Origin of the sequence: Candidatus Enterococcus leclercqii (genome assembly GCF_009933135.1) — a bacterium.
GTDB lineage: Bacteria > Bacillota > Bacilli > Lactobacillales > Enterococcaceae > Enterococcus_C > Enterococcus_C leclercqii.
This window is the reverse complement of the sequence record NZ_MAEH01000012.1, coordinates 1-57,671: the sequence shown is the minus strand read 5'-3', so window position 1 is coordinate 57,671 and position 57,671 is coordinate 1. Positions and strand designations below refer to the sequence as shown.

Annotated in this window: 49 protein-coding genes and 1 tRNA gene (1 of these 50 running past the window's edge); 46 read left to right on the top strand and 4 right to left on the bottom strand. The window is 44.4% G+C overall.

The annotated features are described in order from the left end of the window. The 19 genes from BAU14_RS05665 to glp form a co-directional block, all read left to right on the top strand. Positions 1-216, top strand: the 3' portion of a protein-coding gene (locus tag BAU14_RS05665; RefSeq protein WP_161899119.1) for a 4-hydroxybenzoate octaprenyltransferase. It extends 657 nt beyond the left edge of the window; 216 of the gene's 873 nt are visible here — the last part of the coding sequence; its start codon lies beyond the left edge, outside the window; it ends in the stop codon at positions 214-216. 76 nt (positions 217-292) lie between these two features. Next, the gene (locus BAU14_RS05660; protein WP_161899118.1) at positions 293-1,264 is read left to right on the top strand and encodes an ABC transporter substrate-binding protein; all 972 of its coding nucleotides are present in this window, start codon (positions 293-295) and stop codon (positions 1,262-1,264) included. 129 nt (positions 1,265-1,393) lie between these two features. Beyond that, on the top strand, positions 1,394-3,472 hold the full coding sequence (locus BAU14_RS05655) for a peptidase U32 family protein (RefSeq protein WP_161899117.1): 2,079 nt from the start codon (positions 1,394-1,396) through the stop codon (positions 3,470-3,472). A 96-nt stretch (positions 3,473-3,568) separates the two neighbouring features. Continuing rightward, positions 3,569-4,870 carry an aspartate aminotransferase family protein gene (locus BAU14_RS05650; RefSeq protein ID WP_161899116.1) on the top strand — a complete coding sequence of 434 codons (1,302 nt, stop codon included), beginning with the start codon at positions 3,569-3,571 and terminating at the stop codon, positions 4,868-4,870. Between the two features lie 480 nt (positions 4,871-5,350). Further along, positions 5,351-5,423 (top strand) — tRNA-Lys (locus BAU14_RS05645). Between the two features lie 299 nt (positions 5,424-5,722). Further along, entirely contained in the window at positions 5,723-6,262 is a 540-nt protein-coding gene (locus BAU14_RS05640) for a DUF1836 domain-containing protein (protein WP_161899244.1), read from the top strand. A 27-nt stretch (positions 6,263-6,289) separates the two neighbouring features. After that, on the top strand, positions 6,290-7,150 hold the full coding sequence (locus tag BAU14_RS05635) for a DegV family protein (protein WP_161899115.1): 861 nt from the start codon (positions 6,290-6,292) through the stop codon (positions 7,148-7,150). A gap of 696 nt (positions 7,151-7,846) precedes the next feature. Then, on the top strand, positions 7,847-8,551 hold the full coding sequence (yycF, locus tag BAU14_RS05630; RefSeq protein WP_161899114.1) for a response regulator YycF: 705 nt from the start codon (positions 7,847-7,849) through the stop codon (positions 8,549-8,551). 7 nt (positions 8,552-8,558) lie between these two features. Beyond that, positions 8,559-10,400 carry a cell wall metabolism sensor histidine kinase WalK gene (walK, locus tag BAU14_RS05625; RefSeq protein ID WP_161899113.1) on the top strand — a complete coding sequence of 614 codons (1,842 nt, stop codon included), beginning with the start codon at positions 8,559-8,561 and terminating at the stop codon, positions 10,398-10,400. Then, on the top strand, positions 10,397-11,713 hold the full coding sequence (locus tag BAU14_RS05620) for a YycH family regulatory protein (protein WP_161899112.1): 1,317 nt from the start codon (positions 10,397-10,399) through the stop codon (positions 11,711-11,713). The genes walK and BAU14_RS05620 overlap by 4 nt, the downstream gene beginning before the upstream one ends. Continuing rightward, complete coding sequence (locus BAU14_RS05615) at positions 11,714-12,574, top strand: two-component system regulatory protein YycI (RefSeq protein ID WP_161899111.1); 861 nt, start codon at positions 11,714-11,716, stop codon at positions 12,572-12,574. A 182-nt stretch (positions 12,575-12,756) separates the two neighbouring features. Then, positions 12,757-13,545, top strand: a complete 789-nt coding sequence (locus BAU14_RS05610) for an MBL fold metallo-hydrolase (protein WP_161899243.1) — start codon at positions 12,757-12,759, stop codon at positions 13,543-13,545. Between the two features lie 338 nt (positions 13,546-13,883). Next, a complete protein-coding gene (mobA, locus tag BAU14_RS05605) occupies positions 13,884-14,471 on the top strand; it encodes a molybdenum cofactor guanylyltransferase (RefSeq protein ID WP_161899110.1) in 588 nt (195 codons plus the stop codon). After that, positions 14,468-15,262 carry a formate/nitrite transporter family protein gene (locus BAU14_RS05600; RefSeq protein WP_161899109.1) on the top strand — a complete coding sequence of 265 codons (795 nt, stop codon included), beginning with the start codon at positions 14,468-14,470 and terminating at the stop codon, positions 15,260-15,262. The genes mobA and BAU14_RS05600 overlap by 4 nt, the downstream gene beginning before the upstream one ends. Then, complete coding sequence (locus BAU14_RS05595; protein WP_161899108.1) at positions 15,246-15,794, top strand: hypothetical protein; 549 nt, start codon at positions 15,246-15,248, stop codon at positions 15,792-15,794. Before BAU14_RS05600 ends, BAU14_RS05595 begins: the two co-directional genes overlap by 17 nt. A gap of 19 nt (positions 15,795-15,813) precedes the next feature. Beyond that, entirely contained in the window at positions 15,814-16,302 is a 489-nt protein-coding gene (locus BAU14_RS05590) for an NAD(P)H-dependent oxidoreductase subunit E (RefSeq protein WP_161899107.1), read from the top strand. Between the two features lie 11 nt (positions 16,303-16,313). Further along, positions 16,314-17,609, top strand: coding sequence for a complex I 51 kDa subunit family protein (locus tag BAU14_RS05585; protein ID WP_161899106.1), 1,296 nt, complete (start codon positions 16,314-16,316; stop codon positions 17,607-17,609). Continuing rightward, positions 17,609-20,326 (top strand): formate dehydrogenase subunit alpha, encoded by a 2,718-nt coding sequence (gene fdhF / locus BAU14_RS05580; protein WP_202622173.1) that lies wholly within the window; start codon positions 17,609-17,611, stop codon positions 20,324-20,326. The genes BAU14_RS05585 and fdhF overlap by 1 nt, the downstream gene beginning before the upstream one ends. Positions 20,327-20,344: 18 nt before the next feature. Continuing rightward, complete coding sequence (gene glp / locus BAU14_RS05575) at positions 20,345-21,553, top strand: gephyrin-like molybdotransferase Glp (protein ID WP_161899104.1); 1,209 nt, start codon at positions 20,345-20,347, stop codon at positions 21,551-21,553. Positions 21,554-21,829: 276 nt separating this feature from the next. On the opposite strand, the gene BAU14_RS05570 is transcribed toward glp, so the two are convergent. Then, positions 21,830-22,456, bottom strand: coding sequence for an NAD(P)-dependent oxidoreductase (locus BAU14_RS05570; RefSeq protein ID WP_161899103.1), 627 nt, complete (start codon positions 22,454-22,456; stop codon positions 21,830-21,832). 335 nt (positions 22,457-22,791) lie between these two features. On the opposite strand from BAU14_RS05570, the gene groES reads away from it, so the two are divergent. After that, on the top strand, positions 22,792-23,076 hold the full coding sequence (gene groES / locus BAU14_RS05565; RefSeq protein ID WP_161899102.1) for a co-chaperone GroES: 285 nt from the start codon (positions 22,792-22,794) through the stop codon (positions 23,074-23,076). Between the two features lie 71 nt (positions 23,077-23,147). After that, the gene (groL, locus tag BAU14_RS05560) at positions 23,148-24,767 is read left to right on the top strand and encodes a chaperonin GroEL (RefSeq protein WP_161899101.1); all 1,620 of its coding nucleotides are present in this window, start codon (positions 23,148-23,150) and stop codon (positions 24,765-24,767) included. Between the two features lie 64 nt (positions 24,768-24,831). Here the strand turns inward: groL and BAU14_RS05555 are convergent, their stop codons facing one another. Beyond that, positions 24,832-25,602, bottom strand: coding sequence for a MerR family transcriptional regulator (locus BAU14_RS05555; RefSeq protein WP_161899100.1), 771 nt, complete (start codon positions 25,600-25,602; stop codon positions 24,832-24,834). A gap of 289 nt (positions 25,603-25,891) precedes the next feature. Between BAU14_RS05555 and BAU14_RS05550 the strand changes: the two genes are divergently transcribed. From BAU14_RS05550 to BAU14_RS05440, 23 genes are all read left to right on the top strand, one after another. Then, positions 25,892-26,248, top strand: a complete 357-nt coding sequence (locus BAU14_RS05550; protein WP_161899099.1) for a DUF1827 family protein — start codon at positions 25,892-25,894, stop codon at positions 26,246-26,248. Between the two features lie 317 nt (positions 26,249-26,565). Further along, positions 26,566-28,047: a nicotinate phosphoribosyltransferase gene (locus tag BAU14_RS05545; RefSeq protein ID WP_161899098.1), complete on the top strand. Its 1,482-nt coding sequence runs from the start codon at positions 26,566-26,568 to the stop codon at positions 28,045-28,047. Then, entirely contained in the window at positions 28,044-28,868 is an 825-nt protein-coding gene (gene nadE / locus BAU14_RS05540; RefSeq protein ID WP_161899097.1) for an ammonia-dependent NAD(+) synthetase, read from the top strand. Before BAU14_RS05545 ends, nadE begins: the two co-directional genes overlap by 4 nt. Before the next feature lie 386 nt (positions 28,869-29,254). Continuing rightward, positions 29,255-29,956: a GntR family transcriptional regulator gene (locus BAU14_RS05535; RefSeq protein ID WP_161899096.1), complete on the top strand. Its 702-nt coding sequence runs from the start codon at positions 29,255-29,257 to the stop codon at positions 29,954-29,956. Between the two features lie 215 nt (positions 29,957-30,171). Further along, positions 30,172-31,509 carry a PTS sugar transporter subunit IIC gene (locus BAU14_RS05530; protein WP_161899095.1) on the top strand — a complete coding sequence of 446 codons (1,338 nt, stop codon included), beginning with the start codon at positions 30,172-30,174 and terminating at the stop codon, positions 31,507-31,509. Positions 31,510-31,575: 66 nt separating this feature from the next. Next, the gene (locus tag BAU14_RS05525) at positions 31,576-31,836 is read left to right on the top strand and encodes a hypothetical protein (RefSeq protein ID WP_161899094.1); all 261 of its coding nucleotides are present in this window, start codon (positions 31,576-31,578) and stop codon (positions 31,834-31,836) included. Then, entirely contained in the window at positions 31,833-32,951 is a 1,119-nt protein-coding gene (locus BAU14_RS05520; protein WP_161899093.1) for a DUF871 domain-containing protein, read from the top strand. The genes BAU14_RS05525 and BAU14_RS05520 overlap by 4 nt, the downstream gene beginning before the upstream one ends. 5 nt (positions 32,952-32,956) lie before the next feature. Continuing rightward, positions 32,957-34,069, top strand: coding sequence for an amidohydrolase/deacetylase family metallohydrolase (locus BAU14_RS05515; RefSeq protein ID WP_161899092.1), 1,113 nt, complete (start codon positions 32,957-32,959; stop codon positions 34,067-34,069). After that, positions 34,053-35,144: a DgaE family pyridoxal phosphate-dependent ammonia lyase gene (locus BAU14_RS05510; RefSeq protein ID WP_161899091.1), complete on the top strand. Its 1,092-nt coding sequence runs from the start codon at positions 34,053-34,055 to the stop codon at positions 35,142-35,144. The genes BAU14_RS05515 and BAU14_RS05510 overlap by 17 nt, the downstream gene beginning before the upstream one ends. 13 nt (positions 35,145-35,157) lie before the next feature. Beyond that, positions 35,158-35,898: a 2-dehydro-3-deoxy-phosphogluconate aldolase gene (gene dagF, locus BAU14_RS05505; RefSeq protein ID WP_161899090.1), complete on the top strand. Its 741-nt coding sequence runs from the start codon at positions 35,158-35,160 to the stop codon at positions 35,896-35,898. Between the two features lie 13 nt (positions 35,899-35,911). After that, on the top strand, positions 35,912-36,919 hold the full coding sequence (locus BAU14_RS05500; protein ID WP_161899089.1) for a sugar kinase: 1,008 nt from the start codon (positions 35,912-35,914) through the stop codon (positions 36,917-36,919). Between the two features lie 408 nt (positions 36,920-37,327). Beyond that, a complete protein-coding gene (locus BAU14_RS05495) occupies positions 37,328-39,166 on the top strand; it encodes an LTA synthase family protein (RefSeq protein ID WP_202622166.1) in 1,839 nt (612 codons plus the stop codon). Positions 39,167-39,290: 124 nt separating this feature from the next. Further along, on the top strand, positions 39,291-40,046 hold the full coding sequence (locus tag BAU14_RS05490; protein ID WP_161899088.1) for a tRNA 2-thiocytidine biosynthesis TtcA family protein: 756 nt from the start codon (positions 39,291-39,293) through the stop codon (positions 40,044-40,046). Positions 40,047-40,648: 602 nt separating this feature from the next. Next, complete coding sequence (locus tag BAU14_RS05485) at positions 40,649-41,560, top strand: ABC transporter permease (protein ID WP_161899087.1); 912 nt, start codon at positions 40,649-40,651, stop codon at positions 41,558-41,560. Positions 41,561-41,571: 11 nt separating this feature from the next. Beyond that, positions 41,572-42,453, top strand: a complete 882-nt coding sequence (locus BAU14_RS05480; RefSeq protein WP_161899086.1) for a carbohydrate ABC transporter permease — start codon at positions 41,572-41,574, stop codon at positions 42,451-42,453. Between the two features lie 87 nt (positions 42,454-42,540). Next, positions 42,541-44,142 carry a sugar ABC transporter substrate-binding protein gene (locus BAU14_RS05475; RefSeq protein ID WP_161899085.1) on the top strand — a complete coding sequence of 534 codons (1,602 nt, stop codon included), beginning with the start codon at positions 42,541-42,543 and terminating at the stop codon, positions 44,140-44,142. A gap of 59 nt (positions 44,143-44,201) precedes the next feature. Continuing rightward, positions 44,202-44,801 carry a DUF624 domain-containing protein gene (locus tag BAU14_RS05470; RefSeq protein WP_161899084.1) on the top strand — a complete coding sequence of 200 codons (600 nt, stop codon included), beginning with the start codon at positions 44,202-44,204 and terminating at the stop codon, positions 44,799-44,801. Beyond that, positions 44,794-45,723: an acetylxylan esterase gene (locus BAU14_RS05465; protein ID WP_161899083.1), complete on the top strand. Its 930-nt coding sequence runs from the start codon at positions 44,794-44,796 to the stop codon at positions 45,721-45,723. The genes BAU14_RS05470 and BAU14_RS05465 overlap by 8 nt, the downstream gene beginning before the upstream one ends. Next, complete coding sequence (locus BAU14_RS05460; protein WP_161899082.1) at positions 45,704-46,471, top strand: endonuclease/exonuclease/phosphatase family protein; 768 nt, start codon at positions 45,704-45,706, stop codon at positions 46,469-46,471. The genes BAU14_RS05465 and BAU14_RS05460 overlap by 20 nt, the downstream gene beginning before the upstream one ends. Positions 46,472-46,481: 10 nt before the next feature. Further along, complete coding sequence (gene bglX / locus BAU14_RS05455) at positions 46,482-48,629, top strand: beta-glucosidase BglX (protein WP_161899081.1); 2,148 nt, start codon at positions 46,482-46,484, stop codon at positions 48,627-48,629. Between the two features lie 19 nt (positions 48,630-48,648). Further along, on the top strand, positions 48,649-51,948 hold the full coding sequence (locus BAU14_RS05450; RefSeq protein ID WP_161899080.1) for a GH36-type glycosyl hydrolase domain-containing protein: 3,300 nt from the start codon (positions 48,649-48,651) through the stop codon (positions 51,946-51,948). Positions 51,949-51,982: 34 nt separating this feature from the next. Beyond that, on the top strand, positions 51,983-52,939 hold the full coding sequence (locus tag BAU14_RS05445) for a LacI family DNA-binding transcriptional regulator (RefSeq protein WP_161899079.1): 957 nt from the start codon (positions 51,983-51,985) through the stop codon (positions 52,937-52,939). Positions 52,940-53,124: 185 nt separating this feature from the next. After that, positions 53,125-53,871, top strand: a complete 747-nt coding sequence (locus BAU14_RS05440; protein ID WP_161899078.1) for an alpha/beta hydrolase — start codon at positions 53,125-53,127, stop codon at positions 53,869-53,871. Positions 53,872-53,991: 120 nt separating this feature from the next. Here BAU14_RS05440 and BAU14_RS05435 read toward each other — a convergent pair whose 3' ends face one another. Both BAU14_RS05435 and BAU14_RS05430 read right to left on the bottom strand, forming a co-directional pair. Continuing rightward, positions 53,992-54,687: a DUF6198 family protein gene (locus BAU14_RS05435; RefSeq protein ID WP_161899077.1), complete on the bottom strand. Its 696-nt coding sequence runs from the start codon at positions 54,685-54,687 to the stop codon at positions 53,992-53,994. A gap of 401 nt (positions 54,688-55,088) precedes the next feature. Then, complete coding sequence (locus BAU14_RS05430; RefSeq protein WP_161899076.1) at positions 55,089-56,255, bottom strand: MalY/PatB family protein; 1,167 nt, start codon at positions 56,253-56,255, stop codon at positions 55,089-55,091. A 108-nt stretch (positions 56,256-56,363) separates the two neighbouring features. On the opposite strand from BAU14_RS05430, the gene BAU14_RS05425 reads away from it, so the two are divergent. Then, a complete protein-coding gene (locus BAU14_RS05425; RefSeq protein WP_161899075.1) occupies positions 56,364-56,744 on the top strand; it encodes a CvfD/Ygs/GSP13 family RNA-binding post-transcriptional regulator in 381 nt (126 codons plus the stop codon). 67 nt (positions 56,745-56,811) lie between these two features. Then, entirely contained in the window at positions 56,812-57,174 is a 363-nt protein-coding gene (locus BAU14_RS05420) for a hypothetical protein (RefSeq protein WP_161899074.1), read from the top strand. Positions 57,175-57,671 lie beyond the last annotated feature (497 nt).

The following is a 57,671-nucleotide window of genomic DNA, read 5'->3' as shown; positions in this document are numbered from 1 at the left end:
ATCACTTTTGGCTGTCTGGTGCTGGCAGGGATTGTGACACCGCAATTTGGCTGGATTTATTTTGTTGGCTTGGTGGTTATCGGTAGTTTACTAATCGTAGAACACAAAGTTGTGCGGCCGGACCATTTGGCACATGCAGAAATTGCTTCATACAATGTCAATGAAATCGTCAGCCTGGTCTTTTTGGTTGCCGGGGTGTTGGATGTGTTTTTATAACTTCTTGATTTATGGGTTTAACGGAAATTTGGAAATGTGGACAAAAGAATGTAAAGAAAAGGGGATTTATACAGTAATGAAAAAATGGACAAAAGCATTGGGAATTTTAACATTGGCAGTCGTGACGCTGGCGGCTTGCGGCAGTGGCGATAAAGAAAGCGACAAAACCGGAGTATCCAGCAGCGCTAAAGAAAACGAAGTCACTACTTTGACATTAGGTGTTATGCCTTCTACCGATAACATTCCATTGATTTTAGCCCATGAAAAAGGCTTTGATAAAAAACACGGTGTTGAAATCAAGCTGGAAAACTTCAAAGCAGCCAAAGACCGTGACGCAGCTTTCCAAGCCGGCAAAGTCGATGGTGTTTCTACTGACTTAGTGGCGATTGCTATTTATCAAGAAGCTGGCATGGATGTAAAAATCACAGGAAATACTTATGGCCAATTTGATTTGGTAACCGGTGACGACAGTATCCAGTCTGTTGCTGATTTGAAGGGCAAAGACGTTATTTTGTCTAAAAAGACCGGGACAGAATATGCTGTGACGAAAATGTTGGAAAAAGCGGGGCTCAAAGAATCTGATATCAATGTCAGTGAAGTGCCGCAAGTACCGACTCGTTTGGAGTTGTTGAAGAATAAACAAGCACAAGCGGCAATCCTGCCAGAACCTTTTGTAACGATGGCTGTAGCCGATGGGTTGCGGGTCTTGGATTCAACTCGTGAGATTGGAATCAATCCATTTGTTATGGGGATGCCAGCGGATGTCATTGATAAAAAAGCAGATGCTATCAAGGGGATGTATGATGCTTACAATGAGGCAGTGGATTACATCAAAGACCACGACAAATCCGATTACATCCAGCTGTTCATCGATGAAGTTGGTTTCCCGGAAACTTTGAAAGATCAAATCACTGTACCGGATTATACTCACGCAGAACAAGCAACGGATGAAGATATCACTTCAGCATTTGCATGGGCGCAAGAAAATGATTTGCTGACCAAAGATTTGAAACCGGCAGATGTCTTGTCGGATGTCTATTTCAAGTAACAGCTGAATTTGCTGATTTTCAGCAGAAACTTTGATAAAAAAATGACCTCAGCGGCCTGCATTTGTTCGGGCCGCTGTTCTTAATAACCGGCAGCGATAATCAGTCGGGGCCACAGGAGGAAACAAGACATGACACGTATGTATCAAGGACGCAACATCGAACTTTTGGCACCGGTGGGCACTTATGCAGATTTTCAACAGGTAATCCAAAGTGCCGCAGATGCCGTCTATCTTGGGGGCAAAAAATTCAACATGCGGATGCACAACCCCAAACACAATCTCACCAATGAAGAAATAGCAGCCGCAGTAGTTACTGCCCACAGTCTCGGAAAAAAAGTTTATGTGACCTTCAACAATATGATGACCAATGAGGAACTGGCGGATGCCGAAGCTTACCTGCGCTTTTTGGAAGGCGCAGGTGTTGATGCGCTGATTATTCAGGACTTTGGGGCGGTCCAATTAATCAAAGAATTGAATTTGGATTTGGAGCTGCATCTGAGTGTTATGGCTAACGTTCACAATGACGAGATGCTGGCAAGTGCCCAAGAGCTGGGAGTGACCCGCTGCGTAATCTCCCGCGAAGCTTCCCTGAAAGATGTCCAAGATTTTGTACGGGAATTTCCAGAGCTGGAGTATGAGTACTTTATCCACGGAGACATGTGTGTGGCTCATGGAGCGCAGTGTTATGCGAGTGGTGTTTATTTCGGAAAAAGTGGTAACCGGGGACTGTGTATGAAGCCTTGTCGCTGGGCCTATCAAGATCCGCAAAAAACAGAAGAAACGACTAAAGATGAGCTGATTTACCCGATGGCAGTCAAGGATATGTCTTTGTACCAACACATTCCTCAACTCATTATGTCAGGTGTAAATTCTTACAAGATTGAGGGACGGATGCGCGGAGCCGATTATCTGATTGAATTGATTAATCTTTACGGCGAAGCAATTGACCGCTTTTTAGCGGATCCAATCAGTTATCAGACGGATCAAGAAAAGGTAGCCTTTCTTGAAGAAAATCGCGTGCGAGATTTGTCGACCGCCTATGCATTTGGTAAGCCGGGTCTGAGCAATATCGCCATCGATGGAAAAAGAGAGCCCCGGGTCTTTTCCCGTCCTTTGGAAGAACCAATTATGAAAGAGCGCCGAGTGGAAAAAGTGGCGGCACATTTGCAGGAGCTGTTAGCAGCTGCCCAACAAACCAGAAAAAATGAGCAAGTTGGACTAGCAGACTCAGCGACGCTTTCCCGAAAAGCTGAGGGTGTCGAGTCTGATGCTGAGGTGAAAACCAGCGCAGCAACGGCAACTATGGCAAATCCTGCTGAACCGACAATTCCTGAAATCCGCGTGACAGTGGATAATAAGGCCTCTGCATTGGCAGCGTTGGCGTGTGGAATCGACAGTCTCTACCTTTCTGGAGAAGTTTTGGCTCCCAATCCACCATTTAGCAGACAAGATTTACAAGAAATTGCCGACTGTGCAAAAGAAAGTCAGACGCCGGTCTTTTATGTGCTGCCCCGCATGGTCAATGAGGATCAGTTTCGCCGATTAGATGGATTAGTAGCGCAATTGCCGCAATTAGGCATCGATGGTCTGCTGGTTTCCAACATTGGCGAGGTTCATCGTTATAAAAACAGTGGTCTTAAACTTCGCGGCGACTACGGCTTAAATGTGTACAATCATCTCAGCGGCTGCTTCTATCAAGCACAAGGTTTGGAATCGGTGACCCTTTCCATCGAAGCACCAGCAGCCATTGTTGCCGAAACGCCAGCTTTGATGCCCATTGCTACTGAGGTGATTGTACAAGGTGCTCCGACGCTTATGTATATGGAACACTCCTTTAAAAAAGCTGAAATCGATCGGACAGACGAAGATTGGATCGATGGCGGAAATGCCGGTGACAATCTCGACTTAATCGATGAAAACGGCTTTATCCGCAAGATTCGTGCGGACCAATATGGTAAAAACCACCTACTGCCAACGAAGGATTTTTCTTATGCGGTATTATTACCTGAGTTGCTGCAGACTGGAGCAAAAGCGCTGCGGATTGAAGGAAAAGAATACGATTCAAGCGCACTGCGCCAAGTGATTGCTATTTACAAAGAGGCCTTGCAAACACCACAAGCAGAGCTGACCCAACGAATGGCTTGGGCACAGCGTTTGGAACAAGCAACAGGGCATGAACAGAGCTTGCAAACACTTATTTTTGATTGAAGGCAGCTGCTAAAAATAAGAGGAGCAGCCCTGTCTGCCTGCTAGAGTCTCGCGTTAAAGAGAAGTTAGTTTACTACAGAGAAAGGATGAAGATGTATGAGTTATTTGGGGCCAGAAGGTGTCATTGCTAAGAAAAATGAGTATTTTGTACCTTGTATCAACCATTTTTATAAAAATCCACCGCAATTTGTCAAAGGGGAGATGCAGTATCTCTTTGATTCCACCGGTAAAAAATACTTAGACTTCTTTGCCGGTGTTTCTGTCATGAACTGCGGCCACTCCAATCCCGCCATCATCGACCCGGTGATAGAGCAGATCCACGATTTGCAGCACGTCTGCAATATCTATCTTACTGAAAATGGTGTCAACTTAGCTGAAGCGTTGGCTGAGGTAACACCAGGAAATCTGAAACGGAGCTTTTTCGTTAATTCCGGGACTGAAGCCAATGAAGGGGCTCTGCTGATGGCACAGCTGTACACCGGGGCTCACGAATTCATCGGGTTGGATTTGGGACTGCATGGCCGGACTCAGTTGACGATGAGTTTGACAGGTATTGGAATGTGGCGAACTACGGATACGCCAAATGGCGGCATTCATTTTGCCCGTAATCCTTATTTTTATCGGGATGGTCGCCGTGATGAAAATCAAACGCAAGAAGAATTTGAAGACGAATGTATCGCTGACGTGGAGCGTTTGATCCGACGCCGAACTTCTGGCAAGATTGCGGCAATGATCGTAGAGCCGATTCAAGGAAATGCCGGAATTGTGACGCCAACGCCCCATTACTTCCAAAAGCTCAAAGCATTGTTGGATCAACATGGCATCTTATTGATTGTGGATGAAGTCCAAACCGGTTTCGCCCGTACCGGAAAGATGTTTGCTATCGAAAATTTTGGTGTCGTACCGGATATTTTGACAGTTGCCAAAGCACTAGGCAATGGCTTTCCAATTGGAGCTTATATCACCACGGATGAAATTGCCGTTGCTTTTACGCGTCCTTCGGCATCTACGTTGGGGGGCAATCCGGTTTCTGCTATGGCCGGTCTGTCGGTCTTGCGCTATATCAAAGAGGCCGGGCTGATGGAAAATGCAATTGCTCGCGGGACTCAACTACGAGAAGGACTTTTAGAATTAGCTAAAAAACATCCCTTGATTGGAGATGTCCGTGGGTTAGGGCTGATGCTTGGGGCGGAAATGGTGACCGATCGCAAAACGTTGGCCCCGGCTGCCGACCAAGTGGATGAAATTTTGGAAAAGATGAAAGATCGCGGTATCATCGTAGGCAAGAACGGGGAAAATCGTAATGTCATGGCAATGCAGCCACCTCTTGTTGTCACGGAAGCCGATGTTCGCTTTTTCTTGGATAATCTGGATGACGTATTAACCGAAGTGAAATAAACGTATTTTTGAAAAGGTAATGACTATTAGACTATTAAGAGTCTTGTTATACAACCTGTTAATAAAACAAGCCGCTGCCTTCACCAAAATCTGGTGAGGGCAGCGGCTCGTTCATTGCAAAAAAAGACCTACTGGCGGGGGACCAGTAGGCAGGAGTAAAAATGAAAAAGTGTTAGGGTTTGTCTTGGAATAAGACAGGTTGTTTGTTGGTACACTGTTAATATACAATCTAATTGTGAATAAATTGTGAACAGTGTTTTGCATCCAAGTAAAGATTCTATTGCAAACTGTTTACGAAGCATTTTTTGTCGTTAAAAAGGTAAAAAAAACTGGATTTTGACAGGAGAAGTTAAAAGTAACCGCTCTTTTTTATAACCTAAAAAAACTTGGCTGCAAGGGGCTTTTTTTTACTCTTACTGCTTGCATTTTCAAAATCGGAGTGCTAACATAAGAAAGTACTTTTCTTAAGGAATTGTATACGGGCTGTTAGCTCAGTTGGTAGAGCAGCTGACTCTTAATCAGCGGGTCGCGGGTTCGAGCCCCTCACAGCCCATTGGGTGCCAAACCCACGCCATCGGTAAACTCTTGGTCTCCTCGGAGATTTCGAAAAGAGTTTACGCGGTGGTCTTTTTTTGTCTCAAAAATTTTTCGGCAGCAGGATCAACTGATCCGCTGCCGTTTTTTTATTTGTGAATGGTACTGCTCAAGTAGTATGAGAAGTTATAAGGGATTCTTACATCAAGGGAGGAACGTCGTCTTTTTTTCTGTCTAGTTGTGTGCTATAATTTATCTAGTTTTAAAAACTAGATGTAATAATCATTGAAATTCAGAAGGTGATGCGAAGTGGAAACAATGACCGCAAAATTGGAAGAATGGGGCACTGAGATGGCTCTCGCTCGTCTGCCTCGTTGGTCAGAGCTGCCGGACTTAGAGCTGTATATGGATCAGGTGATTAATTTAGTAGATGTGTATCTGACTCCTTTTATCAAGCCGGAAAAGCACAATCTGCTGACCAAATCCATGGTGAACAATTATGTGAAGTTAGGCATGATTCCGGCGCCTAAAAAGAAACGTTATACAAAGACTCATGTGGCATTTTTGATTGCCATTACCACCTTGAAACAGGTACTGACTATCAACGAAATCAAAGAAGGAATTTTATTTCAAGGAAAAGTGGATGGGATTCAGCAAGCCTATGATTTATTTTGCCAGGAAACCGAATCAGCAGTTGGTCGGATCGCTTCTTTGGCACAAGGCAAAACACTTGCTGAAACGGACGTTGTGATTCCAGTCCGATACTTGGCAGTGCGCTCGGCTACTTTGTCATTTGCCAACAAACTGTTAGCCGAAAAAGCCATCCAGTTGGAGATTGATTATTTGCAGGAAGCATAAATTTTTGATGATAAGGAGCTTACTTTTATGAATAAAGAAAAAATCGCCGTGTTAGCGGACTCCGGAAGCGACGTACCACAGGATTTTGCAGCAGCCCATCAGGTGTTCACGCTGCCTTTGAAGGTCATTTATCCGGAGAGAGAATACATCGATAAGCTGGAGATTACTACTGATGAAGTAATTGCTCGCATGCCCGGCGAGATTCCTTCCACCTCATTGCCAGATGGTCAGGCAATCCTAGCGATTTTTGATGAGATTAAAGCAGCCGGCTATAAAAAGGTAATCGCGGTGACTATTTCTAGCGGTCTTTCGGGAACCAACAACATGGTTCGCTTGATGGCCGAAGAGTATCCAGCATTGGAGATTTTTGTATTGGATACGAAAAATATCGGGATTGCTTCGGGTTTGCAGGCGATTCGCGCAGTAGAGCTGATTGAAGCTGGGGAGACCTTTGAAACTATCTGCAAAAATTTGACAAAAGAAGTTTTACAAAACAAAGTCTTCTTCAATGTTGCGACCTTAGAATATTTGCAAAAAGGTGGTCGGATTGGCATGGTGACGGCTCTTTTAGGAACGGCTTTAAAATTGAACCCGATTATTTCTTGTAACGAGGAGGGCGTTTATTATACTGTAGCCAAAGCCCGGGGAAGAGCCAAAAGTTTGGCAAAATCACTGGAACTGGTCAAACAGTTTGCTGCCAGCCATAAAAAATACCGCTTAGCCGTAGCCCACGCTGGTGCTGAAAATGAAGCCCGAGAGATGGCTCGACTGTTAAAAGACATGCTGCCTAATGCTGTGGAAGAGGTCTTGTTTGGGGAAATCTCACCGGCATTAGTCGTCCACACTGGCCCACAACTTCTAGGTGTCGGTGTACAGGTCTTAGATTAGCCTTTGGTGACTGGCGGTTTTCCGGAAATGGCCCTTCCTCCTAAAAGCTGCTTTTGCTCAGCCTTATGATGAAAAAGTGGCAGGAGAAAAGAAGTTAGTCAGCACCGAAAGAAAAACGCGTCAAAGAAGATAGGAAAAAGAAACGGGGCTGTGAGGATAGTTCTGTCAGCCTCCTCTTAAGCGAACACTACCAAACGTGAGAACCCAGAAGCCAAGTCCCTTCCATTTGAAAAAGTGGAAGAGACTTGGCTTTTTATTGTTAAAAATTTCAAGCACAGCCTTTTCTTGATTTCATTAAGTTAAACCAGTGTCATTCACTTCTGCATTAAAGTGGCCGAGGCGTTTCAGACAGTTAGTGGGGGCCAAAAGCAATAGTGTCGCTCGTTCACTAACGGATCGTCCGACACTGAAAAAATGAAAAACGTCGGTATTTTAAGAATTCGTTGCGAAGGACTGAGGGTTTTTGGGCTTTTAATGAAAACCCTGTGAAAATAAGGTATAATGGCAAGGACGAACCAGAGCGTGCTTGAAAACATCAAAGTCACTTGCTTTAGATTTTTTGAATCGGTGGTTTAAGGTTTTCCCAATGAGTAGCAGGAGCAGAGCTTTGGCTTTTATTGCCAAGGAAAAGCAACAGATTGCCGATGTTTTCAAGCGTGTTCTGACAGAACAGTAAAGTAAGAAGAGGTGTTCTTTTTGAAAAAAATTCTAGTAGTCGATGATGAGAAACCAATCTCCGATATCGTAAAGTTCAATCTATCCAAAGAGGGCTATGACGTTTATACCGCCTATGATGGTGAGGAAGCGTTGGAAAAGGTCAAAGAAGTGGAACCAGATTTGATTTTGTTAGATCTGATGTTACCTAAGATTGACGGCCTTGAAGTGGCTCGGGAAGTCCGTAAAAATTATGACATGCCCATCATCATGGTGACTGCCAAAGATTCTGAAATCGATAAAGTGCTGGGCTTAGAACTGGGGGCCGATGACTATGTCACCAAACCATTTTCCAACCGAGAATTAGTAGCCCGTGTCAAAGCCAACCTTCGTCGGGGTTCCCAAGCGGCTAAAGAAGCCGAAGAGCCAGCGACTACCGATTTGACCATCGGGGATTTGACCATCTTACCTGATGCCTACATGGTGACTAAAAATGGTGCTGCAATCGAGTTGACTCACCGGGAGTTTGAATTGCTTCATTATTTGGCGAAGCATTTGGGACAGGTCATGACTCGTGAGCATCTGTTGCAAACAGTCTGGGGGTATGATTATTTCGGTGATGTACGGACAGTGGATGTGACTGTTCGCCGCTTACGGGAAAAAATCGAAGACAACCCCAGCCACCCTAACTATCTGGTAACTCGTCGCGGTGTCGGTTATTACCTGCGAAATCCGGAACAGGAGTAAACTCTCAATGAAAAAGAAAGTTCGCTTTTTTCAATCGGTGAACTTTAAAATCGCCCTGGCATTTATCTTGATCCTGTTGATTTCGATCGAGATTATCGGGGCGTATTTTATTCGCGGATTGGAACGCAATACCATCAAGACATTCACTGACAATATGAAAGACCAGGCTTCCCGAGTGGCACCGGAATTTGCCAATGATATCACGCAAAAAAACGGCGAAGAAGCTACCGGTGATGAATTGTCCAATATCCAGTTGCGGCTGGAAAACAGCGTTTCTACCGACGTGCTAGAAATGCGGGTGGTGGATGCTAACGGGATCGTTTTGGGAGCCACACCTTTGACCGACAAATCCCTTATCGGCAAGAAAAATGACTATCGTGACATCAATGACTTAGCCTTTGTCGCTAAAACAGCATACGATGAGGTCACGAATAAACGGGTCTATATTGTAGTTCAACCTATTCAATCAGCCACTGGAGACACTGTGATCGGGGCCTTGTTTATGAAAAGCGACATTGAAGGCCGCTATGAGGAAATCCACGAAACGGCGTTAATCTTTGTATTTGCTTCTTTGATTGCGGCGGGGATTTCGATTGTTGTTGCGGTATTGGTTTCCCGCTCCATTACACAACCTATTGTTGAAATGCGGGAGCAGGCGCTGCGTATTGCTCGGGGAGATTACAGTCGGCGGGTGACGGTTTACGGTCGAGATGAGCTGGGACAGTTGGCGGAAACCTTCAATCAGTTGGGGGATCGAATTGCCGAGACGCAAGACGCCATGGAGTCCGAGCGAAACCGCTTGGACAGTGTATTGTCCCATATGACCGATGGAGTCATCGCCACCGATCGCCGAGGCAAGGTGATCACCATCAATGAAATGGCGTTAACTCTGTTGAATGTCAAACGAGAAGAAGTCATCGGTGAATCGATTTTGGAACTGTTAGAAATCGATGAAGACTATACGCTGCGTAAGCTATTGGAAGATCCTGATGAAATGCTGATTGAACGAGAAAATCCATATCGGGGTCTGGTAATCTTGCGAACAGACTTTTCAATGATTCGCCGGGAATCCGGATTTATTTCCGGTTTGGTTGCTGTTATGCACGATGTGACTGAACAAGAAAAAACTGAGCAGGAGCGCCGCGATTTCGTATCCAACGTGTCCCATGAATTGCGGACACCATTGACCAGCATGCGCAGCTATATCGAAGCGCTGAGTGAAGGGGCATGGAAGGACGAAGAAATCGCACCAAACTTTTTAAAGGTAACCTTAGATGAGACAGATCGCATGATTCGTATGATCAATGATCTGTTGGACCTTTCTCGAATGGATAGCGGCAAAGCGGTGCTGCAACTGGAATATGTCAACTTTAATGAGTTGGTGAATTTTGTTTTGGATCGCTTTGATATGATCGTCGACAACCAAGACGTTCGGAAAAAATACCGTATTCGCCGGGATTTCACGAAGCGGGATTTGTGGGCCGAAGTCGATACGGACAAAATCATTCAGGTGATAGACAACATCATGAACAACGCTATCAAGTATTCTCCCGATGGTGGGACAATTACGGTGCGTCTGTCAGAGACCCACAACAATATCGTCTTAAGTGTCACTGACCAAGGTCTGGGAATTCCTAAAAAAGATCTGGGTCGCGTCTTTGACCGCTTCTATCGAGTGGACAAAGCCCGCGCTCGTAAGCAGGGGGGGACCGGGTTGGGTCTAGCCATTTCCAAAGAAGTGGTGAAGGCACATGGTGGTAACATCTGGGTAGAAAGCCAAGAAGGCCGCGGCTCCACTTTTTATATCACACTGCCTTACGAACCTTATGAGGAGGATTGGTGGGAATGAAAGTATCCGAAAAAATCATTCGTTACGGCTTGATTGCTTTGTTGGCGTTGAGTCTGTACCTCTCTTATAAAATCTGGTTAAGCCCCAATGCTCGTACCTATCTTGGTGATAACCAGGCGACGGTGGTGGCCAATGCGTCCAATGTGCGTAAAGCCGACGAAGTTTTTCTACCCACACGATTGGTTTGGGTCAAGAGTCCAGAAGACATCAAAATGCTCTCGTCGGAAAATGCCATCAGTAAAATCCACGAATCGGTAATTAAGGGACGTTACGGAGAAGTCAGTGGCACGACTTACGATGACGACCAAGCTTTTTTGGAGGCGGCTGACATTCGTCATGGAGTCGAGATGAGCTATTTTGGATCGTTTCAACTTTACGAATATGCCAAAATGTTCAATCTAAAAATCGACTTAAAGGGGATTGCTGATGGAAAAGATGTCTACTTTACCAAAGTACAGTGGGATTTTGACAACAGCCGCATCCGTTTTATCAATACCAGAAGGCATCAAATCTATGAAGCGTCTATGACAATGGAATTGGATCCTGTAGAGCAGAAATTGCAGCAATTGGATGAAGCGTGGATGCCTATGACTGCCGAAAATCGGTTGTCCAGTCTGCAATACAATACTAGCGAGAAAGTGAAACTGAAACTTTACAGTTATATTGCTTCTACTCAAACGTATACGGTTTTCCGAAATGCCTTTTTCCAAGATCCAGAAAATGTCAAAAGTAGTGAAGAAAGTCGTGATACCGTATTGTATGGTGGTTCAGAAACGATGCACGTTCAAGAGAACCGTCAAATCGTGGAATTTCAAGGACAGTTAGAGACAACAACAGAGGGCGAAGAAGACATTTATGATCGTAGTTATGGTTATATCAGTCGTTTAGGGACGGGGATTGGTTATTTGCGTTTCTTTGATCGGGACAAAGATGGCATCACTTACCGCACCTTTATCGAGGGCTTTCCGGTGTTTGGTGATGCCTATCAAGGGGAAGTAACCTTTGACATTCGTGACAGTGGAACTGGTGTGCCACAAGTGGATATTCACAGCAGTTTAAACACGATTCAAATCCCGATTCCATCAGATGAGACGGTTGAACTGGCCTCCAGCAGTGAAGTGATTGCCGAGCTGACAGCAAAGGGCGCTCAGACAGACCTTTGGCAAACAATGGTTATCGGTTATCAGCGACAAGATGTCAAAAATGCAGACGGTATTGTGGATATGGTGCCTACCTGGTATATCAAGTATGATGACAACTGGTATTCTTATCAACAGCTGCTAGATCACTTGGCACAAAAGGAGGGAGCTTGATTGGATTTTAAACGAATCGAATGGATCTTCTTTCTAGCTTTTCTAGGGGTAAATATCTTTCTCTTGAGTATTTATCGTTCTGCAAGAACTGAAGAAAACAGTGTGTCCGCCTCCAATCAAAAGATTGCAATCGAACAACGATTAAAAGCTGATGACATCAAATATAGTGGTGAGCTATCTACAAAAAAGGCGGAAGGCTATTATCTCAGTGGAGAACCGACCGACATGCAAAAAGCAATTCAGGACTATCGCGATCAGCTTGACGACAGTACAGCTTTTCGCTTAGGGATCAAAGTTGATGATAACCAATTGATCCGCAATGTTTCTGAAGGCTTTAATATCACTGATGATGGCAAAACTGCCGAGACGTTAGCCAAATTTTTGAGTCAGGAGGGCGAAGTTCTTTATGGAAAAGAGTACCAATATCTGCCGTACCTCTCGTTTCAAGACAAAGAGTATCCGTCAATTGTGGCTGCTCAGAGTTTTGAAGGAATCCCTTTTAATGATGCTTCCAGCCGACTGGACATCACCTTGGAAAACACCGATGATCTCTTAAAAATCACCCGCTACACACAAACCCACATCGGCAAAATTGAAAAGCTGCGGGACAAAGTCAATCTATACACTGAGCGGGATGCGATTGATACTTTGTATATCAATAATCGAATCCCACCCAAATCTACTATCGTTTGGCGGCAACTCGTTTACACACTGAGCCTGCAGTTTAGAGGAACCAATGTGTATATTCCTGCGTGGTTCATTGCTATCGACACTGGTAGCAGTCTGCAGGTGGAGAAGGTTAACGCCATCACCAATCGGGTCTTTACCAACAATCCCGTTCAAAAGGTGGAAAAAAATTGACGATGGCCTTATAATGGAAAACGATCTAAGGCGCGCTTGGCACTAAGAGTATTGGCTGGGCTCGTACTGACAGATGGAACAGCCACAACTTTCTCAGCAAGCCTCAACCTGGAGAAAACGGCTGGTAGCAGCTTAAAGAAGGGAAGTTTCAACTCATGACCACCACAACGGCGACGGCAACAATGAATATTTCAATCTTAGCCAGCGGCAGTTCGGGAAATTCCCTCTATATTGAAAGTGACAAAAAGAAAATTTTGGTGGATGCGGGTCTTTCCGGTAAAAAAATCACCGCGCTTTTGGCAGAAGTTGGTCGTAAGCCGGAAGATTTGGACGCTATCTTAGTAACTCATGAGCATCGAGACCATATTCATGGTGTCGGTGTGATGGCTCGCAAGTATAAATTGGATGTCTATGCCAACGAGAAAACTTGGGAAGCGATGGATCCATTGATTGGCAATGTGCCAGTTGAACAAAAGCAGATTTTTGATATGGGAAAAGTGCTGACTTTGGGGGATCTGGATATTGAAAGCTTTGGTGTGTCCCACGATGCAGCGGCACCACAGTTTTACAGTTTCCATAAAGATGGAAAAAAATTCGTAATGCTAACGGATACGGGGTATTGTTCTGACCATGTGCGGGGTGTGATTCGGGATGCCGATGCTTACCTGATGGAGTCCAACCACGATTTAGAAATGTTGCGGATGGGGCCTTATCCATGGAGCCTGAAGCAACGAATCTTAGGCGATCGCGGACACTTGTCCAATGAAGATGGCGCATTGGTGATTACCGATATCATTGGTGATAATACTAAGCGAATTTATCTGGGACACTTGAGTAAAGAGAATAACCTGAAAGAACTGGCCCATATGACGATGGAGAGTACCTTAAAGGAATACGATCTTGGAGTTGGGGTAGACTTTGATATCTTTGATACCGATCCTGATCGGGCATGTGAGATGTTTAGCCTTTGACCAAGTCTCTAACCAAGAAGAACGAAACGATTGCTCGTTATCTTTGTTTCAAAAAATGAATACGAATAACGAAGACTCTTTGAGAAGTGAATGACTTTTCAAAGAGTCTTTTTTTGTTTCGGCAATAATCGTTTCCTGTGGGAAAAAGCTAGCGCTAAAACCATCTGTAACAATATTTAGTTGCTGTTGGAAAATAAACGGACACTCAAATCAACTGGCTAAAAAGCACATTAAAAATAATAACGCTTTCATTTTCCTTGTTGACCTTGCCAAAAAACACGACTATACTAAAACTGAAAAAAAATTAGAATCACAAAAAAATAGTTAGGGTGTTGGGGATGGATTTAGGTGAAGCAACAGCGGTGGTTTTGTGCGGGGGCAAAAGCCACCGCATGGGTTTTAACAAAGCGCTGCTACAGATGGATGGACAATTTGTATTGGCTAAAACAGCGCAGTTATTGAAAAAAATCTTTCCTGAAGTTGTCTTGATGACAGATCGGGCAGAACGCTTTTTCGAAAAACCGGCTTTTAACGAACTAACAATCTGGGAAGACGGCTACCCAGGGTGTGGTCCCTTAGGAGGAATCACCTCAGCGTTGGAAAAAATTACGACGCCTTATGCCTTTGTGATGGCTTGTGATATGCCGGAGCTGTCATTTGCGGCAGTCAATGAGTTGGCGCAAGCTGGGCAAACTCCTCAGGTCTTGCTTTACCAAAGAAAGGGGCGCTTGGAACCATTGTTTGGATTTTATCACCGTTCTTGTTTGCCGGTCTTTAAACGGCAATTGGAACAAGGCGATGGCCGCATTCGGGAGCAATTTGCGCAATTACAGGTAACAACGGTGCCAACAGACAAGTTTACTTTTACAAATGTCAACACACCAGAAGAGCTTATTCATTGGAAGAAAATGGAGGGAATGCTATGAACAGTTATACCACCAGAGAAGCAATTGATATTTTGATTGCAAAGGCCAAGGCGAAAACAAAGCTGCCGCTGCCGCAACTCATAATTTTAGGAATCAATGCCGGCGCGTTGATTGCTTTTGGCTACTTGGCTTTTTTGCGAGTCAGCGGGGCGGTTCCCAAAGAATGGGGTAGCGTGGCTACTTTTCTGGGTGCTTGCGTCTTTCCCATTGGGCTGATTGCATTGTCATTTCTGGGAGGTGAGCTGTTGACAGGTAATATGATGGTCATGACTATGGCAGTATTAGACAGAGAAATTCGCCTGCGAGAACTGTTTAAAAATTGGCTGCTGGTCTTTTTAACCAATGCCATTGGTGGCATCCTAGTGGCGTTCTTTTTTGGGCATTTTGTCGGTTTGAGTGAAGGAAGTTTTTTGGCTAAAACAGGAGCTGTGGCTACCGCAAAGTTGGCGGATGGGCCGCTGATGATGGTAGTTTCAGGCATTGGTTGTAATATTTTTGTCTGTATGGCGGTCTTTATTGCGACTGTTAGTAAAGATTTTCTAGGGAAAATGTTCAGCTTGTGGTTTCCCATCATGATTTTTGTCGTTTGCGGGTTTCAGCACGTCGTAGCAAATGCCTTTATCTTACCAGCATATCTTTTTGCTGGCGGGGCCATCACTTGGGGACAAATTATTGAAAATCTGATCTTTGTCGGAATCGGAAATGCCCTTGGTGGAGCATTGTTTGTCGCATTTCCTTTGATTATTTTGAATCCGCAACAAAAGGAGGCCGACAATGAAAGCAGAGCCTGAAATATGTCTAACTAACTTAATTCAAATTGGTTCTACTGGGCGTAATAGTGGCAAGACAACGCTAGCACTGGAATTAATCAACTATTTACGACAGGAGCGCCCGGTCTATAGCTTGAAAATCATTACCATCAGCGGCCGCCAAAAAGGAAGCTGTCAAAGAGGCGGCACAGGCTGTGGAATCTGTACGGCATTTACCGGTGGTTATGAGTGGAGTGAAGAGCATTATGCTAAGGGCAGTAAAGACACTAGTAAGATGCTGGCTGCCGGCAGTACCAAGACCTTTTTGTTGAAAGCGTTGGAGGAAAATTTGGCAGCAGGCTTTAGAGATGTTTACCAGCAAGTGCCTGAAGATGCTTGGTTAGTTTGCGAATCAAATTCGTTGCGGAAGTTTTTCCGGCCGCAGCTCTTCATCATGATGGACAATCAAAAAAAGGCAAAGCCCAGTGCAGCAGCAGTAATGAACAAAGCCGACTTGCTGATTCAGCGGGCCGAGGAGTTTGATTGTCGCCAGTTGTCTTTAATCAATGTCTGAAACTTTTTTGGAGGAAACTATGACTACTTTAACACTGGACGAAAAATTAGATATCATCGAAAAATATGATGCCAATCCTGAGCAGATTTTAAATATTCTAGTGGATCTGCAGTTTGCTTCTGAGGCGGGCTATTTAGATGATGAAACCATCAAATTGGTAGCGGAATGTCTGCATCTGACACAAACGCGAGTTTCTGAAATTGTCAGCTTTTATTCAATCTTGAAAGATCAGCCACAAGCCAAATATGTTATCAAAGTCTGCAATAGCAGCCCCTGCCGTTTTTCACATGGGCCGCTGGTTTTTGCTGAGCTGGAAAAACAGCTGGGGGTCAAAGAGAATCAGATGACGGCGGATGGGCTCTTTATGTACCATGGGATTCCTTGTTTTGGGGCCTGTGATCGCGACCCGGTAGTAAAGATCAAAGACACTGTTTTTGACCAGTTGACTGCTGAAAAAATTAGTCAGCTGTTGATGGGACTGCGCAATGGGCAGTACCCGGATTTATAGGAGGATCACAAATGGAAGAAAGAGTATTGACAGCGCGCTTTGGTCGTTTGAATGATCCAGCCGCAGTAGACGAATACCTACAATTAGCCGGGTATGCTGGCTTGAAAAAAGCCCTGAAGATGTCCGGGCCGGCAATTTTAGATGAATTGGATGAAGCGCTATTATTGGGCCGTGGGGGCGCTTCCTATCCATTGGGGAAAAAGTGGCGACATTTGTATCAGGCAGCCGGTCCAGACAAATACATTGTCTGCAATGCTGATGAAGGAGAGCCGGGAACATATAAAGACAAAGCCTTACTAGAACAAGATCCGCTTGCAGTTATTGAGGGAATGACCATCGCCGGCCGGTTGTTTGATGCTCGCCAAGGCTACATTTATATCCGGGGAGAATATCGACAGGTGCATGAAATTTTCCAACGGGCCTTAAAAAACGCTAGAAAAGCACATTTATTAGGACGAGATATCATGGGGATTGCTGGTTTTGATTATGATATCAAAATCATTTCCGGTGCTGGCGCATATGTTTGTGGGGAAAACTCGGCACTTTTGAATTCCATCGAAGGCAAGACCGGACGTCCACGAGTCAAACCTCCTCACTTGGCAGATGTCGGATTGTACGGCAAACCAACTTTAGTAAATAACGTGGAATCCTTTGCGGGAATCCCGGTAATCCTACGAGAGGGGGGGCGCTTTTACCGTCAACTGGGGACTGAAGGTGGTGGGGGTACCAAGTTAGTGTGTCTAACAGGGCACATCAAGCAGCGGGGCTTGTATGAAATTAAGCTAGGAACACCGCTGCAGGAGCTGATTTATAGTGAAACTTTTGGGGGCGGCAGCAGTACTGGTCGACCACTAAAATTTGCGCACTTTGGTGGGCAATCGGGGATGATCGGTGACCTTAGTCAGTTGGAGAATTGTTTGTATTCCTACGAGGATTTGTGGGATCATGGGGTATCTGTAGGCTGTGGGGCAATTGTAGTCTTAGATGACAGTGTCAATCTCGTCGATTACTTGACCAGCGTGGCGGCTTTTTTTGCCCATGAGTCTTGTGGCAAATGTACGCCTTGTCGCATTGGAACTTTGCGCCAATTGGAATTGATGGAAAAAATTCAAAAAGGGCAAGCCACAGCCTATGATCTGGAAGTACTCACAGCGATGATTGGCCAGATTACTGCCTTATCCGCTTGTGGTTTAGGACAGTCAGCAGGCAATGCAATCGCCAGTGGACTCGCTTGTTTTCCACAAGATTTTCAAGAAAAAATGACTGTTGCAGCTGATCAGCGGAAAGTCGAGGTATCTTGGTTATGATTGAAACAAAAGAGAAACCATTAACTGTTACATTGTGTATCGATGATCAGGAAGTCACCGTTGCCAAAGGACAAACAATTTTGGAGGCCGCACAACAAGCGGGGATTTCGATTCCAACTCTTTGTCATTTAAAGGAACTTTCACCGGATGGCTCTTGCCGCATGTGTACGGTGGAAGTCGAAGGCGGGCGCAAAGGTGGCTTGGTCACCGCTTGTACTGCTCATGCCCAAGAACAGATGGTCGTTCACACGCAAAGTGAAAAAGTTCGCAGGGCTCGGCGCTTCATCTTAGATTTGTTGCTCAGCAATCACAAACTCGATTGCTTTACTTGCAGTGCCAATGGCGATTGCCGCCTGCAAGAATACTGCATCGAATACGGACTGGAGGCGACCAGCTTTGATGGGCGCCGGCAACTGGCTGACCAGCAAGATCGAAGCAATCACTTCTTTGATTATGACCCGGAAAAATGTATCATGTGCCGCCGCTGTGCCCGCGTCTGTCAAATGCGTCAGGGGCGTGATGTCATCAGTACGGCGAATCGCGGCTTCGATACCAAAATGCTGCCGTGCGGAGGAGAAGACTGGAGTGAATCCATGTGCGAATCCTGTGGCAATTGCGTGTCTGTCTGTCCTACCGGGGCATTGAGTACAAAAGCCCATAAAACATACCGAAAATGGCAGACAGAAAAAGTGTTGACGACCTGCCCTCATTGCGGAACCGGCTGTCAATTTTACTTTGTGGTCAAAGATGGCAAAATCGTCGACGTCGAGCCGGCAGACGGACCGGCAAATGAGAACCTGCTATGTGTCAAAGGAAAATTTGCTTCTTATAAATTTGTGACTGCAGGCGATCGTCTCAAGACGCCGTTGATCAAGCGAAATGGTCAGTTTGAAGAAGCCAGTTGGGAAGAAGCATTGGAGGTTGTTGCGGATGGCTTTAGTCGCTTGAAAGAGCAATACGGCGGCGATAGTCTCGCAGGCTTTTCTTGCTCCCGCTCCACCAATGAAGACAACTACGTCTTTCAAAAGATGGTTCGGACAGCGTTTCAAACGAACAATGTCGACAACTGTGCCCGGGTTTGTCATTCGGCTTCTGTACACGGCCTGGCGATGACTTTGGGTAGCGGGGCAATGACTAACCCCATCGCCGATATTACTGAAGATGTGGACGTGATTTTACTTGTAGGTTCCAACCCAACAGAGGCGCATCCAGTCATCGGGGCACGAATTCGTCAAGCCGTGCAAAACGGAACAAAATTGATTGTGGTAGATCCTAGAAAAATCGATTTGGCTCGTCAGGCGACTCTGCATCTGCAGATCAAAGCTGGCACTAATGTCGCGTTTGCAAACGGACTGATGCACATCATTATCAAAGAAGGCTTGGCAGACATGGACTTTATTGCCCGTCGAACAGAAGGCTTTGATGAGTTGCGACAGCTGGTAGCTGATTATACGCCAGCCAAAGTTGCAGCCATTTGTGAGATTGATGAAGCCGATTTGATTGAGGCAGCCCGTTTATATGCTAAGGCGGACAAAGCACCAATCATTTACTGTTTAGGTGTCACCGAACACTCCAGTGGGACAGAAGGTGTCATGAGCATGTCCAACATTGCCATGTTAGTTGGCAAATTGGGACGCTCCGGTTGTGGTGTGAATCCATTGAGAGGTCAAAACAATGTGCAGGGTGCTTGTGATATGGGCTGCTCGCCATTTGACTTCCCCGGCTATCAAAAAGTTGCCAACCCTGCGACAATTGAAAAATTTAGCCGCGCTTGGCAGACGAGACTCAATCCAGCTATTGGTTTAACGTCAACTCAAGTATTGCCAGCTGCTAGCCGCGGTGAAATCAAGGGGCTGTACATCTTTGGTGAAGACCCTGCAGTGACAGATCCAGACTTGTCTCATGTTCGTCATGCATTGAACAGCTTGGAATTTCTGGTAGTCCAAGACCTATTTATGACAGAAACTGCTAAATATGCCGATGTCGTTTTGCCGGGAATCAGCTTTGCCGAAAAAGATGGGACCTTCACCAACACCGAGCGTCGTATTCAACGTATTCGCCAAGCGGTAGCGCCAGTGGGACAAGGCCGGGAAGACTTCCGAGTTTTCTGTCAGGTTGCGACGAAAATGGGCTATCCAATGACTTACGAAGGACCAAAGGAAATCATGGATGAAATTGCCGGGGTCGTACCGACATTTGCCGGTGTTACTTATGATCGGTTGGAAGATATTCAGGGACTTCAGTGGCCTTGCCGCAGTCTGACAGATCCCGGAACGGCTATCATGCACGTAGGGGAATTTTCTCGCGGCAAGGGGCTGTTTAAAGCGTTGGCGTACAAGCCTGCCAAAGAACTACCAGACAAAGAGTATCCATACTTGCTGTCGACGGGGCGGATGCTTTATCAATACAATACCGGTGCCATGACTAAAAGGACAGAAGGCATCAATGAACTGGCCGGCAGCTCTTATATCGAGCTCAATCAAGAAGACGCCGAAAAAATGGGAATTATCGATGGCAGTCGCGTACGGGTTTCTTCTCGCCGCGGCGCTATTGAAACTCGCGCAATCGTTGGTGAAAAGGTGCTTCCGGGAGCGTCATTCATGACCTTCCACTTTGAAGACGGCAATGTCAATGAGCTGACCAATGCGGTTTTCGACGACATTGCCATCATTCCGGAATACAAAGTATGTGCAGTGGCGATTGAACCGTTAAGCTAAAGAAAATGGAGGAGAAAGATGATTGAATTGGAAGCAGCAGTGCTGAAAGTGAAGGAACGACTTTCTCCTCAAACACGAATTGAAAGCATCCCCTTAGCAGAAAGCGTTGGTCGTATCACAGCTGAGGCCATTACAGCACCCGCACCGGTACCGGCCTTTCCGCGCGCTGCAATGGATGGCTATGCTGTGGCTGCAGAGAGTACTGCAGGTGCCTCAGTCTTACAGCCGGCAGTTCTTAAGGTAATCGGGACACTGTTTGCAGGAGATAATCCGGCAACTTTGCAGCCTAAATTGGGGGAAGCGGTTCGCGTCATGACCGGAGCGGCTCTCCCGCTTTCAGTTGACAGTGTGGTGCCTCAGGAGTGGACGGATTATGGAGAAAGTCAAGTAAAGATTGTCAGAGAAATCTTGCAGGGAAAACACTATGTTGCTATTGGCGAGGATCTGCAAGAAAAAGAAACAATCATTGAAGCTTCCCAATATTTGACCAGTGAAAGCCTGGGAGTGTTAGCCAGTGTGGGCGCAGCGTTTGTTCATGTTAAAAAAAAGCTCCGCGTGGGTATAATTTCTACCGGTAGTGAGTTGACTGAAGTCGAAAAACCGCTAAAGACGGCACAAGTGTACAACAGTTCGGCTTATGTATTGGCTTCTTATATCCAACGTTCCGGCGGAGAAGTCGTCTTTCAAACGATTTGTGACGATGAGCCGCAGCAATTTGCAGAACAGCTGTGGCTTGCTCATAATCAAGTCGATCTAATCATCACGACTGGCGGTGTTTCAGTGGGACAAAAGGATTTTCTGCCGGCAGCAATTACGGAAAATGGCGGTGAAATTTTGTTCCATTTTGTCGCCTTCAAGCCTGGAACACCGGTGATGGCAGCCGTTTGGGAGGAAATTCCCTTGCTGTGCTTGTCAGGTAACCCGTTTGCAGCTTTGGTGGATTTTCACTTGTTTTATTGGCCGCTACTGGCTCACTTTTATCAAACGGCGACCTTTGAGCTGAAAAAGGAACAACAGCTTTTACGCTCAGAAGAAATCAAGGGCGGTGGTTTGCGACGATTTATCAGCGGTTATAGTGAAAACGGTCATGTAACGATCGAGAAAAATCGAGCCAAAGTCTCTCGTTTCCAACAAATTCTCCATAGCAATTGTCTAGTGGAACAACTACCACAGCAGCCCTTGCAAGATGGAAATCTTGTCACTGTGTATCGCTGGTTTCAAGGCTAATACTATAGTAGAAATTAAGAAAATGTCCTCGGATTTGTACCTTAATATAAAAACGAGACGAGTATGTCATGACGTGGGAGCCCGGCAAAAGTCTGAACTGTGACAGTCATCTATTCGTCTAGTCACCGCCTCCGAAGCGAGCACAACAAAATGTGAGCCTTAAAAAGCCAAGTCACTTCCACTATTTCTTAATGGAAGTGACTTGGCTTTTCATTGTTAAAAATTTTAAATGCTGCCTAATCGTTGGGAGAGCTCTGTTCAAGGGAGAAAATCACGTCAGATTCCTACGACGCCTACATGTTGGTTTTCATAGAGGTCTTTTTGCGCGATATCCAACATGGCTACAGCAAAATCAGCCATACTGATTTCACTTTGGCCGGCGGAGTTAAAACCTAATTGTTCGCCAGTAAAGCGATATTCGCCACTGCGAGGGCCGTTGGGATTAAAGTAAGCGGCTGGCGAAAGATAGGTCCAGCGTAAATGGCTGCTATTTTTAAGTTCTTCAAAGGCTTTATACATATGATAGGCTGTTGGATAATAAGGCGCATCAGCAGGGGATTCATCGATCATACGTGTACCATTGTCGTCAATGAACAATGAACTAGAGCCGCCGACGACTAACAAGCGGGTATCGGTATTTTGCAATAAACCAATCAGATGAGCCAGGCTAGTTTCGTGCATGTCCTCTTTACCAGCTGGTGCTCGAAACGCATCAATGATGATATCAAATCCCTGTAAATCTTCAGCGGTTAGATCGTATAGATCCTTTTCGATGAAAGGGACGTCGACGGTCAATTTTTTAGCATTGCGCATGATTGCAGTGACAGCCAGCCCACGAGCCAATGCTTCTTTTGTCAATAAGGTACCAGCGTGACCGGTAGCACCAATAATGGCGATTTTCATAATGATCCCTCCAGATCTGTTGAGCAACAGCTTGACCAAAAATGAATGGCCGCCAGGGCTGTTTGGCTCAGTTTTCTTCATTTTATGGGGAAATGTCCATCAGGGTCAACGAATATGTCTTATGTCAGCGGGTTTCACGAATCTTTCACAATTTCTTCGCTATTTTTTGAAGTAAAAAACTTGCCAATAGCAACCAAAATGAGTATCATAAGTTTTGTAGGTTAGCACTCGAGATATGAGAGTGCTAATTCCCAAAAACACAAAATCGTAACAACATGTTACAGTAGCTTTTTTGATTAGGCGGCTGTAGCACACAAAAATTGGAGGGATTTATCGTGTTAAAACCATTAGGTGATCGCGTCATCATCAAAGTCGCGAAGGAAGAAGAAAAAACAATTGGCGGAATCGTATTGGCATCTTCCGCTCAAGAAAAACCCCAAACTGGTGAAGTAGTTGCAATTGGTGATGGTCGGACATTAGACAACGGTGAAAAAGCACCAGTAGAAGTCAACGTTGGTGACCAAGTTATGTTTGAAAAATATGCTGGCTCTGAAGTGAAATTCGACGGTCAAGAATATTTAATCGTTAACGGCAAAGATATCGTGGCAATTGTTGAATAATTTGTAATGCGTATCTTCCCCAAACTCTATCGGCAATCGCCGGAAAAAAACTTATGAGGTGAAAATTTATCATGGCAAAAGAAATCAAATTTGCAGAAGACGCTCGTGCCGCAATGCTGCGTGGTGTTGACAAATTGGCAGATACAGTCAAAGTTACCTTAGGACCAAAAGGCCGCAACGTGGTTTTGGAAAAATCTTATGGCTCACCTTTGATTACTAACGATGGTGTAACGATCGCTAAAGAAATCGAATTGGAAGACCATTTTGAAAATATGGGGGCTAAATTAGTTTCAGAAGTCGCTTCTAAAACGAACGACATCGCTGGTGACGGGACTACCACTGCAACGTTGCTGACACAAGCAATCGTACGGGAAGGTTTGAAAAACGTGACCGCCGGTGCTAATCCAATCGGCATCCGTCGTGGGATCGAATTGGCTACAAAAGCAGCAGTTGAAGAACTGCACAAAATTTCAACGGTCGTGGACTCCAAAGAAGCTATCGCTCAAGTAGGTGCAGTTTCTTCCGGTTCTGAAGAAGTTGGTAAATACATTGCTGATGCGATGGAAAAAGTTGGTAACGATGGTGTAATCACGATTGAAGAATCAAAAGGGATCGAAACAGAACTAGACGTTGTGGAAGGGATGCAATTTGACCGGGGTTACCTGTCTCAATACATGGTGACTGACAACGACAAGATGGAAGCTGTTTTGGACAATCCATATATCTTGATTACAGACAAAAAGATTTCCAACATCCAGGATATTTTGCCTTTGCTGGAACAAATTTTGCAACAATCTCGACCACTGTTAATCATTGCTGATGATGTGGATGGCGAAGCATTACCAACTCTAGTATTGAATAAAATCCGTGGGACATTTAACGTAGTTGCTGTTAAAGCACCTGGCTTTGGTGACCGCCGCAAAGCGATGTTGGAAGATATCGCTGTCTTAACTGGTGGGACAGTTATTACAGAAGATCTTGGTTTGGAATTGAAAGATGCTACGATTGAAAGCTTAGGGCAAGCTAGCAAAGTGGTCGTTGATAAAGACAACACAACAGTTGTTGAAGGTGCTGGTGCCAAAGAAGCCATCGACGCCCGTGTACAATTAATCAAAAATCAAATCGCAGAAACTACTTCTGATTTTGATCGTGAAAAATTGCAAGAACGCTTGGCTAAACTAGCTGGCGGGGTTGCTGTCATCAAAGTGGGTGCCGCAACTGAAACAGAGTTGAAAGAACTGAAATTGCGAATTGAAGACGCATTGAATGCGACGCGCGCTGCAGTTGAAGAAGGTATGGTTTCCGGTGGGGGTACGGCACTGGTAAACGTCATCACAAAAGTTGCTGAACTGGAAGCGGAAGGTGATGTTGCTACTGGTATCAACATTGTGGTTCGTGCTTTGGAAGAACCTGTACGTCAAATCGCTGAAAATGCCGGTTATGAAGGCTCTGTTATTATCGACAAGCTGAAAAATGCCGATTTGGGTGTTGGTTTCAACGCTGCCAATGGCGAATGGGTCAACATGGTGGAAGCCGGTATCGTGGATCCTACCAAAGTGACTCGTTCTGCACTGCAAAACGCCGCTTCTGTTGCAGCCTTGCTGTTGACGACTGAAGCTGTCGTAGCGGATAAACCAGAACCAGCTGCACCAGCAATGCCACCAATGGATCCAGGAATGGGCATGATGTAAGCTAGATTATAAAATAAAGCGCAAAAAACTGCAGGTCGGCTGAATTTCAGTGACCTGCAGTTTTTTAAGCTTCTGTGTAGTGAAAAATAATATCGTGCAAAAGTGTTACAGACGGCTGACTGGTACGTTGATTGTAATAGGCGGCAAAGCGCTCGTCGTTCACATACATGTCTGCTAAGCCACGATGGTAGTCATTATTGTAAAAAGGTGCGACTAGTGTCAGCCACGTTTTATGGGCTTTGAAAACTTGGCCAGCTAGCGGACTATCAAGGTCTACTGGTTGTGGTTGGCTACTCAAAATCTCAAGAGAAGAAAATAGCTGGGCTTCTGCTGCTTGCATTTGCTGGTGCTCTTCTGAAGTGAGATTTAACCATTTTTGGTTGGCTTTTGCGACGGTCTCTTCGCCATATTTTTCGCGAATTTCTTGACCATAGTGGGCTTCGTTCTCTTGCAATTGCTCTTTTTTAAAAGCAGTAAATTTTTCTTTGTCGGTCATGTTTTTCTCTCCTTTGTAATAGGCCAGCGTCTGGTCCAATGTTCCAATGAGTGACGTCAATTGCAGCAACTGTTGCTCTAGCAAAGACCGCTGCTGACTCAGTAATTTTTCGATATCAAAGCCTGGCGCTTCTAATGTTTCTTTGATTTCTTCTAATTTGACTCCGAATTTTTTTAAAAAAAGAATCTGCTGCAGTCGGTCGACTTCGGCTTGTCCGTAGATTCGATATCCGGAAGAAGTGAATCGTTTTGGCGGCAACAAGCCGATTTCGTCATAATAACGCAATGTCCGGCTGGAAACACCAGACAGGCCAGCGAGCTTTTGAATCGTATATTCCATAAAGAGTCATTCCTTTCTTTTTTGCTGAGTAACAGCGGTGGCCACACTTAAAGAATAGCGGTTGACGTAGCGTGAAGGTCAAGAAAAAAAGCACAAAAAATTCAAAAAAATGTGCTATACTTTTTCTGTAAAACAAGTGCACACACTGTATTTTAGCGATTGATCAGAAAATAATAAGATATATGATAGTTTACTCGTAATGTATATTACTGAACAGTTATCGGATTGCAGAAATGCCCGTAAAGTTTGTCTTACGTCACACAACACTTAACAAAAGGAAGGTCATGCTATGAAATTAATCGAATCACCTGTTAATAAAAACTTGAATCTGGAAACATTTTATCCTAATATTACCAAATTTCTCTTTGATCATACGGCAATCAAATTTTATAAAATGTATGCGTTGGATCGGGTCCAGATTGTCTATGTAGATGCTTATAAAAAAATCTATCTGGTTATGGTGGATTCTCGTAAAAAAATTAAACGTAGTGAAGTGGACTTTGCGATCCATCGACTGCTGAAAACCGATCGTGAACATGTAAAGGTGGATGTGAGTGTTAAAGCTCGCATGGAGGATGCCGGAATCAAGTTTTCTCAGCCTCGTAAAGATATTATTCTAGTGACAATGGCAGCGCCGGAAGCTTAAATGAGTTTTACTTAGTGATAAGCCCTTTGCATCAGCCCCATTAGCTGATGCAAGAGGCTTATTTATTTTGGCTCGATTTCTATCAGTAAAAGATTGGCTCTCAAAATGGCTATATTTTTAGCAAGTTTTGCCTGTCTTTTGGTAATTTCTACTGTTAAACGGCGGCGTTTGCCACCCTATTGCTGATTTTTTGTTATAATGGAGGGCGAATATAGGGGTGCAGCGGTGTGTTCACCGAAAAGGCAGTCAGTAGTGCTGCCTACAGCCGGATTTAACAGATACTGCCGGTTGCTGCAGAAAAGAAAGGGAGAAAATTCATGAAACGATACCCGGACGACAGTTTAACACTGCACACGGACCTTTATCAGATTAACATGATGCAGACTTATTGGGAATTGGGACGGGCAGACCGCAATGCTGTTTTCGAATGCTATTTCCGTGAAATGCCTTTCAACCACGGCTACGCAATCTTTGCCGGCCTAGAACGGCTCGTTCACTATCTGGAAAATCTAAAGTTTAGTGAAAGTGACTTGGAATACTTACGGGAAGTTGGCGGTTACCCGGAAGATTTTCTACAATATTTAGCTGACTTTGAGTTCAAATGTTCAGTACGTTCGGCGTTAGAAGGAGACCTGGTCTTTGCGAATGAACCGATTGTCCAAGTGGAAGGACCTCTGGGACAAGCACAGCTGATTGAAACGGCTTTGTTAAATATGGTGAATTTCCAAACCTTGATTGCCACGAAAGCTGCCCGTATCAAATCTGTTATTGGCGACGATCCTTTGTTGGAATTTGGCTCTCGACGCGCACAAGAGGTGGATGCTGCCTTTTGGGGTACGCGGGCGGCTTATATTGGCGGTGCCGACGCTACCAGTAATGTTCGGGCAGGGAAAGTTTTTGGAATTCCGGCTAGTGGAACCCATGCCCATTCTCTGGTGCAATCTTACGGGAACGATTACGATGCTTTCATGGCCTACGCCAAAACTCACAAAGATTGTGTTTTTCTAGTAGATACCTACGATACCTTAAAATTGGGCGTACCTACAGCTATTCGCGTGGCTAAAGAAATGGGCGATAAGATCAATTTCCTGGGTGTGCGCATCGATTCTGGTGATATGGCCTATATCTCCAAACGAGTGCGGGAACAGTTGGATGAAGCTGGCTTTACAGAGGCGAAAGTTTATGCTTCCAACGATTTAGATGAAAATACAATTCTCAGTCTGAAAATGCAAAAAGCCAAAATTGACGTCTGGGGTGTCGGCACCAAACTGATCACTGCCTATGACCAACCAGCTTTGGGAGCAGTCTACAAATTGGTCTCCATCGAAAACGATGAGGGCGTAATGGAAGACACTATCAAACTTTCCAGTAATGCTGAAAAAGTTACCACACCGGGTAAAAAACAAGTATGGCGGATCAATCGCAAATCAGATGGTAAATCTGAAGGGGACTACGTAACTCTGGTAGACGAGGATCCTCGCGAAGAAGCGGAAATCTTCATGTTCCACCCGGTTCACACCTTCATCAATAAAACGGTGCGGGATTTTGACGCGCGGCCGGTCTTGCTGCCAATCATCGAAGAGGGCCGTTTAATCTATGATTTGCCAGATCTGGAGCATATCAAAGCCTATGCGCAAGACTGTTTGAGTTCATTGTGGGAAGAATACAAGCGGGATCTCAATCCGCAACAATATCCAGTGGATTTGTCTACTGATTGCTGGAACCATAAGATGGCCATCATGGAAAAAGTTCGCAAGCGGGTAGCTGCTTCAAGTGAGAAAGGGGATAACGAATTGTGAGTTTGCAAACAGAAATCATCAAAGAACTGGGCGTCAAACCTGAAATCGATCCAAAGGCTGAGATTCGTGTCAGCGTCGAGTTTATGAAGGCTTATTTACGAAAGTATTCCTTCTTGAAAACATTGGTGTTAGGTATTTCCGGCGGGCAGGACTCCTCTTTAGCAGGTCGTCTGGCACAAATCGCTGTGGCAGAACTACGAGAGGAAACGGGAGATAACAGTTATCAGTTTATTGCCCTTCGATTGCCTTATGGCGAACAAGCCGATGAAGAAGATGCCCAACGAGCACTGGCCTTTATTCAGCCGGATGTAAGTCTGGCGGTAAACATCAAGCCAGCTGTAGATGCCCAAGAAGCCGCTGTCGAAGCAGTGGGTATTGATGTTTCTGATTTCAACAAGGGCAATATCAAAGCACGTCAGCGTATGATTACCCAGTACGCCATCGCCGGTGCCAAAGCTGGTGCTGTTATCGGGACTGACCATGCAGCTGAAAATCTCACGGGCTTTTTCACGAAATTCGGTGACGGTGGAGCGGATATTCTACCGCTGTTTCGTTTGAACAAGCGACAAGGCAAGCTGTTACTCAAGGAATTGGGAGCACCAGCGGAATTGTACTTGAAAATTCCGACTGCTGATCTGGAGGACGATAAACCATTAGTGGCCGATGAAGCAGCTCTAGGAGTCACCTATGATGAAATCGACGACTATTTAGAAGGCCGCCAAGTTTCTGAAGCTGCTCGTCACACGATTGAAAACTGGTGGCAGAAAACTCAACATAAACGCCATTTACCGATTTCGGTCTTAGACGATTTCTGGAAATAGCTAAAAGTAAGGCAAAAACCGAATATTCTGATAATTTGTTTGCAGAATCACGGGTTTTCTTTTGCATAATAACTCCTCTTATTTTATACTATAAGTGGGAGTTTTGGGGAAGACTCCGTCAACAACGGCTAGAGGATACCATTTTGGTTCCTCTTTTTTTATTGTCAAAAGGCAAAGGCTTTGTTCGAAAAGATTGTATTTTCCCAAAAGAAACATTATACTTTTTTCGTTGAAGGAATCACAAAAGCGTGAACTGCGAGTGTAAAAATGATTTTTGAATAGTCTATGGATACTGCTAGAATGCGTTTTAGAGAGGGTAACAAGTGAAAAACAGTTTAACAATCTGTGATGTTTTTTGTCGCGGTTTTTAGGAGAGGGGGCTAAAAATGAAACGGGCCAAGATTATGTATCTGGAGATTGCCGACCAGATCAAAAGTGAGATCATCAATGGTAAATATCCGGTGGGCAGCCTCCTGCCAACAGAAAACGAGCTGGAGGCGTTGTTTGGTGTCAGTAAAATCACCGTTCGTAAAGCCATTGAAATTCTGGCGGCTGATGAATACGTGGAGAAGAGAAGCGGCAAAGGGACTACGGTTTTAAGCGACCGTCCGTATAATAAATTATCCAAAGCGGCCAGCTTTTCGCAGCTCTTGAAGGAAGCGGATCTGCAATTAGAGACGCGTATTTTAGATTTGAAGAAGCAAAAGTTGACGCCGGCTGATGAGCTATATGCTTATTTTGGACGAGAAATGCTCGTCTATCGGCGACTGTATCTGCTTCAGGGGCATCCGTATATCTTGTTTAGCCACCATTTGCCGGCAGCGCTGAGTAAATTGCGACCGGCGGTATTTGCGGGAACGTCTTTATACCGCCTTTTAATCCTGCAAGGCTATGAGATTGAAAGCTTTGAAGACGACTTTGTAGCGGTACAGCTGAGTGAAAAAGAGCAGCAGCTACTAGAAACCACCAGCAGCATCGGGCTCAAGCGCATCCGTAAATCATCAGCGGCTGATGGCAGTTTAGTGGAATATTCGACGGCGATTTATGATACAGCCAGACATCCTTATCAGATTGCTTATGAGACCTGAGTGAAAAGAATAGTTGGGTTTGGTGCCAATTGCTTGTGTCAGTTTAGACCTCTGGGAAACGGTGAACTCCGTTTTCCAGAGGTTTTTTCATTTTCCAGCAAAAATTATAAATAAAAAACAAAAAAACGTTTACAGACATCTAAAATCGTGTTATATTTCTTTGTGTAAAACATTATAATGTTATAAACTAAAACGGATTTTAGGAGGGTATTGCAATGAAAGGATTTGTAGGGGTCATCGAGGAGAAGATCATGCCGATTGCCAATAAAATGGGCAATCAGCGACACATGGTGGCCATCAGAAAAGGGATCATCGCGACGATGCCACTGACCATTGTCGGCTCATTCTTCACGATTCTGTTGAATATTCCGGTAGACTCGATTGCCGCAATGATCGAACCGTATCGGGAAATCTTGGATGTGCCGTTTCGTTATACGGTAGGAATTTTGGCATTGTATGCTACTTTTGGGATTGCATCTTCTTTGGCCCGCTCTTACAAGCTGGATTCACTGACCGCGGGGATTTTAGCAACGATGGCTTTTCTAGTGACTGCTGCACCACCGCTTAGAGTATTCGAGGATGTAGATGGCGTAATCGCTGCCGGCCGTTATATCAATATTGCTAATCTGAGTTCCAGCTCATTATTTGGTTCAATCGTTACTGCAATTGTATCTGTTGAAATTTATCGTTTCTTTATCGTTAAAAATATTACTATTAAGATGCCGGATGGTGTACCACCGGAAGTTTCAAATTCCTTTATCGCATTGGTTCCTGGCGCGGCAATTTTGATCTTGTTCTGGGTGCTTCGCCACATGATTGGTTTTGATTTGAACGGCTTTTTGAGTAATCTCTTGATGCCACTGAAAGGTGTCTTAGCTGGAAACAGTCTGTTTGGTGGACTTTTGACGGTCTTCTTGATCTGTTTCTTCTGGGTGTTGGGGATTCACGGGCCAGCTATCATGGGTCCGGTCATTCGACCTTTTTGGGATATGTCGATTGCTGAAAACATGGAAGCTTTCCAAGCTGGAACCAGCGCCCATGATTTGCCAAACTTATTTACAGAACAGTTCTTGCAATGGTTTATCTGGATTGGCGGCGCTGGAACGACATTGGCATTAGTGGTCTTGTTCTTGTTCTCAAAATCAAAATATTTGAAAAAATTGGGTCAATTGTCAATTTTACCAGGACTTTTTAATATCAATGAACCTGTGATTTTCGGGGCACCAATTGTAATGAACCCCGTGTTGGCAATTCCATTTATCGGCGCACCACTGATCACGACGACTATCTCATACTTTGCGACTGTCTCTGGGTTGGTGCCGCGAATGGCTGCTCGTTTAGGGTTTGCAATGCCCTCACCGATTGCAGCTTGGATGAGTACTGACTGGAGCATCACGGCAGCCATTCTGGTTATTTTCAACTTTGTCTTGACTCTGGGAATCTACTACCCGTTCTTTAAGGTCTTTGAAAAACAACAGTTGGAAAAAGAAGCTGAAGAGCTGGCACAAGAAGCTGCTGCACAAGCAGAACCAAAACACGTTACTGTATCTTAAAGAAGGGGAGGTTAGGCTCGCAGTCGGGAAATTTAGACTGCAGGCTTGACCTTTTTGGTGATTGACATGCTGATTTTATTGCTTGGACTGTTTATCGTTTTGCAGATTTTGCTGGAGAAAAAGGGCCTGCCGCCTAAATTGGCGCAGGTAAAACTCCGCTACTTACTTTTGGCCAGCATTGGCTTTATTGTCGGTGCTATGTTGTTAGGGCTGTTGTTGCATATTCCGGTTCCACTGACGGCTGCTGCCACAATAGCTGCCAGTGTGGTAATCAGCTATCGTTTTCGCCTCCGATATGACGAATTTGAGAAAGGAAAGATCATATGAAACGCAAATTAGGAATTTCACTTTACCCGGATCACAGCGATCCCCAAGCCGACCGGTCTTACCTTGAAACCGCGCAGAAATACGGATTTAGTCGTATTTTTATGAGTATGTTGGAAGTTACAGATGGAAAAGAGGCAGTTGCTGCAAAATTTAAAGAGTTGATCTTTTTTGCAAAAGAGTTGGGATATGAGACAATCTTAGATGTAGCGCCAGCGATTTTTGACGAGTTGGGGATCAGTTATGATGATATGCGTTTTTTCCATGAGCTAGGTGCTGATGGCATTCGGTTGGATGTCGGTTTTGATGGCAACAAGGAAGCAATGTTGACTTACAATCCGCAACAAGTGGCTATTGAATTGAATATGAGCAATGATGTCGCTTATTTAGACAATATTTTGACCTATCAGGCGAACCGCCCTTACCTATACGGCTGTCACAATTTCTATCCTCAAGCGGGCACTGCTCTTCCTTATGATTTTTTTGCAAGTTGCAGTCGTCGCTTTAAAGAACAGGGAATCCGGACGGCGGCTTTTGTGACGTCACAGGTAGGACAGATTGGTCCATGGGATGTCAATGATGGGCTGCCAAGCTTGGAGATGCATCGAAAGTTGGCACCGGCTACGGCTGCCAAGCACTTATTTGCAACTGGCTTAATTGATGATGTAATTATCGGCAATGCCTATGCATCTGAAGCTGAACTGGCCGCAATGGGGGAGATAGATCGTTATCAGACAGCCTTTTCGGTGGAGTTTCTGCCAAGTGCAAGCGAACTGGAAAAGCAGATTGTTTTGAATGAACAACATTTTCGTCGTGGAGATATCACAGAAACGATGATCCGTTCAACGGAAGTTCGTAAAAAGTACAAAGCTGAGACCAATCCGCCCCACGATAACCTGGCAGAATTTCAGCCGGGGGATATCGTGATTGGCAATGATGACTTCGGTAAATATAAAAATGAGCTGCAGTTGGTCTTATTGCCTCACAAGGACAGTCGTAAAAATAAAGTGGCCGCGATTCGACCAGAAGAGCAGATTTTACTGCCATTTATCGCACCATGGTCGAAGTTTCGTTTTACGGAAAAAACTGAGGGATTTTTGATCCCGAAAAAAGGATGAAGAAGATGTATGATTTAGTGATCAGAAACGGACGTACAATCACAGGGGAACAGGTGGAAATAGCTGTTACCGACGGAAAGATTGTTGAGGTGACAAAAGTAATCAGTGGTCGCGGGGCAAAAGAGTTGACTCTTGCAGATGATGAGCGATTGTCCGCCGGCTGGATCGATGATCACGTACACTGCTTTGAGGAGATGAATCTGTACTACGATTATCCGGATGCTATCGGCGTGGAAAAAGGTGTGACTACAGTGATTGATGCCGGCACAACTGGGGCAGAAAATATTGGCCGTTTTTATCAGTTGGCCCAAGCGGCAAAAACCAATGTCTATGCACTGGTGAACATCTCCAAGTACGGGATCGTGGAACAAGATGAATTGGCCGACCTCACAAAGGTTCAATCACAACGAGTGGCAGAGGCCTTAAAAGCGTACCCCAATTTTATTTTAGGAATCAAGGCTCGCATGAGCAAAACTGTAATTGGAGACAACGGCATCAAACCACTCCTTATGGCAAAAGAAATTCAAGCAGAAAATCAGCAGTTGCCTTTGATGGTGCACATTGGCTCTAATCCTCCGGAGCTGTCAGATATTTTGGCAGTTATGGAAAAAGGCGATGTCTTGACCCACTGCTTCAATGGTAAGCCCAACGGAATCCTGGATCAAAAAACAGACCGTATCAAAGATTTTGCCGTAGCTGCGTACCAACGAGGTGTGGTTTTTGATATTGGGCATGGAACCGATAGCTTTAATTTCCATGTAGCGGAGATTGCGCTAGCAGCTGGAATCAAATGTGAAAGCATCAGCACCGATATCTACATCCGCAATCGGCAAAATGGGCCGGTCTATGACATGGCTACAACATTGGAAAAATTACACTTAGTTGGCTATTCGTGGGAAGAAATCATTGATAAAATCACCATCGCGCCGGCTGAAAACTTCAAATTAACCACAAAAGGCCGCTTGCAGCCGAAGATGGATGCGGACTTTACAATTTTCAAGATTGGCAAGAAAGAAAAGCAACTTACCGATTCCAATGGTAACGTACGTACGACGAATGAAGTGATTCAGCCGGTCAAAACCATTATAGGAGGCAGAATCTATGACAATCAGTTATGAAAAATTCGGCTTGAAAGATGTAATCAATGCTTCAGGACGGATGACGATCCTAGGGGTCTCTAAAGTGTCTCCATCCGTGTTGGCAGCACAGCGCTTCGGCGGCGAACATTTCTTTGAGATGGCAGACCTTTTGGAAAAGACCGGCGCTTATTTGGCCGATTTATTAGACGTTGAAGATGCACAAATCGTCTCTTCAGCTTCTGCCGGGATTGCCCAGTCAGTAGCAGCAGTTATCGGACAAGGAGATCTATACCATACTTATCATCCTTATACTTCCCGCGTGACGCGCAGAGAAATCCTATTGCCTAAAGGACACAACGTTGACTATGGAACTGCAGTAGAGGTCATGGTAGAGATGGGTGGGGGACGTGTCGTTGAAGCCGGCTATGCAAACATGTGCACCTCAGAGCATATCGAAATGATGGTTACCGCAAACACGGCAGCTGTTCTTTATATCAAGAGCCACCACACTGTCCAAAAAAGCATGTTGACGGTTAAGGAAGCCGCCGCAGTAGCCCATCGTCATGGTTTGCCTTTGATTGTCGATGCTGCTGCCGAAGAGGATCTGTTTAAATATATCCGTGAAGGCGCAGATTTGGTAATCTACTCTGGTGCAAAAGCTATCGAAGGACCGAGTGCTGGGTTAGTGATTGGGAAAAAAGAACTGATTTCATGGGTGCGCCTGCAAGGTAAAGGCATCGGTCGCGGCATGAAAATCGGTAAAGACAATATTTTAGGCTTTACCCAAGCCGTAGAAGACTATTTAGCCAATGGCAGCGAGTCTGGAGCAGCGATGCAGAAACGACTGGTTCCATTTGTGGCAGCAATCAACGAAATCTCAGGGCTGCAGGCTACTATCGTACAAGACGGTGCCGGCCGCGATATTTATCGGGCCAGTGTTAAAGTCAGCGGCCCCAAGACTGCTAAAGAAGTTATCCAAGGATTGAAGCTGGGCAATCCGGCAGTTTATACCCGGGAATATCAAGCCAACAATGGCATCATCGAATTCGATGTGCGCTCGGTAAATGAAAATGAATTGCAAAAAATCGTGAATCAACTAAAAGAAATCATCTAAAGGAGAAATTATTATGTCATTGACCCCGAATTATTTGGAAGACCGTATTTGTTTGAATGTCTTGGCCAACTCTGTTGAAAATGCGAAAGCCTGCTATGAAGCAGCTGACGGCCACGTTGTTCTCGGCGTTTTATCTAAAAATTATGAAACAGATGAAGCGGCAATCACCGATATGAAAAGATATCAAGAGGCCTGCGACAATGCACTGTCAGTAGGTCTGGGCGCCGGCGATCCCAATCAAAGTCAAATGGTTTCTCGGTTATCCGGTGTGCTGCAACCGCAACATGTCAATCAGGTTTTCACTGGCGTAGGAACATCCCGCGCTCTTTTGGGACAAGGTGAAACTGTGATCAACGGGTTGGTTTCACCTACTGGCAAAGTGGGTTATGTGAACATTGCGACTGGCCCGCTGAGCTCCAAAACGCCAGAAGCCATCGTTCCTATCGAGACAGCTATTGCACTTTTGAAGGATATGGGAGGTAGTTCTATTAAATATTTCCCAATGAAAGGCTTGGCACATAAAGAAGAATATCAAGCTGTTGCCAAAGCTTGTGGGGAAAATGATTTTTATTTGGAACCTACCGGCGGCATCGACTTGGAGAACTTTGAAGAAATTTTGCAGATTGCAGTGGATGCAGGGGTTAAAAAAATTATTCCTCACGTCTATAGCTCAATCATCGACAAAGCCACAGGTGACACGCGTACCGAAGACGTGAAGGCGCTGTTGCAGATGATGAAAAATACGCTGAAATAAGGAGTCGGACAACATGAAAATCGGTGCTTTCGGAGAAGTGATGCTGCGCTTGACGCCGCCGGAATACTTGCTTTTGGAACAGACCAATAATTTGCGGATGGAATTCACCGGTACTGGCGTAAATCTCCTGAGTAACCTTGGTCATTTAGGGCAAGAGGTCAGCTTAATGACCAAACTGCCGGCAAATCGACTTGGACAGGCGGCAGCGGCCAATCTGAAAAAATTGGGAATTGCCACAGATTATGTTGGATACAGTGGTGATCATCTGGGCAGCTTTTTTGCCGAAGTAGGTTATGGTCCGCGGGCAACACAGGTCACTTATCAAAACCGCCGCAATAGCGCCTTTAGTTTGGCAGCTGGCGCGGACTATGATCTGTCGGCCTTTGTTTCAGAGATGGATTTGATCCATATTTGCGGCATCTCTTTAAGTTTGACCGAAAAAACGGCGGCTACTGCACAAGCGTTAGCAGAAACAGCAGCGGCAGCCGGTAAACTGGTGTGTTTTGATTTCAATTTTCGCCCCAGCTTGAACGATGGCGCCGGACAACGAGAATTGATGAAACAGCGCTATTTGGCAATATTGCCTTTTGTGGATCTAGTCTTCGGCTCGACGCGAGATTTAGTGGAGCTGCTGGGCTTTGGAGAGACGCCGGCTACAACGGCTGAAGCAGAAGAATTGATTCAAGCCTTTTTAAAAACCTATCAGATTCGCTGGTTTGCCGGAACGAAACGGGGGCATGATGAAAAGGGTAGCTTGCTTACCGGTCTCTTGTACACAGAAGCTGAGAGTTGTACGTCTCAGACCTATTCGTTACAAGTGTTGGACCGGATTGGTGCTGGGGATGCGTTTGCAGCAGGAATTCTGTGGGGAATCGCGCAAGAAAAGACATTGGCAGAAACAGTGTCATTTGCTTGTGCCAATGCTGTGCTCGCCCATACGATCGCTGGGGATGTCCCACTGACTACCGAAAAGATGGTGCAACATTTTATGTCTGCGCCACAGGTGGACTTGCTTCGCTAAATGCAGCAACGAGCAGTTTCAAAAAGGTTCTTATTTGAAAAGAATCGACGGGTCTGCTGTTGGCTGTGGCTAGTGTTTAACTTGGCAGTTCATTAAAACACACAAGACCGACTGTGACTTATTGGAAAGCAAAAGCATTTTTGAAGCGGGGAAAAGGCCGAAAGCAATCGGTTTTTTCTTCGCTTTTTTGGCTATTGATTCGCTGCAGGAATTGTTTTTTTCATAAAAGGGCTTTCGGTTATTCCCGTCTGCTTTACAAGGCCTAAGGAACAGACTAAAATAAAAGCTATTGACGAGAAAATAACGATTTTTGCTGAGTTTTTGTGTCTGATTTTTTAACGGATTCACTTTGTGGTGAAGTCGGTTGATGATTTTGTTGGTAAATTTAACGGTTGGGAATGACGAGATGTGTTGAAGAATCATAACAAGTTGCGCTGGTTTTTAAAGGGGGTCGGAGTATTCTTTCTGATCCTTTTTAGTAATCTCTATCTGCAGTTTTGTCAAAATAATTTGTCACTGGATCTGGCATTGAAGTTTGCTTTTTCCTGGCACGAACAGAAATTTTTCTTAGGGTGTCTGGTACTCTTGGTACTGTACGGGGGGATTGCTTCGGTGATTGGCTCTGTCGGGATGGGAGCAGTGGTGTATGGTGTGTTCATCGGAATCTTAGGCTTTGCAGATTACATGAAGATGACCTATCGCCAGGAACCGGTTTATCCTGATGATTTAAAAATGGTGTCCAATCTTGGAATGATGAAGGATTTGGTGGGAACCCCATTGTTTATTCTGTTGCTGGTCTTGATTCTGCTTTCTTTGGCTGGTGTGGTGTGGATGTTCATCCGCAGCTTGAAACTGACACGCAAACAGCAGTTTTTCCGTGGCGGGATGTTTTTGGCCTGTGTCTTGCTCTTAGGTTATTTCAGTAATTTCAATGATGAAAATAATCTGCTGCGTAAAGGCTACAATCATACCGCATTATGGATTCCCTACTCACAAAAAATGAATTATTACAATGTCGGTTTTGTCGGTGGCTTTTTGTACAATCTAAAAGTAGTGCCAATGGATGAACCCGCTGGCTACTCGGAAGCAGCTGTTAAAGAAGTAGTAGCAGATTACCAGAAAAAGGCGGCAGCCGCCAATAAAGCAGCCAGCCCATTAGATGACAAAACGGCACCAAATATCGTTTATGTGATGAGCGAGAGTTTTTCAGATCCTAACCGCTTGAAAGGCGTGGATATCAGTGGCGATCCGTTGAAAGATTATTATGAAGTTGCTGACAAGACCTATAGTGGTCAAATGCTGTCACAAAACTATGGCGGCGGTACTGCCAATATCGAATTTGAAGCCTTAACTGGTTTTTCCATGGAATTGTTCAATCCGCAAATGACTACTCCTTACACCTTGCTGGTACCTAAGCTAAAACAGCTGCCTTCTTTGGTTTCTTTGTTGAAAGACCAAGGGTATGATACGACAGCAATTCATCCCTATGACACGTCGATGTATAAGCGTAAGGACGTTTATCAGGTACTAGGCTTTGATGAATTTTTGGATCAGGACACGATGAAGCATACCGAAAAACTGGAAAATAATCCCTATATCTCTGATGAGTCAGCCTATGAAGAAGTCATGGATCGCTTGAAATCAGCAGACAATCCCCAATTTGTCCATCTGGTGACGATGCAAACTCATATGCCTTATGGTGGCAAATACGAAAATATTCCCTACCAAGTGACAGCTGAAAACGGCAATCTTTCTTCAATCGCCAACTATGCGCAAGATGTCGCCTATGCCAGCGCTGCATTGAAAAATTTTGTCGCAAAACTGGAACAACTGCCGCGCCGGACGCTGGTCGTTTTCTGGGGAGATCATCTGCCGGGAATTTACTCAGATGAAATCCAAAAAGCCAACGATGGCACTCAGCTGCATGAAACAGAATTCTTGCTGGTAGATAGTCAAGGCAAGCTTCAAAGTGTGGGCAATGATCATTTGTCTAGTCCGTTTTACTTTGCTCCGACGCTGTTGCAACAAGCAGGTCAGCAGGTCAGCGGCTTTTATCAGCTGCTGCTCGATTTGCAACAACAACTACCGGCTTTTGAAAAAGGAATGTATCTGCAAGATGGGCAATGGGGAAAAACAGTAGCGTTTGACAAGGAGACGGCCGCACGGTACAAAGATTACCAATTGATTCAATATGATGTGCTGGCGGGTAAGCAATACAGTTTGAAAACAACGTTCTTTAAAGAGTAATAAAGTTTAGCGGTTGCGATGAGCAGTTTTTCGCAATCGACTACATAATAGTCAGAAAACCATTTTTACACACCGTTTTCTGATAGCTGTAAAAGAATAACTAGATTAGTTGAGGAGTTTAACGATGAGTTTTGTAAAAAAAGACAATCAGCGGTATTTCAACCCTATGCGGCGGGCTATCTTGAAGCACGATATGATTCGACCGAAAGATAAAGTAGCTATTGGGATGTCCGGTGGCAAGGATAGCACCACACTCTTGTATCTGTTGGATACGATTCGACGACAACAACGTCTGGGGTTTGACTTTGAGATTCAACCGATTACTTTGGACATGGGCTTTGCCGGCGTCGAACTGCAACCAATGCAAGAATTTGTGGAAAAACTCGGCTATGAACTGGAAGTTGTACCTACCAATATCGCCAAAGTCGTCTTTGAAATTCGGGAAGAACGTTCCCCCTGTTCCCTTTGCGCCAAATTGCGAAGAGGGACACTGTATACCCATGCCAAAGAACTGGGCTGCAATAAAGTAGCGCTGGGCCATCACCTAGATGATGCTGTGGAAACCTATTTTATGAATTTCTTATTTCATGGGCAGCTGAATAGTTTTGAACCGGTCAGCTATTTGAGCAAAACCGGGGTGACCTTGATTCGTCCTTTGATTTATATTGAAGAACAAGAGATCATCCGCTATGTAAACCGAGAAAAACTGCCGGTAATCTTCAATCCCTGCCCGGTGGACAAACAGACTAAACGAGAAGAAATCAAGCGTTTTGTTGCTACAATAGCTGAGACCTATCCTGATGTGCGGGAAAAGTTCATTATGGGGATGGAGCAAGGAACAGCAGCTGATTTCTGGAAGAAGAGTTTAGTCTTACCGTAACAACTGAAAAGAAAGTGACACTAGCGGCAATGATTTTTTTCTAAGGAAGCAGCGCTAACTTAGAAGTAAACTGCTATTTAAGAAACAGGATGATCAATGACCCGCAAGCTGCGAAAGTTGGTGTAGCAGTCTTTTCAGAATCTGATTGTCTGCTCACGTCTTAAGTGAGAACAATTTGAAATTAGCCTAAGCGATTGAAAAACAGGAGACCCCTGAAGCTGTGTAATAAACGCAGTAGAAGGGGACCTGTTTTTGTCGAAAGTGAGGGCTGGTTTATTGAATTTGCGAAAGCTGATTGAAAGACTCAACTAAAAAGGCTTCGTGAAAGCGTTTAAATAAAAACGTTTCTATAGAAAAGCTGTACTACCCTTTCTTACAGGTAGTACTTTTTTCTGCATTTAAAAGTAAAAAAATCAGAATTTAACTATCGTAAATACCTTTACATAGGCTTTTTTAAGCCGGTTTTTCATTTTATAAAAAAAATTTATCTGAAAGGGGTTGCATTTTCTGGCGGCGAGAATTATACTCGCTTATAGAAACGTTTCACCAAAAGCTTGAAGGGAGTCTGCTAATTAAAGTGAACAGTAGGAGAGGAACAGCATATGAAGAAATTATCTGAGATTTGGAAGCAGCGACAACTGCACTGGATGGTTTTACCGGGTGTCGCATTTATGATCGTGTTTAACTACATTCCGATCTACGGAATTATTATCGCTTTTAAGAATTATACGATTGTGGATACCATCACTTCGGCACCGTGGGTAGGATTGGACAATTTTAAAATCATCATGGAAGACGCTTTCTTTTGGGAAGCTGTTCGAAACACATTGGGCATCAGCTTGTTGAAATTGGGGCTGGGTTTTATGATCCCGATTGTACTGGCAATCATGATTTTTGAAATGAAGGATGGTCGCTTGAAAAAATTCATTCAGACTGTTTCTTACATTCCCCATTTCTTTTCGTGGATTGTATTAGGCGGCATGTTGATTTCCTGGCTGTCCTCTAACGGTTTTTTAAATCAAGTGATGATTTCACTGGGTGTGATGGATAAGGGTGTCAATCATCTCTTGGATCCGGACAAGTATTGGTGGATTGCTGTTTTATCTGATTTGTGGAAAGAAGTCGGTTGGGGGACAATCCTTTATCTAGCTGGGATGTCTCGTATCGATCCGACATTTTATGAAGCAGCCCGTATCGATGGCGCAACCAAACTGATGCAGATCCGAAAAATCACCTTGCCATTGTTAACGCCAATTATTTCACTGAATCTGATCTTAAATGTCAGCGGGATACTAGGTTCTAATTTGGATCAAACATTGGTTTTGATGAATTCTCAAAACCAAAGCAAATCTGAAGTTATCAATTCATTTGTTTATCGCATGGGGCTGGCACAGGGGGACTTCTCCTATGCGACTGCAGTTGGTTTAGGTATTTCCGTGATATCAGTCATTTTGCTGGTGATTACTGACCGAGTGACCCGTAATCTAAATAATGGTAAATCGGTTATTTTATAGGAGGTGACGAAATGATCAAACGACATTCACAAGAAAATAAATGGTTCTACTTTTTTAACACGCTGATCTTGATCTTATTCTCACTTCTGATCATCGTGCCAATCTGGAACATTTTAGTATCTTCTTTTTCTGCCAATTCTGGCTTAGGGCAAAATGGCTTAGTCCTCTGGCCAAAGAACTTTACGCTTGAAAACTACAAAAAAGTTTTTTCGGATGCCAGTATTCCCCAAGCGTTTGGAATTTCAGTCTTAAAGACTGTGATTGGTGCACTGACACATACCTTGTTTTGTTCAATAGTAGCCTATGGATTGAGTAAATCCCATCTGATTGGCCGTAGTTTTTATACGACTCTTGGAGTGATTACCATGTACTTTGGTGGTGGGATGATTCCTACGTATTTGCTGATTAAATCGCTGGGCTTATTAGACACCTTTTGGGTTTACATCATTCCGGCGTTGTTTTCTTATTATGATACCGTGATTTTGATGAACTTCTTCCGCGAAATTCCGCCGTCACTTGAAGAGTCGGCAAAAATTGACGGAGCTTCAGAGTTCACGATTTTTTCCAAGATTTTTTTGCCCTTGACTAAACCGGCGTTAGCGACAATCATCTTATTCAATGGTGTTGGTCAGTGGAACGACTTTATGACCACCAAATTATATATCACCAAAGAATCCCTTTACCCATTGCAGATGAAGATTTACGAGATCATCGTGCAATCCAATCTGAGTACCATGACGGAAAGTGGGAGTACCGATGTGGTCGTTCAAGCGACGACTCGTGGGGTACAATTAGCCACTATCGTGATTACAACAGTTCCGATACTTGTCATTTATCCGCTGCTGCAAAAGCATTTTATCGGCGGTATGATGGCAGGAGCTGTGAAAGAATAACTTTGGTTTTTGCGGCGTAGGACCGCCGAAAGCGCGCCGGCGATCTAAAAGCGCTGTTTCAACACTAAAAAGAAAGAGGTCAAAGAAATGAAAAAATTACTGACAGGCACATTGTTGGCAGCAGCAGTCCTTGGTTTGGCTGCCTGCGGAAACGGCGGCGACAAAGATCAAGCCGCGGATTTTTCCATCAAGGACCGTTACGAGTTGGATGAAAATACACCAGCTTGGAAATTGGACAAGAAAGAAGAAACAACAAAGATTCGTTGGTACATTAATTCCGATTGGACGGCACTGCCTTTTGGCAAAGATGTCACTACTGCCCAGATCAAAAAGGATCTTAATATCGACATCGAATTTATTTCCGGTGATGACTCTAAGCTGAACGCGATGATATCTGGCGGTGACCTTCCGGATATCGTAACCCTCACCAGTAAGACGGGGCAAGCAGCTTTGAAGGCCGATAGTTGGGCTTATTCATTGAATGATCTGGCCAAAAAATATGATCCTTATCTTATGAAAGCAGTCAATGAGGACACATTCAAATGGTACTCGCTGGACAATGGCAAGACTTATGGCTACCCAAACTACTCCAACACTGCTGCAGATTATGAAAGTGGCAATATTCCAGTAAATGATAACTTTGTAATCCGTGAAGATGTTTATGAAGCTCTGGGCAAGCCAGACGTTTCTAAACCAGCGGACTTCGTGAAAGTTATGCAAGATATCAAAGCGAAATTCCCTGATCTGACACCGATGGGCTTTACTACCGTAGGGGATGGTGCGGGTCCTTTCACTGATAAGTTGCAAGATTTTTTGGGTGTCCCTTTAGAAGATGCCGATGGTAATTTTTATGATCGCAACTTGGATGAAGAATATGTCAACTGGTTGCAAACTTTGAATCAGGTGTATCGGGATGGCAATATCTCTGACGATAGCTTCACTGACGATGGCCCTACCTATGATGAAAAAGTTAAACAAGGACAATACGCAACAATTTTGGTAGCCGGTACGAGTGGTCAAGGGGGCAACTTTACGGAGTTCACTAAAAATTCTGGCACGAAATATATTGCTATTGATGGTCCAGAAAGTACTTCTGATCGCAAGCCCACAATGAATCAAACGGGGATTTCCGGTTGGTTGAGCAATTACATTACCAAAGACGCTAAAGATCCAGCCAAAGTAACGGAGCTGTTCACTTATTTGATTGATGAACCAGGGCAAATCTTAACCAAATACGGTGTTGAAGGCGTAACTTACGAATACAACAAAGAAGGCAAGATTGATTATCTACCGGAAGTTAAAGAAATGGAAAAAACGGATAATGATGCCTATAACCAAAAATATGGTATCAGTCGTTTCAACTACTTCAACAACGACCGGGTCAACGCGTTGAAAGTCACTACCGAATCTGCTTTGACTCAGATGCAAGCATGGGGCAAAGGTAAGCTGGTACCACATTTCGTGATTGAAAACATCAATCCTGATTTAGGAACCCCAGAAGCTCGTTCCAACGAGGCTATTGAAACCAAGTTGAATGCTAGCGTGATTTCAATGATCCGTGCCAAAGACGAAAACAGCTTTACCAGTACTTTGGACGAATTTAAGAAGTTCTTGGATAACAACAAATGGGACGAAATCAAGAAGATAAAATCCGAAAAAATGGCTGAAAACCGCGAAAAACTCCAATAAGTCACAGAGAGGAGACAAGAGAAGGGTGGCCTCCGCACGCTGCCCTTCTTCTACTTATTATGATCGAAAAACTATTTTCCTTTGATGGCTGGTACTACCGGACATTCACCTTTGCTGCCAATCTCATCATCTTAAACTTATTATTTCTTACCACCGCTTGGACGTTGGTGTTGACGGGGCCGTCCTTAATTGCCTTGTATCAAAGTGTAGATCGCCTTCTAAAAGAGCAGGGGAACTCAGTCTTTAGAGATTACTATCGTCTGTTAGCTGCTAATTTAAAACGAGGAACAATACTCGTAGCAACACTTTTATCGATGGCTGCTGTTTTGGCAGGAATTATTTATCTCTTAATGGGAGTATCGACTTCACTAGGTTTTTTGGCTGTAGTGATAGCTGCGTTGACGCTTTTGTTTTTGGCAGTGTTGACAGTCGTTTACAGTGTGTTGCCATTACCTTTTAAGTCCGCACTTCGGGAATCATCCTATGTCTTGTTGGCCAGCACAGCACATGGGATTATTCTCTTGGCGCTTCCGGTAATGGTGGCTGCTGTTTTGATCAAAGTTAATCTGATGCTTTACGTTATTGTTGGTTTTGCAGTAACGATTTGGCTACAGCTGCTTTTTTTCAATAAAGTATTGGTGGATAAAACAAATGAATGAACTGGAAAAAGAACGCTTTTGGGACGAAACGGCTGCTCAATTGGCTGCCATTCCACTAGAACTGGAGCTTTCCCCAAAAGTGATAACACAACCTAAAATCAAATGTTTTTCGATCAGTTTCAAAAGCCTGCAGGGTGAAAAAATCCATGGCTTGCTGCTGTTACCGGAAATAACTCACGGTAAGGTACCAGTGGTCGTGGATATCCTTGGCTATATGACACATATTCAAAATGCGGAAGAATTTGCTCACTGGCCGCAGATTGGTTGCGGCTGTTTAGTAATCGATAATCGCGGACAAGGGGGACAAACTCTTGATACAGCTCCTTATTTAACTACTAACGGGGAGTCACCCATGGTACGAGGACTGCTGACGCCTGAGGACAGCTATATGCGGCGGTTGGTAGCTGATCAGATGCGTTTGTTTTCAGTTATTGACGCAATTCCTGAATTAGACAATGACCAGATCTTTTTACATGGTAACTCTCTAGGTGGCGGTTTGGCTCTGCTTTTAAATGGTATTTGCCGGAAAAAGATTCGCGCAACCTTGGCAAATGTCCCAAGCCACTCGAATATTTCCCGACGAGTCCATGAAAAAACCGGGTCTTATGGGGCGATTGCCGACTATTTGTTGTTGCATCCGGAAGATGAACAAGATGTGCTGGCGACACTGGCTGTATTTGATACCAAGTATTACGCAAAAAGAATTGCGAACCCGGTGTTTACTTCTGCTGCTAGTGCTGATACCACTTGCCCCATGAAAGACTTTCTGGTGACTTATCGTCGCTTAGCAGCACCTAAAAGTTTGACGGTCTATTGGGGCAAAGGACATGAAGGTGGCGGAAGTCGGCAATTAGCCCGCGAAATTTCACTAATGAAACAGCTGACAGAGGAGTTGAACAAAGATGCAGATTGCAACTTATAATGTCCGTGTGGATACAGAGTTTGATGAAACGTGGCAGTGGCCCTTCCGGAGTCGTTATGTATTGGACCTGCTGACATATCATAATTGGGACTTGGTAGGGATTCAAGAAGTCAGACCCAATCAAGTGGCAGATTTGAAAACGTTGACTGACTATTATTGCTTGGCCGCCGAAAGAGATGGCGATGGTCAAGGGGAGGGGTTGGCGATTCTCTACAAAAAAACGCGGTTCCAGTTAGAAGATAACGGTTTTTTCTGGTTGTCTGATACGCCTGATCGACCCAGCATTCACCCTGAAGCCGGTTGTCCCCGAATCTGTTTGTGGGGCATCTTTAAAGAAATTGCCAGCGATCGGTCCTTTTTAGTGATTGATACGCATCTTGATCATGTCTCTGAGGCAGCTCGGCGAAGTGGGATGCAGGTAATACTGCAGCAATTAGCAGAGAAGATTGCTGAGCTACCCACGGTATTGTTAGGAGATTTCAATGCTTTGCCTGAAGAAAATGTCCATCATTTGGTGGCACAGCATTTCGATAATGGGAAAACCCTCAGTGAGCAGTCTCACTATGGACCCGACGGCACCTTCCAAGATTTTGACTATCAGCGTCCTTGGTCCCAGCTTGAGGAAATCGACTATCTCTATCTCAAAGGTTTTACTGTAAATAAAACGGCTGTCTTAACGGATGCCTGTGATCGACGCTTTGCTTCTGATCACTTTCCGCTAGCAATGACCGTCAAACTAAATGAATAGGTGAAAAAACATGGAAAAGACACAATTAAATGAACTTTTGTCACAAATGACACGACAAGAAAAAATCGATCAGCTTTTGCAGCTGATGGCAGCGTTCTATTCTGAAAAAGCAGAAGAGAAGACGGGACCCATGAGTGATCTGGGATTATCAGAAGAAAATATCAACAATGCCGGCTCAACATTGGGTATCTCTGGTGCTAAAGAAGCAATCCGCGTTCAAAAAGCCTACATGGCTAACAATCGTCTGCATATCCCAACGCTGCTCATGGCAGATATTATTCACGGCTTCCGTACGATTTTTCCAATTCCGTTGGCGCTGGGAGCAACTTGGGATTTAAAGGCAGCAGAAGAAATGGCGCGAATCTCAGCCAAAGAAGCAGCGGTATCGGGATTACATGTGACTTTTTCGCCAATGGTGGATTTGGTGCGTGATCCTCGCTGGGGCCGAGTGATGGAATCAACAGGGGAAGATCCATTTTTGAATAGTCGCTTTGCTGAAGCTTTTGTCAAAGGGTATCAAGGAGCAGACTTGACCCATGATTTTCAGCGAGTTGCCGCGTGTGTGAAGCATTTTGCAGCATACGGCGGAGCGATTGGCGGACGGGATTACAATACCGTCAACATGTCTGAACGTCAGTTGCGAGAAATGTATCTGCCAGGCTATCAAGCGGCACTGGCGGCGGGAGCAAAATTGGTAATGACTTCCTTTAATACCGTAGATGGCATTCCCGCGACTGGAAATAAATGGTTGTTCCGTAACGTTTTGCGAGACGATTTTGGCTTTAACGGTGTGGTAATTTCCGATTGGGGGGCAATCCAGGAGCTGATTCCTCATGGGGTAGCTGAAAATGAAAAAGAAGCAGCCGCATTAGCTATCACAGCCGGTGTTGATATCGAGATGATGACCTCTTGTTACAGTCGCTATTTGGAAGAATTGATTGATGAGGGGCGCATTGATGCAGCGTTAATCGATGAAGCGGCGCTGCGAATTTTAGAGCTTAAAAATGATCTGGGTCTCTTTGAAAATCCCTATCGAGGGGCCGATGAAACAGCCGAAGCCACCGTTATTCTTTGTGAAGAACATCGACAGGCGGCCCGCGAGATTGCTGAAAAAGCAATCGTTCTATTGAAAAATGACAATGTACTGCCGTTACAACCAAATGAAAAAATTGCTTTGGTAGGCCCTGGCGTTTACTCCAAAGATGTATTGGGCGCTTGGTCCTGGCAAGGGAAAAAAGATGAAGCTGTTTCATTGGCAGAAGCTTTTGCAGGTCGGAAAAATGTGCTGTTAGGCACCGCGTTGTTCGACTATTTTGATCCTTCCGAAAAAGCCATCACAGAAGCTGTTTCGTTGGCAAAAAAAGCGGATAAGGTGATTGTTGCTTTGGGGGAAAGCGACTGGATGAGCGGAGAAGCAGCCAGCGTAACAGATATCCGGCTGCCTCAAGCGCAGTTGGACTTGTTCCGAGCAATAATTGCTGTCAATAGCAATGTAATCGTGACCTTGTATAACGGAAGACCTCTGGATTTACGTGAGCTGGATGCGGCTAAAGGGATTGTAGAAGCTTGGTTTCCCGGTACAGAAGCCGGAAATGCCCTGCGAAATGTTTTAGAAGGTAGCGTAAATCCCACTGGTCGTTTATCCATGTCATTCCCGGAATCTGTAGGTCAGGTGCCCGTTTATTACAATCCGGACAATACCGGACGCCCTTATGAATCGGCACCAGAGGAAAAATATGTTTCCAAATATTTAGACGGCAGTAATTACGCGAAATATCCTTTTGGTTTCGGATTGAGTTACAGTCACTTTGTCTACTCGGAGTTAACGGTGGATCATAAAACCATGACTGTAGATGAGTCGATTCAGGTTACAGTCACGGTTCACAATGACTCTGACGTAGACGGAATTGAAACCGTCCAACTGTATCTCCGAGATCTGGTAGGCGAAGTCGTTCGACCAGTGAAAGAGCTGAAAGGATTTCAAAAGTTGGCGGTTCCAGCCGGTGAAAGTCGCCAGGCAGAATTTGTTATTAAAGATGAATTGCTGCAATACGTTCATAGTAATCAACAAAAGACCAGTGACCCCGGCAGATTTACGGTAATGGTGGGCGGCAATAGTCGCGACCTGTTGACCACTGAAATCATCTTGACTAAATAGGAAACGAGTGAAAAAATTCATGACAATGATCAACTTGCACAACGGCCGACTAACGGCTGATTTTCTAACTACCGGTGACCTTTATGAGTTGTCGGCTGATGGCATCATGATCAATCAACTAAACGGTAACCCATTAGACGGCAGTCTGAATCAAATTTGGCTTCGTCTATACACCACTGATGGCATCAAAAGTACACCGTTAATAGGGTCCAATTCTGCTAGTTATCTGACGGTAACAGATAATGCTTTGCTGTGGGAGGGCAGCTTTCAGCAGGTCAATTACCAAGTTCGTTTTGTTTTAGGAAAGGAAAACTGTTGGTTTTGGCAGGTTTTCTTACAAGGAAATGGTGAAACGGCAGATCTGATCTGCGGACAAGACCTCGGGAATGCCGCAAAAGGGGCCGTGCAATCCAACGAGGCGTACGTTTCTCAATACATTGACCACAAAGTAATGGACACAGCGCAAGGTCCACTACTTGTTTCCAGACAGAACCAACCACAAGATGGACGTTTTCCAGCTGTTCAGCTAGGGGCATTGGGTAGTGTAAAAGCGTTTGCAACTGATGGCTATCAATTTTTTGGAAAAGAATACGTCCGTACAGGCATCCCTAAAGCGTTAGTGCAAGAAGAGCTAGCAAATGAAGTCTATCAATATGAATTTGCTTATATTGCCTTGCAATCGGAGCAGTTTGTGCTGCAAGAGCCAAGCACATTCGTCTTTTACGGCAGCTTTACAGCAGATCACCCACAGGCCGTTACCGAACCATTGCTCCCTATTGCTGATGTAAAGAATTCCCTTGAAGAGATACCAGCATTTTCTAAAGAAGATTTGGCGGGCAATATTGTTAGTGAAAAGCAGACGAAACGAGGGGCGGTTCTAGCCGGTGACGTGATGACTGAAGCAGAGGTAAATGTACTGTTTCCAGAACAACTGTTTACCGAAGAACAAGCGGGAAAACGACTAGCGTTCTTTACACCAGAGCATCATCATGTGGTGCTTCAAGAAAAAGAACTACAGATGGAACGATCTCATGGACATATTTTGTTGAGTGGCATGGACCTTACTGTTGATCGGCCGTTGATGAGTACCACGGTTTATATGCAGGGATTGTTCAATTCGCAAATTGTCTTGGGAAATACCAGCTCGAATAAATTATTGAGTAACAGTCGCAATGCGCTGAATGCTATGACGCATTCCGGTCAACGAATCTATTTGAAAGAAGCTGGCAGCTGGCGTCTTTTAGGTCTGGCCTCGCTGTTTGAAATGGGCTTGAATTCCGCTGTTTGGTATTACAAATACCAAGACGATCTTTTGAAAATCGAAACCTATACAGTGGCAGATGGTCGCGAAATTCGAACTACCTTTACCAGCAAACGTCAAAAGACTTACGATATTTTGGTCACCAATCATTTGCTGATGTCTGGTGATGAACAAGGGCATTATGATCTGCAGCAGCAAGATCAGTTGTTGACAATCACGGCTACCAGCGATTCGGTAATCCACGAAACCTATCCAGAGCTGACCTATTATTTGAAAGCCGCGCCAGCCTTTACACGAACAAATGAAAGTATTTTAGGAGTTTCAGAAGCAGACAGCGAGCTGATTGGCCTTTTATTTGAGAAAACTGATCAGGTGTCAATGACTATTCAAGGAACATTAACTGGTGCGCCCTTTGTTGAAAAACCGACAACGGCTGCCTACGAGAAAGCTTGTTACCGGAAATTTATCGATGAGCTGTTGCAAGGTTTTCACTTAGCACATCCTTCAGAAGAAGTGGCTAGTTTCAATACATTATCCCGCTGGTACACTCACAATATGTTGGTACATTATTTATCCCCACATGGCTTGGAACAATACGGCGGTGCAGCTTGGGGAACGCGAGATGTTTCCCAAGGCCCGACAGAATTCTTTTTGGCCTTGGATCGCCCGGAGATTGTCGCGGACATTATTGGAAAATTGTTTGCGAATCAGTTTGCCGATGACGGAAATTGGCCACAATGGTTTATGTTCGATCGATATGAAAAGCAAAAAGCAGATGAAAGTCACGGGGATGTGATTGTCTGGCCAATGAAAGTAGTGGCCGATTACTTGGAACATACGGGGGATTTGAGTATTTTGCAAAAGCAGATTCCTTATACAGAACGCAGTACCTTTGCCAAAACACTGGAGCAGTATTCCTTATTAGATCATGTGAAAAAAGAAGTTACTTACATTGAAAATCACTTTCTTCCGGGAACGTATCTGTCTTGTTATGGTGATGGGGATTGGGATGACACATTGCAACCAAACGATGCACGACTAAAAAAACAAATGGCTTCTAGTTGGACAGTGGCTTTAACCTGTCAAGTAATTACTAAACTTGCCTCGGTCTTAGAAGCTGCTGACAGTTCTTATGCAGCTCATTTGAAGACATTGGCCGCCCATATTAAAGAAGATTATGAGCGTTATATTCTTTCAGATGAGATTTTACCCGGTTTTGTTTTGCAAGACGGGGACCACTTTGAGTTTATTATCCACCCAACTGACAAAAAAACGGGCATCAACTATCGACTGTTGCCCATGACTCGTAGTATGATTGCGGAACTGTTGACACCGCAACAAGCGGAGCAGCATTTAGCTGTGATTAAAGAACAGCTGCAATTTCCCGATGGTGTACGCTTGATGAATCGACCGGCCCGCTACAAAGGTGGAGTCAGCACCTATTTCAAACGGGCGGAACAAGCAGCCAATTTTGGTCGAGAAATCGGCCTGCAATACGTCCATGCCCACATCCGCTTTACTGAGGCGATGGCTAAGTTAGGTAAGAAGCAAGAAACCTGGAAAGCGCTGCAAACAATCAATCCTATTGGGCTGCAAAAACAAGTGACCAATGCTTCTCTGAGACAGTCGAATGTTTATTTCTCCAGTTCCGATGGGGATTTCAAAACGAGGTATGAAGCACAGGAAAACTTTGATAAACTTAGAGATGGCAGCGTTCACGTGAAAGGCGGTTGGCGGATTTATTCCAGCGGTCCAGGGATCTATTTGAACCAGTTGTTGAGCAATGTTTTGGGAATTCGTTTCGATCAGGTGCACTATATCTTTGACCCGGTATTACCAAAAGAATTGGATCAATTGACGATGAATTACCATTTGGCAGGTAAAAGAGTAACGATTCGTTTTGAACTGACGGGTGAAAAACGAACTGTACTCTTAAATGGAAATGAGTTGCCGGTAACATTACTGGAAAATCCTTACCGTGTTGGTGGGATGGCCGTTGCTAAAGAAGTATTGGCGGCGCAGTTGAAAGATGATGACGAACTTGTCATTTGTATCTGATGAAACAAATCATGATTTGAGGAGAGTGGAACCCATGGTGGGAATCAAAGATATCGCAAAAGCTGCCGGTGTCTCCATCTCAACGGTATCCTATGCGTTGAATGGCAGTCCGAAAGTAACCGAGCAGACTAGAAAAAGAATTCAGGATATCGCTCGCGAGATGAACTATGTTCCCAACATGGCGGCCCGCACTTTGAAGAAACAACAGACCAATATCGTAGGCGTTTATCTAGCTGATTATGGCGGCAGTTTCTATGGGGAGTTGTTGGATGGGATCAAACGGGGACTCGCTACTTTCGATTATGAAATGATTGTTTGTAGCGGTCAACGCTCTCATCTATTTATTCCCGAGAGGATGGTAGACGGCGCGATTATTCTAGATTGGACGTTTAAAACAGAGGAAATCAATCTTTTAGCAGATCGAGGTCATCCACTAGTTGTGTTGGACCGAGAAATCGATCGCAAATCTGTCTGCAAAGTATTGTTGGACAATAAAGGCGGTTCCACCTTGGCAATCAGCAAATTGGCAGAATCCGGTTCTCAGAAAGTCTTTTTAGTGACAGGGGCTGATGGCTACGACAGTCAAGAGCGATACAAGACGAGTATTAAAGAATTGGAACGCTTTGGCATAGATTATGAAGTGATTCCTGGAGAATTTACGGAACCTTCCGGATACCGAGCAGCGGAAACTATCATGGCTCAAAACCCAGATTTTCCCGTCGATATTTTCAGTTTTAACGATGAAATGGCAGTGGGGATCTATAAGTACTTTTCAGATCGTCCAGAAAAGATTGGCCGAGAAATTCGTCTGATTGGTTTTGACAATATTGAGCTGGGCACTTTTATGGACCCACGTTTAGCCACGATTTCTTATTCGAAACATCGATGGGGTATGGTGGCTGCTGAAAAACTGATGCAACTGATCAAAGGCGAGTCCACAGAAGATGAAGTAATTTACACCACCTTTGTGGCCGGAGATTCATTTTCTTGAGAATTGAAATGGGTAGGGATGGACATAGAGCAATCAATGAAAACCTATTTCAATACGTTTTGTAAGAAAAACTTTAGCATAGGATTGTTTATTTTATTGGAGCAGCGAAAAACTGCTCCGCTACATAGCTACAGTATTACCATATATTATATAGTAGCAAACTAGTGAGTTGAGGGGGCTTTTTGATGAGTATCAGTCGGATAACATTTCGCTCGGAAGTGTTGGGAAAAACAACAGCTTGCAATATTTTTCTGCCTGAGATGAAGCGATCGTCTTACCCAGTTTTATATTTACTCCACGGCTGGTCGGATGATTGCAATGCGTGGTTGGATAATACTTCTTTGGCGCGTTATGCTGCTGATTATCCTTTTGTCATTGTCATGCCACAAGTAGAATTGAGCTATTATACCAATATGCACGATGGCGAGCGCTACTTCGATTTTTTGACAGCAGAACTACCAGCTTTTATTCAGCAGTGGTTTCCAATTTCAGAAAAGCCGGAGGAGCGGTTTGTAGCGGGTCTATCGATGGGAGGATATGGGGCTTTCAAATGGGCATTTACCTATCCAGAGCGTTTTTGTGGGGCAGCCTCACTATCTGGTGCACTGGATGTCGTGTCCCTTTGGCAAAATGACCCCAGTCGTGATGAAAGATTTACGCGAATCTTTGGACCTTTGCAAAAGTTGGCAGGGGGGCCAGATGATTTGAACAAAATAATCCGTCATCATAATTCAGCCGTTGCGAAACTAGTCCTCTATCAATCCTGTGGTACGGAAGATTTTTTACTAGATATAAATCGTAAATTTCAAACTCATTTTACAGAAGAATTCCAAAACTATCAGTACAGTGAAGCTCCTGGTAACCATAATTGGAAGTTTTGGGACAAAGAAATTCAACAAGTACTGGCGTTGTTTAATGAACAAGTGCACTAAAAAAGTTGGCTAAGAGCAGAAGGACGCTCTTAGCCAACTTTTTCATTTGCTGCAGAAACTTGGTAAAAAGAGTAAAGGAATCAGCGACCTTTTATCTATCAATAAGTTAAGAAAAAATGGTTAAAGCTCAGGATCGAACTCTTCTGTTGCAATAGTCGCGGAACAGTCACCAGATGCTGTGGGCGCTGTTTTGAAAAAAGTTGTTTCCCAAAGTCGAATGCCCCGTCCGACAGTCAATGCAGCAAACAATGTTCCAATGCCAATTCCTTCTGGTCGTCCCAAAAAGAGCAATCCGAGGAGGGTGGCCGTCAGGATCATGACCAAGTCGAACCGGAGTTTCATCTGTCCAAAAGTTTTGCCAGTCTGCAAGCTTAACAAAGCGACGACGCCATCTGGTGCATTCATGATGAAATTGCCTTGCAGCATAAAAAAAGCACCAGTAGCGGTAGCAGCAGTTGCTAAAAAAAGTACTAGGATGCGAAACAGCAGAGATTCTGGTTGAAATTGGGCCAAACCCAAGCCGAGAGTGTAAAAATCAACGATACTGCCAAAAACAAAGGAGAACGGGAGCTGTAGCAACGTTTTGAGTGTGAGTTTTCGCTGTAAAAACAGTTGCAAGATGACCATGACACCAAAGACCAATGTAGTGGCTGTTCCCAACGTCAATCCTGTGATGTCGGCGGTAATAAAAGGGACGGAGACTAAAGCGCTGGTACCTAGACGACAACAGGTAAAAAGAACGGTACCTAAGGCCAGGATAAAGATACCCGCTGTATATAAGGCGAGACGAAAGAGCAATGCTTGTATAGATTTCATGAAACAACCACCTTTTTTAAAATAATGAGACAGGGTGTTTGGTGTAATAAATGGGCAATTTAATTGTTACAACAACTCCTATGCGCCTAATGGATCCTGCAAAAAGCCTCGTACAGGCAACAACCAGCATCAGACAAAATACTCAATAGCCATCAAGTCTGTAAGAGTTGCCTTCCCTTTTCTAGTTGAAGTTGCTTTTGATGTTTAATGATTACAATTCAATTATATCAATAATAATCTAATAATATTAACTTATTTGATAAAATTACGACAGGTTAGTAGGTGCTTGTAAAGTTTCCAGTGCTTACTTAATTATTAGCCGAAATATCTACAAATAAAAAACACTGCCCCGATACGGAGCAATGTTTTTTGAATCAATTTTTGGAAAGTAAAATCAGCAATCAACCGAAGACGGCTGCGATTCGTTGCAAGCCAGCTGCCAATGTTTTTTTCGGACAGGCCAGATTCAGACGCATGTGACCGCTACCTTGCTTGCCAAAGAGTGTTCCGGCATTCAAAACGACGCCGGCGTCTTTCACCAGCCGTTTTTGCAGAGCAGCATCGGTTAAGCCTAATTCTGAAAAGTCTAACCAAGCCAAGTAGGTTCCTTCAGGGGGCATCATTTTTACTTGAGGGAGATGCTCGGCTAAAAATTCTTGGGTAAAACGACTATTTTCCGACAAGTAAGACAAGAGCTCTGTTAGCCACGAGCCTCCATGACGGTAAGCAGCTTCAGTACCAATCAGGCCAAAGGTGGAAATTGTCGCTTGCTCCGTCATTTCCTGCACCTCTTTAAAGGCACGACGTAATTTTTTGTCTTTGATATACACCATTGAATTTTTGATTCCTGCCAAGTTGAAGGTCTTGGTTGCGGCGGTCAAGATGATAGAAAAATCAGCAAAATCTGAGGCTACCGTCTGAAAGGAGATATGCTGACGAGGAGCAAAGACCAAATCTTGATGAATTTCATCGGCAATCACAGTAACGCCATATTTTTGGCAGAGTTTGCCGACTGCCAGTAATTCCTCTTTGTCCCAGACACGACCACCAGGATTGTGGGGGTTACAGAGGATGAAGAGTTTAATATTTTCAGCAACGATGCGTGCTTCCATATCTGCCAAATCCATTTCAAAGTGATCGTTTCTTTCTACTAGAAGAGAAGCAGAGACGATTCGTCCGTTGGCTTTGACCATATTAGCAAAAGGATGATACACCGGATCATGAATTAGCACGGTGTCACCGGGAGCAGTGTAAGCTTGAATCGCCACGCCGATACTAGGTACGACACCGGGAGAAAAGAGAATATCTTCCTTCTTTAATGAATAGTTGTAACGTTCAGCTTCCCAGGTGATCACTGCTTCGTAAAGAGACTCAGGAAAAATACTATAACCAAAGATGCCGGCCTCTGTATACTCTTTCAGTGCCTCAATCACGGGCTGGGGTGCCATGAAATCCATGTCTGCGACCCAAAGTGGGATCAAGTCGTCTTTCTGGTAGGTTTCACGGATACTGTCCCATTTCACGCTATCTGTCCCCACGCGGGAATACTGCCGATCAAAATCTGTCATCGTCTGCGCCTCCTGTAAGCTCTTGTATAAGTTCGCCTGCAAATGAAACGAACTTCTTTTTTTTCAACACTTACAGTATAATGAAAAAAGTAGAAGAGAGGGAATAAAATGACTTATAAAATCGGCCAGATCATTCAAGGGACCGTAACAGGTATCCAGCCATACGGCGCTTTTGTGGCGTTGGACGAGCGAACTCAGGGATTGATTCATGTATCCGAGATCCAATCCGGCTATACCAAAAATATCAATGAGGTTGTCAAAGTCGGCGACAAGGTTCGCGTGCAGATTATCGACATTGACGAATACTCTCAAAAAATCAGTTTGTCGCGTCGCAGTTTGGACGGTGAACAGATTAAAAATCGTCCCCATCGAAAACGCTACTTTACGAATAAAAATAAAAAAATCGGATTTCGAAGTGTAGAAAAACAGTTACCAATATGGGTAGAAGAAGCACTGACCGCGCTGCGTAATGAAAACACAAAGAAATAGTTATGTACATTTTCAGAAATCATGTTAAAATTGAATAGCAAGGATAAACAAAATACGAGGTGGTATCGTGGAAAACAAAAAAGTCGCAGGCACTGTAATACTGCATCTGCAAGACGGCGCCAAACGTTTCTTAGTACACTCCACCGGTGAGACCTTGGAATTGGCCTCTACCGATTTCATTGCCGAGAAGACTGGCCTTGCCAACATTTTGGAAATGTTGAAAGATCAGGTTCATCTTGATGTGAAAAAAATTGATTTGGTGGAACTGACAAATGGCCAAATCGACCATGAAAATGTCCCTCTGTTTGTTTTCGAAGCGCAAGAAGCCGTGCTGGAAAGCGAGCTACCCCAAGATTTCTACTGGGAAGAGCCCCAACGTTTCCGAGAAATCATTCGCAACTATGATATTGAAGGCGTGCCTTACTTTTAGAAAAACTGCACCCATTGGTTCTTGTCTCGTATTGGGACAAGAACTTTTTTTATTTATAAAGCTGTTTGATTTAAGAGTATCTTAGAAATCCATTCGTGTTTTTGGCAGATATCTCGCAAGACCTGTGACTGTTTATTAAAGAAAGCGGGACAAAGACGAATGATTCTTTTGCAACGTGAAAAGAGACGACAATTGCGCTGAAAAAAGATTACTAAAAAGCCTTGACCCGCTCTTTAAGAAATGGTAAATTAATCAACGTTGACGACGAGAAAGTCTCGTAGAAAACTTCTTGAAAATCAATTCAAAAAAGTAGTTGACACGGGCAACTAAGCCTGTTAAACTAACGAAGTTGCCGCTTGAAAGCACAACCTGTTTTTGAAAAAGTCGCGCCAGTCGCGAAAAACTTTTTCAAAAAAGTGTTTGACTTTTAAAAAACAACGTGATATGATTTAAAAGTTGACGGCGAAACAAGTCGCACAACAACTTAGACCTTTGAA

Bases quoted from the DNA above. Each gene is read 5' to 3' on its own strand.
- BAU14_RS05660 (WP_161899118.1), top strand. From the start codon at position 293: ATGAAAAAATGGACAAAAGCATTGGGAATTTTAACATTGGCAGTCGTG.
- BAU14_RS05655 (WP_161899117.1), top strand. From the start codon at position 1,394: ATGACACGTATGTATCAAGGACGCAACATCGAACTTTTGGCACCGGTG.
- BAU14_RS05650 (WP_161899116.1), top strand. From the start codon at position 3,569: ATGAGTTATTTGGGGCCAGAAGGTGTCATTGCTAAGAAAAATGAGTAT.
- BAU14_RS05640 (WP_161899244.1), top strand. From the start codon at position 5,723: ATGACCGCAAAATTGGAAGAATGGGGCACTGAGATGGCTCTCGCTCGT.
- BAU14_RS05635 (WP_161899115.1), top strand. From the start codon at position 6,290: ATGAATAAAGAAAAAATCGCCGTGTTAGCGGACTCCGGAAGCGACGTA.
- walK (WP_161899113.1), top strand. From the start codon at position 8,559: ATGAAAAAGAAAGTTCGCTTTTTTCAATCGGTGAACTTTAAAATCGCC.
- BAU14_RS05620 (WP_161899112.1), top strand. From the start codon at position 10,397: ATGAAAGTATCCGAAAAAATCATTCGTTACGGCTTGATTGCTTTGTTG.
- BAU14_RS05610 (WP_161899243.1), top strand. From the start codon at position 12,757: ATGAATATTTCAATCTTAGCCAGCGGCAGTTCGGGAAATTCCCTCTAT.
- mobA (WP_161899110.1), top strand. From the start codon at position 13,884: ATGGATTTAGGTGAAGCAACAGCGGTGGTTTTGTGCGGGGGCAAAAGC.
- BAU14_RS05600 (WP_161899109.1), top strand. From the start codon at position 14,468: ATGAACAGTTATACCACCAGAGAAGCAATTGATATTTTGATTGCAAAG.
- BAU14_RS05595 (WP_161899108.1), top strand. From the start codon at position 15,246: ATGAAAGCAGAGCCTGAAATATGTCTAACTAACTTAATTCAAATTGGT.
- BAU14_RS05590 (WP_161899107.1), top strand. From the start codon at position 15,814: ATGACTACTTTAACACTGGACGAAAAATTAGATATCATCGAAAAATAT.
- BAU14_RS05585 (WP_161899106.1), top strand. From the start codon at position 16,314: ATGGAAGAAAGAGTATTGACAGCGCGCTTTGGTCGTTTGAATGATCCA.
- glp (WP_161899104.1), top strand. From the start codon at position 20,345: ATGATTGAATTGGAAGCAGCAGTGCTGAAAGTGAAGGAACGACTTTCT.
- BAU14_RS05570 (WP_161899103.1), bottom strand. From the start codon at position 22,456: ATGAAAATCGCCATTATTGGTGCTACCGGTCACGCTGGTACCTTATTG.
- groL (WP_161899101.1), top strand. From the start codon at position 23,148: ATGGCAAAAGAAATCAAATTTGCAGAAGACGCTCGTGCCGCAATGCTG.
- BAU14_RS05555 (WP_161899100.1), bottom strand. From the start codon at position 25,602: ATGGAATATACGATTCAAAAGCTCGCTGGCCTGTCTGGTGTTTCCAGC.
- BAU14_RS05550 (WP_161899099.1), top strand. From the start codon at position 25,892: ATGAAATTAATCGAATCACCTGTTAATAAAAACTTGAATCTGGAAACA.
- BAU14_RS05545 (WP_161899098.1), top strand. From the start codon at position 26,566: ATGAAACGATACCCGGACGACAGTTTAACACTGCACACGGACCTTTAT.
- BAU14_RS05535 (WP_161899096.1), top strand. From the start codon at position 29,255: ATGAAACGGGCCAAGATTATGTATCTGGAGATTGCCGACCAGATCAAA.
- BAU14_RS05530 (WP_161899095.1), top strand. From the start codon at position 30,172: ATGAAAGGATTTGTAGGGGTCATCGAGGAGAAGATCATGCCGATTGCC.
- BAU14_RS05525 (WP_161899094.1), top strand. From the start codon at position 31,576: ATGCTGATTTTATTGCTTGGACTGTTTATCGTTTTGCAGATTTTGCTG.
- BAU14_RS05520 (WP_161899093.1), top strand. From the start codon at position 31,833: ATGAAACGCAAATTAGGAATTTCACTTTACCCGGATCACAGCGATCCC.
- BAU14_RS05515 (WP_161899092.1), top strand. From the start codon at position 32,957: ATGTATGATTTAGTGATCAGAAACGGACGTACAATCACAGGGGAACAG.
- BAU14_RS05510 (WP_161899091.1), top strand. From the start codon at position 34,053: ATGACAATCAGTTATGAAAAATTCGGCTTGAAAGATGTAATCAATGCT.
- dagF (WP_161899090.1), top strand. From the start codon at position 35,158: ATGTCATTGACCCCGAATTATTTGGAAGACCGTATTTGTTTGAATGTC.
- BAU14_RS05500 (WP_161899089.1), top strand. From the start codon at position 35,912: ATGAAAATCGGTGCTTTCGGAGAAGTGATGCTGCGCTTGACGCCGCCG.
- BAU14_RS05490 (WP_161899088.1), top strand. From the start codon at position 39,291: ATGAGTTTTGTAAAAAAAGACAATCAGCGGTATTTCAACCCTATGCGG.
- BAU14_RS05485 (WP_161899087.1), top strand. From the start codon at position 40,649: ATGAAGAAATTATCTGAGATTTGGAAGCAGCGACAACTGCACTGGATG.
- BAU14_RS05480 (WP_161899086.1), top strand. From the start codon at position 41,572: ATGATCAAACGACATTCACAAGAAAATAAATGGTTCTACTTTTTTAAC.
- BAU14_RS05475 (WP_161899085.1), top strand. From the start codon at position 42,541: ATGAAAAAATTACTGACAGGCACATTGTTGGCAGCAGCAGTCCTTGGT.
- BAU14_RS05470 (WP_161899084.1), top strand. From the start codon at position 44,202: ATGATCGAAAAACTATTTTCCTTTGATGGCTGGTACTACCGGACATTC.
- BAU14_RS05465 (WP_161899083.1), top strand. From the start codon at position 44,794: ATGAATGAACTGGAAAAAGAACGCTTTTGGGACGAAACGGCTGCTCAA.
- BAU14_RS05460 (WP_161899082.1), top strand. From the start codon at position 45,704: ATGCAGATTGCAACTTATAATGTCCGTGTGGATACAGAGTTTGATGAA.
- bglX (WP_161899081.1), top strand. From the start codon at position 46,482: ATGGAAAAGACACAATTAAATGAACTTTTGTCACAAATGACACGACAA.
- BAU14_RS05450 (WP_161899080.1), top strand. From the start codon at position 48,649: ATGACAATGATCAACTTGCACAACGGCCGACTAACGGCTGATTTTCTA.
- BAU14_RS05445 (WP_161899079.1), top strand. From the start codon at position 51,983: ATGGTGGGAATCAAAGATATCGCAAAAGCTGCCGGTGTCTCCATCTCA.
- BAU14_RS05440 (WP_161899078.1), top strand. From the start codon at position 53,125: ATGAGTATCAGTCGGATAACATTTCGCTCGGAAGTGTTGGGAAAAACA.
- BAU14_RS05435 (WP_161899077.1), bottom strand. From the start codon at position 54,687: ATGAAATCTATACAAGCATTGCTCTTTCGTCTCGCCTTATATACAGCG.
- BAU14_RS05430 (WP_161899076.1), bottom strand. From the start codon at position 56,255: ATGACAGATTTTGATCGGCAGTATTCCCGCGTGGGGACAGATAGCGTG.
- BAU14_RS05425 (WP_161899075.1), top strand. From the start codon at position 56,364: ATGACTTATAAAATCGGCCAGATCATTCAAGGGACCGTAACAGGTATC.